General features: G+C 27.1%; 60 protein-coding genes, 2 rRNA genes and 1 other RNA gene (2 of these 63 cut by a window edge). 40 read left to right on the top strand and 23 right to left on the bottom strand.

The window, feature by feature from the left end; all coding sequences use genetic code 4:
- From RRG59_RS00605 to rplQ, 20 genes are all read left to right on the top strand, one after another.
- Positions 1 to 30, top strand: the 3' portion of a protein-coding gene (locus RRG59_RS00605) for an RluA family pseudouridine synthase (protein ID WP_322902432.1). It extends 918 nt beyond the left edge of the window; 30 of the gene's 948 nt are visible here — the last part of the coding sequence; its start codon lies beyond the left edge, outside the window; it ends in the stop codon at positions 28 to 30.
- Entirely contained in the window at positions 11 to 856 is an 846-nt protein-coding gene (locus RRG59_RS00600; protein ID WP_322902430.1) for a Rho termination factor N-terminal domain-containing protein, read from the top strand. Before RRG59_RS00605 ends, RRG59_RS00600 begins: the two co-directional genes overlap by 20 nt.
- An 88-nt stretch (positions 857 to 944) precedes the next feature.
- Positions 945 to 2822, top strand: coding sequence for an ABC transporter permease (locus RRG59_RS00595; protein WP_322902428.1), 1878 nt, complete (start codon positions 945 to 947; stop codon positions 2820 to 2822).
- Positions 2822 to 3529 (top strand): ABC transporter ATP-binding protein, encoded by a 708-nt coding sequence (locus RRG59_RS00590; protein ID WP_322902426.1) that lies wholly within the window; start codon positions 2822 to 2824, stop codon positions 3527 to 3529. The genes RRG59_RS00595 and RRG59_RS00590 overlap by 1 nt, the downstream gene beginning before the upstream one ends.
- Positions 3507 to 4991, top strand: a complete 1485-nt coding sequence (locus RRG59_RS00585; RefSeq protein ID WP_322902424.1) for a hypothetical protein — start codon at positions 3507 to 3509, stop codon at positions 4989 to 4991. Before RRG59_RS00590 ends, RRG59_RS00585 begins: the two co-directional genes overlap by 23 nt.
- A complete protein-coding gene (locus RRG59_RS00580) occupies positions 4981 to 5967 on the top strand; it encodes an aromatic motif membrane protein (protein ID WP_322902422.1) in 987 nt (328 codons plus the stop codon). The genes RRG59_RS00585 and RRG59_RS00580 overlap by 11 nt, the downstream gene beginning before the upstream one ends.
- Entirely contained in the window at positions 5967 to 6896 is a 930-nt protein-coding gene (locus RRG59_RS00575) for an aromatic motif membrane protein (RefSeq protein ID WP_260622210.1), read from the top strand. Before RRG59_RS00580 ends, RRG59_RS00575 begins: the two co-directional genes overlap by 1 nt.
- Positions 6897 to 6969: 73 nt before the next feature.
- Positions 6970 to 7941, top strand: coding sequence for a recombinase RecA (gene recA, locus RRG59_RS00570; RefSeq protein ID WP_322900560.1), 972 nt, complete (start codon positions 6970 to 6972; stop codon positions 7939 to 7941).
- Positions 7942 to 7988: 47 nt separating this feature from the next.
- Positions 7989 to 8810, top strand: a complete 822-nt coding sequence (locus tag RRG59_RS00565; RefSeq protein ID WP_322902420.1) for a TIGR00282 family metallophosphoesterase — start codon at positions 7989 to 7991, stop codon at positions 8808 to 8810.
- Between the two features lie 101 nt (positions 8811 to 8911).
- Positions 8912 to 10421, top strand: a 16S ribosomal RNA gene (locus RRG59_RS00560).
- Between the two features lie 291 nt (positions 10422 to 10712).
- Positions 10713 to 13599 (top strand): 23S ribosomal RNA (locus tag RRG59_RS00555).
- Together the 16S and 23S rRNA genes form the textbook arrangement of a ribosomal RNA operon.
- A 154-nt stretch (positions 13600 to 13753) precedes the next feature.
- A complete protein-coding gene (gene secY, locus RRG59_RS00550) occupies positions 13754 to 15172 on the top strand; it encodes a preprotein translocase subunit SecY (protein ID WP_161553418.1) in 1419 nt (472 codons plus the stop codon).
- A complete protein-coding gene (locus RRG59_RS00545; RefSeq protein WP_322902418.1) occupies positions 15166 to 15807 on the top strand; it encodes an adenylate kinase family protein in 642 nt (213 codons plus the stop codon). The genes secY and RRG59_RS00545 overlap by 7 nt, the downstream gene beginning before the upstream one ends.
- Positions 15808 to 15880: 73 nt before the next feature.
- Positions 15881 to 16627, top strand: coding sequence for a type I methionyl aminopeptidase (map, locus tag RRG59_RS00540; RefSeq protein WP_322902416.1), 747 nt, complete (start codon positions 15881 to 15883; stop codon positions 16625 to 16627).
- A 1-nt stretch (position 16628) separates the two neighbouring features.
- Complete coding sequence (gene infA, locus RRG59_RS00535) at positions 16629 to 16847, top strand: translation initiation factor IF-1 (RefSeq protein ID WP_036431170.1); 219 nt, start codon at positions 16629 to 16631, stop codon at positions 16845 to 16847.
- A 12-nt stretch (positions 16848 to 16859) separates the two neighbouring features.
- Entirely contained in the window at positions 16860 to 16973 is a 114-nt protein-coding gene (gene rpmJ / locus RRG59_RS00530) for a 50S ribosomal protein L36 (protein ID WP_036431167.1), read from the top strand.
- A 13-nt stretch (positions 16974 to 16986) separates the two neighbouring features.
- Positions 16987 to 17355 carry a 30S ribosomal protein S13 gene (gene rpsM, locus RRG59_RS00525; RefSeq protein WP_036431164.1) on the top strand — a complete coding sequence of 123 codons (369 nt, stop codon included), beginning with the start codon at positions 16987 to 16989 and terminating at the stop codon, positions 17353 to 17355.
- 2 nt (positions 17356 to 17357) lie between these two features.
- The gene (gene rpsK, locus RRG59_RS00520) at positions 17358 to 17747 is read left to right on the top strand and encodes a 30S ribosomal protein S11 (protein WP_036431161.1); all 390 of its coding nucleotides are present in this window, start codon (positions 17358 to 17360) and stop codon (positions 17745 to 17747) included.
- 32 nt (positions 17748 to 17779) lie between these two features.
- Positions 17780 to 18790 (top strand): DNA-directed RNA polymerase subunit alpha, encoded by a 1011-nt coding sequence (locus tag RRG59_RS00515; protein ID WP_036431158.1) that lies wholly within the window; start codon positions 17780 to 17782, stop codon positions 18788 to 18790.
- A 1-nt stretch (position 18791) separates the two neighbouring features.
- The gene (gene rplQ, locus RRG59_RS00510) at positions 18792 to 19154 is read left to right on the top strand and encodes a 50S ribosomal protein L17 (protein ID WP_322902414.1); all 363 of its coding nucleotides are present in this window, start codon (positions 18792 to 18794) and stop codon (positions 19152 to 19154) included.
- A 443-nt stretch (positions 19155 to 19597) separates the two neighbouring features.
- Here the strand turns inward: rplQ and RRG59_RS00505 are convergent, their stop codons facing one another.
- The 5 genes from RRG59_RS00505 to RRG59_RS00485 all read right to left on the bottom strand — a co-directional run bounded on the left by RRG59_RS00505 (position 19598) and on the right by RRG59_RS00485 (position 24554).
- The gene (locus RRG59_RS00505; RefSeq protein ID WP_322901920.1) at positions 19598 to 21262 is read right to left on the bottom strand and encodes an IS1634 family transposase; all 1665 of its coding nucleotides are present in this window, start codon (positions 21260 to 21262) and stop codon (positions 19598 to 19600) included.
- An 85-nt stretch (positions 21263 to 21347) separates the two neighbouring features.
- Positions 21348 to 21620 (bottom strand): hypothetical protein, encoded by a 273-nt coding sequence (locus RRG59_RS00500; RefSeq protein WP_322902412.1) that lies wholly within the window; start codon positions 21618 to 21620, stop codon positions 21348 to 21350.
- 93 nt (positions 21621 to 21713) lie between these two features.
- Positions 21714 to 22568, bottom strand: a complete 855-nt coding sequence (locus RRG59_RS00495) for an ATP-binding protein (protein ID WP_322902410.1) — start codon at positions 22566 to 22568, stop codon at positions 21714 to 21716.
- Between the two features lie 429 nt (positions 22569 to 22997).
- The gene (locus tag RRG59_RS00490; RefSeq protein WP_322902408.1) at positions 22998 to 23177 is read right to left on the bottom strand and encodes a hypothetical protein; all 180 of its coding nucleotides are present in this window, start codon (positions 23175 to 23177) and stop codon (positions 22998 to 23000) included.
- A gap of 183 nt (positions 23178 to 23360) precedes the next feature.
- Positions 23361 to 24554 (bottom strand): restriction endonuclease subunit S, encoded by a 1194-nt coding sequence (locus RRG59_RS00485; RefSeq protein WP_322902406.1) that lies wholly within the window; start codon positions 24552 to 24554, stop codon positions 23361 to 23363.
- Between the two features lie 157 nt (positions 24555 to 24711).
- Between RRG59_RS00485 and ffh the strand changes: the two genes are divergently transcribed.
- Positions 24712 to 26058: a signal recognition particle protein gene (gene ffh, locus RRG59_RS00480; RefSeq protein ID WP_322902404.1), complete on the top strand. Its 1347-nt coding sequence runs from the start codon at positions 24712 to 24714 to the stop codon at positions 26056 to 26058.
- A gap of 26 nt (positions 26059 to 26084) precedes the next feature.
- Here ffh and RRG59_RS00475 read toward each other — a convergent pair whose 3' ends face one another.
- Positions 26085 to 26534, bottom strand: coding sequence for a hypothetical protein (locus RRG59_RS00475; RefSeq protein WP_322902402.1), 450 nt, complete (start codon positions 26532 to 26534; stop codon positions 26085 to 26087).
- 57 nt (positions 26535 to 26591) lie between these two features.
- Between RRG59_RS00475 and whiA the strand changes: the two genes are divergently transcribed.
- Positions 26592 to 27443, top strand: coding sequence for a DNA-binding protein WhiA (gene whiA / locus RRG59_RS00470; protein WP_161553368.1), 852 nt, complete (start codon positions 26592 to 26594; stop codon positions 27441 to 27443).
- Between the two features lie 61 nt (positions 27444 to 27504).
- On the opposite strand, the gene eno is transcribed toward whiA, so the two are convergent.
- The 5 genes from eno to RRG59_RS00445 all read right to left on the bottom strand — a co-directional run bounded on the left by eno (position 27505) and on the right by RRG59_RS00445 (position 32393).
- Positions 27505 to 28866 carry a phosphopyruvate hydratase gene (eno, locus tag RRG59_RS00465; protein WP_322902400.1) on the bottom strand — a complete coding sequence of 454 codons (1362 nt, stop codon included), beginning with the start codon at positions 28864 to 28866 and terminating at the stop codon, positions 27505 to 27507.
- A 430-nt stretch (positions 28867 to 29296) separates the two neighbouring features.
- A complete protein-coding gene (locus RRG59_RS00460; RefSeq protein WP_322902398.1) occupies positions 29297 to 29599 on the bottom strand; it encodes a hypothetical protein in 303 nt (100 codons plus the stop codon).
- Between the two features lie 1201 nt (positions 29600 to 30800).
- Positions 30801 to 30983, bottom strand: coding sequence for an Eco47II family restriction endonuclease (locus tag RRG59_RS00455; RefSeq protein ID WP_322902396.1), 183 nt, complete (start codon positions 30981 to 30983; stop codon positions 30801 to 30803).
- Positions 30896 to 31384 carry an Eco47II family restriction endonuclease gene (locus RRG59_RS00450; RefSeq protein ID WP_322902394.1) on the bottom strand — a complete coding sequence of 163 codons (489 nt, stop codon included), beginning with the start codon at positions 31382 to 31384 and terminating at the stop codon, positions 30896 to 30898. Before RRG59_RS00450 ends, RRG59_RS00455 begins: the two co-directional genes overlap by 88 nt.
- Positions 31371 to 32393 (bottom strand): DNA cytosine methyltransferase, encoded by a 1023-nt coding sequence (locus RRG59_RS00445; RefSeq protein WP_322902392.1) that lies wholly within the window; start codon positions 32391 to 32393, stop codon positions 31371 to 31373. The genes RRG59_RS00450 and RRG59_RS00445 overlap by 14 nt, the downstream gene beginning before the upstream one ends.
- A 226-nt stretch (positions 32394 to 32619) precedes the next feature.
- On the opposite strand from RRG59_RS00445, the gene ffs reads away from it, so the two are divergent.
- From ffs to RRG59_RS00430, 3 genes are all read left to right on the top strand, one after another.
- Positions 32620 to 32704, top strand: an RNA gene (gene ffs, locus RRG59_RS00440) — signal recognition particle sRNA small type.
- Positions 32705 to 32728: 24 nt separating this feature from the next.
- Positions 32729 to 33211, top strand: a complete 483-nt coding sequence (locus RRG59_RS00435) for an NUDIX hydrolase (RefSeq protein WP_322902390.1) — start codon at positions 32729 to 32731, stop codon at positions 33209 to 33211.
- 28 nt (positions 33212 to 33239) lie between these two features.
- Positions 33240 to 33887: a LemA family protein gene (locus RRG59_RS00430; protein WP_322900579.1), complete on the top strand. Its 648-nt coding sequence runs from the start codon at positions 33240 to 33242 to the stop codon at positions 33885 to 33887.
- A gap of 34 nt (positions 33888 to 33921) precedes the next feature.
- On the opposite strand, the gene frr is transcribed toward RRG59_RS00430, so the two are convergent.
- Positions 33922 to 34473: a ribosome recycling factor gene (gene frr, locus RRG59_RS00425; protein ID WP_322902389.1), complete on the bottom strand. Its 552-nt coding sequence runs from the start codon at positions 34471 to 34473 to the stop codon at positions 33922 to 33924.
- Positions 34473 to 35192 carry a UMP kinase gene (gene pyrH / locus RRG59_RS00420; protein WP_036430842.1) on the bottom strand — a complete coding sequence of 240 codons (720 nt, stop codon included), beginning with the start codon at positions 35190 to 35192 and terminating at the stop codon, positions 34473 to 34475. The genes frr and pyrH overlap by 1 nt, the downstream gene beginning before the upstream one ends.
- 198 nt (positions 35193 to 35390) lie before the next feature.
- On the opposite strand from pyrH, the gene RRG59_RS00415 reads away from it, so the two are divergent.
- From RRG59_RS00415 to RRG59_RS00400, 4 genes are all read left to right on the top strand, one after another.
- The gene (locus RRG59_RS00415) at positions 35391 to 36293 is read left to right on the top strand and encodes a Cof-type HAD-IIB family hydrolase (protein WP_322900581.1); all 903 of its coding nucleotides are present in this window, start codon (positions 35391 to 35393) and stop codon (positions 36291 to 36293) included.
- Positions 36293 to 36988 carry a ribonuclease HIII gene (locus tag RRG59_RS00410; RefSeq protein ID WP_322902387.1) on the top strand — a complete coding sequence of 232 codons (696 nt, stop codon included), beginning with the start codon at positions 36293 to 36295 and terminating at the stop codon, positions 36986 to 36988. Before RRG59_RS00415 ends, RRG59_RS00410 begins: the two co-directional genes overlap by 1 nt.
- Positions 36989 to 36997: 9 nt before the next feature.
- Positions 36998 to 38470 carry a lysine--tRNA ligase gene (lysS, locus tag RRG59_RS00405; RefSeq protein WP_322902385.1) on the top strand — a complete coding sequence of 491 codons (1473 nt, stop codon included), beginning with the start codon at positions 36998 to 37000 and terminating at the stop codon, positions 38468 to 38470.
- Between the two features lie 312 nt (positions 38471 to 38782).
- The gene (locus RRG59_RS00400; RefSeq protein ID WP_322902383.1) at positions 38783 to 39961 is read left to right on the top strand and encodes a restriction endonuclease subunit S; all 1179 of its coding nucleotides are present in this window, start codon (positions 38783 to 38785) and stop codon (positions 39959 to 39961) included.
- 165 nt (positions 39962 to 40126) lie between these two features.
- On the opposite strand, the gene der is transcribed toward RRG59_RS00400, so the two are convergent.
- The 7 genes from der to RRG59_RS00365 form a co-directional block, all read right to left on the bottom strand.
- On the bottom strand, positions 40127 to 41437 hold the full coding sequence (gene der, locus RRG59_RS00395; RefSeq protein ID WP_322902382.1) for a ribosome biogenesis GTPase Der: 1311 nt from the start codon (positions 41435 to 41437) through the stop codon (positions 40127 to 40129).
- On the bottom strand, positions 41437 to 42102 hold the full coding sequence (gene cmk, locus RRG59_RS00390) for a (d)CMP kinase (RefSeq protein ID WP_322902379.1): 666 nt from the start codon (positions 42100 to 42102) through the stop codon (positions 41437 to 41439). Before cmk ends, der begins: the two co-directional genes overlap by 1 nt.
- Positions 42103 to 42112: 10 nt before the next feature.
- Positions 42113 to 42460, bottom strand: coding sequence for a hypothetical protein (locus RRG59_RS00385; protein ID WP_322902377.1), 348 nt, complete (start codon positions 42458 to 42460; stop codon positions 42113 to 42115).
- Between the two features lie 46 nt (positions 42461 to 42506).
- On the bottom strand, positions 42507 to 42791 hold the full coding sequence (locus tag RRG59_RS00380; protein ID WP_322902375.1) for a hypothetical protein: 285 nt from the start codon (positions 42789 to 42791) through the stop codon (positions 42507 to 42509).
- Between the two features lie 26 nt (positions 42792 to 42817).
- Positions 42818 to 44266 (bottom strand): Ig-specific serine endopeptidase MIP, encoded by a 1449-nt coding sequence (gene mip, locus RRG59_RS04030; RefSeq protein WP_419198147.1) that lies wholly within the window; start codon positions 44264 to 44266, stop codon positions 42818 to 42820.
- Positions 44191 to 45060 (bottom strand): hypothetical protein, encoded by an 870-nt coding sequence (locus RRG59_RS00370; protein ID WP_322902374.1) that lies wholly within the window; start codon positions 45058 to 45060, stop codon positions 44191 to 44193. Before RRG59_RS00370 ends, mip begins: the two co-directional genes overlap by 76 nt.
- 116 nt (positions 45061 to 45176) lie before the next feature.
- The gene (locus RRG59_RS00365) at positions 45177 to 45338 is read right to left on the bottom strand and encodes a hypothetical protein (protein ID WP_322900490.1); all 162 of its coding nucleotides are present in this window, start codon (positions 45336 to 45338) and stop codon (positions 45177 to 45179) included.
- Positions 45339 to 45522: 184 nt separating this feature from the next.
- On the opposite strand from RRG59_RS00365, the gene RRG59_RS00360 reads away from it, so the two are divergent.
- The 11 genes from RRG59_RS00360 to rplA all read left to right on the top strand — a co-directional run bounded on the left by RRG59_RS00360 (position 45523) and on the right by rplA (position 55238).
- Positions 45523 to 47805 carry an MYPU_1760 family metalloprotease gene (locus tag RRG59_RS00360; RefSeq protein WP_322902372.1) on the top strand — a complete coding sequence of 761 codons (2283 nt, stop codon included), beginning with the start codon at positions 45523 to 45525 and terminating at the stop codon, positions 47803 to 47805.
- Position 47806: 1 nt separating this feature from the next.
- Positions 47807 to 48466, top strand: a complete 660-nt coding sequence (locus RRG59_RS00355; RefSeq protein WP_036430562.1) for a DUF402 domain-containing protein — start codon at positions 47807 to 47809, stop codon at positions 48464 to 48466.
- A gap of 10 nt (positions 48467 to 48476) precedes the next feature.
- Positions 48477 to 48893: a Dps family protein gene (locus tag RRG59_RS00350; protein ID WP_322902370.1), complete on the top strand. Its 417-nt coding sequence runs from the start codon at positions 48477 to 48479 to the stop codon at positions 48891 to 48893.
- A gap of 212 nt (positions 48894 to 49105) precedes the next feature.
- Entirely contained in the window at positions 49106 to 49519 is a 414-nt protein-coding gene (gene rpsL / locus RRG59_RS00345; RefSeq protein ID WP_036430558.1) for a 30S ribosomal protein S12, read from the top strand.
- A gap of 40 nt (positions 49520 to 49559) precedes the next feature.
- The gene (gene rpsG, locus RRG59_RS00340) at positions 49560 to 50030 is read left to right on the top strand and encodes a 30S ribosomal protein S7 (RefSeq protein WP_036430556.1); all 471 of its coding nucleotides are present in this window, start codon (positions 49560 to 49562) and stop codon (positions 50028 to 50030) included.
- Between the two features lie 23 nt (positions 50031 to 50053).
- Positions 50054 to 52144, top strand: coding sequence for an elongation factor G (gene fusA, locus RRG59_RS00335; RefSeq protein WP_322902369.1), 2091 nt, complete (start codon positions 50054 to 50056; stop codon positions 52142 to 52144).
- A gap of 121 nt (positions 52145 to 52265) precedes the next feature.
- Positions 52266 to 52592 carry a hypothetical protein gene (locus tag RRG59_RS00330; protein WP_322902368.1) on the top strand — a complete coding sequence of 109 codons (327 nt, stop codon included), beginning with the start codon at positions 52266 to 52268 and terminating at the stop codon, positions 52590 to 52592.
- 11 nt (positions 52593 to 52603) lie between these two features.
- The gene (locus RRG59_RS00325) at positions 52604 to 52852 is read left to right on the top strand and encodes a hypothetical protein (protein WP_322902366.1); all 249 of its coding nucleotides are present in this window, start codon (positions 52604 to 52606) and stop codon (positions 52850 to 52852) included.
- Between the two features lie 319 nt (positions 52853 to 53171).
- Positions 53172 to 53765 carry a hypothetical protein gene (locus tag RRG59_RS00320; protein ID WP_322902364.1) on the top strand — a complete coding sequence of 198 codons (594 nt, stop codon included), beginning with the start codon at positions 53172 to 53174 and terminating at the stop codon, positions 53763 to 53765.
- Between the two features lie 181 nt (positions 53766 to 53946).
- On the top strand, positions 53947 to 54543 hold the full coding sequence (rplK, locus tag RRG59_RS00315; RefSeq protein ID WP_322902362.1) for a 50S ribosomal protein L11: 597 nt from the start codon (positions 53947 to 53949) through the stop codon (positions 54541 to 54543).
- Positions 54543 to 55238 carry a 50S ribosomal protein L1 gene (gene rplA, locus RRG59_RS00310; RefSeq protein ID WP_036430547.1) on the top strand — a complete coding sequence of 232 codons (696 nt, stop codon included), beginning with the start codon at positions 54543 to 54545 and terminating at the stop codon, positions 55236 to 55238. Before rplK ends, rplA begins: the two co-directional genes overlap by 1 nt.
- Positions 55239 to 55276: 38 nt before the next feature.
- Here the strand turns inward: rplA and RRG59_RS00305 are convergent, their stop codons facing one another.
- From RRG59_RS00305 to tyrS, 3 genes are all read right to left on the bottom strand, one after another.
- Complete coding sequence (locus tag RRG59_RS00305; RefSeq protein WP_322902361.1) at positions 55277 to 56005, bottom strand: class I SAM-dependent methyltransferase; 729 nt, start codon at positions 56003 to 56005, stop codon at positions 55277 to 55279.
- A complete protein-coding gene (locus tag RRG59_RS00300; protein WP_322902359.1) occupies positions 55995 to 57569 on the bottom strand; it encodes an LppA-related lipoprotein in 1575 nt (524 codons plus the stop codon). Before RRG59_RS00300 ends, RRG59_RS00305 begins: the two co-directional genes overlap by 11 nt.
- 89 nt (positions 57570 to 57658) lie before the next feature.
- Positions 57659 to 57671: the 3' portion of a tyrosine--tRNA ligase gene (tyrS, locus tag RRG59_RS00295; RefSeq protein ID WP_322902358.1), read on the bottom strand. The gene runs 1229 nt beyond the window's last position; 13 of the gene's 1242 nt are visible here — the last part of the coding sequence; its start codon lies beyond the right edge, outside the window; it ends in the stop codon at positions 57659 to 57661.

The raw sequence follows: 57671 nt of genomic DNA, 5'->3' as shown, positions 1-57671 counted from the left end.
AAGGAGACAAGTGAAAAATTTATACAATAACGAAATAAAAACAACATCTGAATTATGAAAAGCACACAATAAAGAATTTAAATTATGAGTCTTTTTATACTTGGGTTTAATATTTTTAACAACCTTACTACCAACAATTTATTTGATTTATTTAGGTTCTGCAAGACAAGAATATATAGAAATGAAAAAAAGATTGACAGAGTTATCTAATAACGAACTTTACCCATCATCTGTTTATGAATCACAATACATAAGAGAAATAGTATTCACAATGTTTCAAAATTTATTTTATTGATTTGTTGTAGTCGTTTTTATATTATCAATTAAAAACAGTATAAAAAATAAAAATTTTTCTTATTTATCTTCATGAGTTATTTGATTAACCTGAATTATGGGATTGATTCACATAATTCAAGCTATAATCTTTCTTTCTAGTTCCTTTGATACAACTATTCTAAAAGAATTCTCAATCAGTATGTTTTTATTCAGTATAAATATAATTAATGTTATTTTATACTTTATATTAATAGTTTTTGTAGATAGAAAAGTTAAAGCAGTCAAAAAGGCATTTGTATATATCCAAACAATAAAAGCAATGGAAGAACTAAGTAAAGAATATATGGAAAATATCAGAACAGGAAATCCATATGCTCCCAGTGGATTTAAAACAGAAACAAAAAAAGAAGAAAAAAATCAAGAAAACATTGAAGATTCATTTGAATATAAAAAATTAAATGACTTAACACAAGAAGAACTACACTCCATAGCAAAAAAACTAAATATAGTTGGTTATGATGAATTAACAAGAGATGAACTAATTAAAAAAATATTAATTTATACAAAAAAAGCAAATTAATTTGCTTTTTATTTACTTTTTAAAAATCTATTCCATTGTATAATCTTATTATATTACTATTTGGTAATATATTACATAGAAAGGTTTTATGAATTCACTTAGACATTATGTATTTTTTATACATAAATTAATTTTAAAAAAGCAAAACACAATAATAATTCCAATGATTATATTATTGAGTTCATTTATATTTTTTGGTGTTTTTAGTTTCATAGAAATTAATAACAACCAAAAATTACTATTTATTTATATATTAGTTTTTATAGAACTATTAATCACTATTTTTTTTGCTGCTTTAAAATCCATTAATGTTTATAAAGATTTAGAAGAAGAGGGAATAGAATTATTGACATTATCTAAACCTATTTCTAGAAAAAGTATAATTTGAGGAAGAACTATATCTAACTTATTATTTGCTTTTTATTGAACTTTAATCATATTAATTAGTAATACAATAATTATTTGAAGTCTTAACATTCTAAATACTCATTGAAATTTAATTTTGATTACTATTGGTGTATTTTATTTATCATATATATTATTTGGTTATTTAAGTTCATTGATAGCATACAAGACAAATACTAAAATAGCTATAACATTACCTATTTTATTATTTAGTCCTCTTGCGATAGGTGGTACAGTTATTTCAGGAAAGAGCACATCTACTGCTAACAATTTTGCATATTATTTAAATATTCCATATGAAAATCACTCCACAGGAAAAAGATTGAATGCTGAACAGTTTTATTTAAATAATCAAAATGATTCATATTATATTATTCCTAATGGATATCAAAATGATAATTTTAGAAACGACCAAAAGAAGTTTTTAAATCTAGCATATTCAAATTCAAAAAACTCTGCCAAAGAATGACAAATTTACTCTTATTTAGTAACACCATATCAAATGTTAGATATTTTTAATGTAAATAACACAAATATATTTGACACTTTTAGTTCTAATAACACTACGAATTTAAGTAATTATTTATTTTATAATCAACTAGATTCGTTTAGTTATAATTATGACTTATTATCAAAATCAAATCTAAAACAATACAATGTAATTGATAAAAGCCAAAGCACTGAATCTACAAACGCAACAGAAACACAACCTGCAATAGATGCAGTTATTGTTAATAAAAAAGCATACTTAGTTCCCGGTGCCTTAAAAAACAAATCAATTAAGGAAAATTTAATTAATACAAACATTATCTATGCAAGAGAAAATGCAGATTCATTTAATGTAGAGTTCCCAGAGGATAATAATTCATTTACAACAACTGATAACTTAGTTGGTGAAATAAAATGACCATATTTATTAGATTTATTAGAAAACTTAACTTTCCAAGATTATGCATTGAAGTTTTTTGATGATATTAATAAAAACATTAAAGATTTCTCACAAGAAGAAACAAAAATTTACTTTATTGAAAATTTAACTAATGCAATAAATTCTGATTCATCACACTTATTGCAAATAAATGATGTTAGTTCAATAGTTTTAAATCCAGCATCAATAAAAAACAAGAATATTAAAAACTTAACAGAAAAAAAAGTTTATCTAGCTATTGGTTTATTATATTTTGCATATTTTACATATAATGATTCTAAGTTACTAGATGCTATCTTATTTAATGAAAACACACAAAATTATGAACCTGAACAATTTTTATTAAAAATTGACAACTATAATTACAAATTAGGTGGTTATTCTTCATTTACACCAAAACAAATCATCCAAGAAGAAGAAATAAATGGTTCTAAACAAGCAAAGATAGTTATCAGATATGATCTAAGCAAATCGGATAACTATTTATTCCAACCTCTAGAAGAAATTTATGAAATTTCTAGAAGTAATATAAAAGTAGTAGAAAAAAATATTTATTTTGGCATTTGAGGAATATTGGGAATTTTACTTCTTGTATGAAATAACAAACTATACTATCGTAAGGACTATAAATAATGGAAAATATTTTACAGGTTAAGAATTTGACAAAAATTTATAAATCAAGAAAAGAAAAAGCAGGTATTTTTGATTTAACCTTTAATGTTCCTAAAGGTTCTTTCCATGCTTTTATAGGAGAAAACGGAGCAGGTAAAACAACAACAATTAAAACTATTATTGGTTCTTATATAAATTATAGTGGTCAGATAGTTCTCAATGGAATAAATATCCAAAAACCCCAAAGCAGACAAAAATTAGGTTATGTACCAGAAAACACAATTTTTCCAAAAGAGATGAATACTTTTGAATACTTAAAGTTTTTAGGAATGTTCACAGGTCTTAATAAAAACCAAGTTAATAAAAAAATAGATGAATTATTAAGTAAATTTGAAATAACTGATTTAAAATATAAAAAACCTTTTGAATTTTCATCAGGCCAAAAGAAAAAAGTTTTACTTATTCAAGCTTTATTAAATGATCCAGAAATAATAGTTCTAGATGAACCAGCAGCAAACTTAGATCCAACTGCTAGATATCAATTATTTTCAATATTACAAGAATTAAACCAAAATGGTACTACTATATTTATAAGTTCACATATATTAAGTGAAATAGATAAATTTGTCGATTCTTTTACATTAATTCATAAAGGAAAAATCGTTTATTCAGGAGTTAAAACAAAAAGTTTAGAGGATGTTTTTTATGAAAAAATTATTCAAAACTAGTATTTGATTTGCTTGTTTTGCATCAATAACAACCGGAATAATATGAATAGGTGAACTATCAAAAAGATACCAAAGAAAACAAGAATTTACAAACCCTCCAAAACTAAATCATAATTATGCAGATTTTTTAAATAAAATAACAAAAAATGAAAGTCAGGGTGATCTAATATTAAATAGATATATTTTTAAAGAAAACACTATAGAAAAAGTTGATTTTCTTAATAAGCAATCTCAAATTAGTGATACTACTTTTTCAGAAATTAATTCATCTTTAACATTTGCTCCTTTATTTGTGTATGTTTCTGATAGTAATAGAAATGAGATTTTAGGAAAATACGCATTAAGAGGGTCTAAAAAAATAAAAGATATATTAGAAAATAATTGATATTGATATTTAAATAACATACATAAATTTACATTTCAACTAAACCCATTTAACTGAAGATTTAATGATACTTTAATAATAAATGAAGAAACAAAGGAAAGTATTAAAGATGTATTTTTAAAACAATTATCTTTAGAAAATGAAAATCAAGAAATAAAAGATAATTCTAATTTATTATTTCAATTAAAAGAACTAAATATCCAGAAATTTCATGAAATAGATTTCTTAGAAATTCTTCCAGAAGAATACAGAGATATTGCTCAAGATCAAAATAAATATAAAGAAGGAAAAATATTATTTTGAGAAGATAAAACCGGTGTTTTATTAATTTCTTATTTATTTAATATTGAGCACAATAATACAACTGAAACAAAACTATTTATTTTGCCGGAAATGTTAGTTCCAACAAACAAAACCTCTGATAATGTAAATAATTTAATTTCAAAAATAAAAGAATATTACATAGAGGTTTTTAACAAAGAAAATGAAACGGCAATTTCTAGTGTAGTAGAGAATTTTAAAGAAAATGCAGATACTCTTTTACAAGACGAAAGTATAAAAAACAATAAGTATTTTAATGAAAATGAAATTAATAAATATTTAGCTAAATTAAATGAAATAAGTCAAATAGAAGAAGAAAAAGATGATATTTTATTTGAAATAGGTGAAATATTTGATTCTATTCCACCTAGTGAAAAAACAAATAGAAGAGTATTTTCAAGATTTCGTTTTATAAAATCAGGGTTAGAAAAGTTTGTTAAGGATTTATTATCTAATGATCAGAATTATGAAGAAGATAGTTTTGAAGGAAAATTAATAAGCGCTTGAAGATTATATGAAAATATTGATTCTAAAGATGAACAAATAAATCAAATCAACCAAAATATAGAAATACCCGCATATATAAAATTTAAAGCGAGACAGAGAATTTATCAAAAACATAATGATGAAGTATTTATGACTTTGTTTAATAATGAAAATTATTCTGAAGTCTTATATAACTCGGTTTTAAAATTTAATAAATCATTTGAAAATAAATTAAACAGATTCACATTGGGAGCAGCAAATGAAATTTAAAAAAACATTAAGTAGCATACTTCTATTTAGTCCTTTTGTTGCTTTGTCATGTGCCAATTATTCACATGAAAATGTAAGAAGCCTAAGTAAAATAATTTCAAACCAAGATGAAATTTTAGGTACCACTGAAGAAAAACAAAGAAAAAACACAACAAGAATATTAGAAAATTTATTAAATGATTTATTTAAATTTAATCCAATAAGAATACAAAAGTTTAAAGAAGAACAAGAACAAAATAAAACTTTAATTAAAGAGGAGTTTAAAAAGGTAGCTACAGAATTTAAGAATTTAGTAGATCAAGACAAATTAAATAAACTAATTCAAGAAATTAGAGATATTGAAGAAGAATTAAGATCACTTCGTTTTGATCCGAAAAAAAACTCTGAAGAAATCAAAGAAAATCAGGATAGATTAAAAGAAATTCTTTTAGAATTACAACCAATACGTCAAAAACAATTAGAATATATTCAAAAACAAAATGAATTCTATTCAAAAAATTGATACTATTTTCTAACTAATTTAAATGAATTTGAATTTCAAACAATAGAATATGTTTATGATGGTTTGCAAAATGGAAAAACAGCAAGTTCAGAATATAAAAATATAATTGATGAAAAAGCACCATATAAAAACTTTGAATTTAAAGATTCATTTTTAGAATCAATGCAACAAGGTGACGAGAGTAAAGAATTTAGAGGCGGAGTTATTTATTATATTCGTAAAGATAAATTAATAATTAGAATTATCATAAGTCAAACAGATACAGAAAACCCATTGATTTCAATAAAAGCAATGAATTGATATTTCGGTAATTCTAAAGCAAATGTTTTATCATTACAAGTTATTTCTTCTGTAATACATGCACTGTTTATTCATCAATGACCAAACTCAAATAATGAATTCGAAAATATAATGGTCAAAAAACAAAAATATGGTGAACCAGCATTTGTTTTTGGTTATTATAAAGGAGAATAATGAAAAATAAATTAATTAAATTAATAGCAACTTTTTCACTTTTCTCATTTTTAATTCCTCTTTCAATATCTTGTACACAAGAAACAAAGAACGAAATTAAATATAGTAAAACTATAGAAGTAAATGCTAATGAAGAAAAATGAAACTCTTTTGTAAATCAAAAACATATTCAATATATATTAAATAAGTTATATAGCAATGAACAAGAAATTAATGATTATATTAATTCACAAAAAGAAATTAATGTTAATGAGTATTTAAAAAATTTAAAGACATGATTTAGATATGCAAATAATATTATTAGACCTCATGATAGAGGAAGATTTGATTTTCAAACATTTAAAACATTAAGAAATTTTACAACCCAAAAAGGTGATGAGGCAATCTCGAAATTATTAACCGAAAATTGACTATTTTATTTATTTAATATAGATAAATTCAAGTTTATACAATATCCAGACATACAAACTGATGAATTTGCAATTCAAGACAACCAAGATGAAGTAGAATCAAAGCAAAAAATCTTTAGTGACTTTTATTCACCTGAATCAAATTTGATTCTAGATTATGTTATTCAAGAAAGGGTTAATAAAGAAGTTGATGAAGATGAAGAAAATTATAAAAAAATAGAAGAAAGAATTTACTTTTTAACAAATGAAGGTTATATCTTTAGATTAGATTTAGAAGTAAAAATAAATAAAGATAAAAAAACTATAATAAAAAATGAAGTCTTTCAATACATAAATACTTATCCAAAATTATTAATATCAGAAAACAAACTAAATAATTTTAGTTTAAATGAATATATTCGTTCTACTCAAGACTGACCAAGCGCAAATTTAACTTACTCTGGTGCAACAAAATCGAATTTTGATGAATTAAACGGTGGAAGAAATATTAGATATACATTAATAGATGCTAATAATTAAAAGTGGTTATCCACTTTTTTTGTTTATTTTTAGTAAGTGACACAGTTTTTTTTATTATAATTGCGGAGGAATAATGCAAAACAAAAAAGATATTATAAGTAGTGCAATAAACCAAATAGAAAAAAAATTTGGTAAAGAATCAGTTATGTTATTAGGAGAAGTGCCGGATTTAGCAATAGAAACATTTCATTCAGGTAGTCACACATTAGATAAGTTACTTGGTGGTGGTTATCCTAAAGGAAGAATTATAGAAATTTACGGACCTGAAAGTTGTGGTAAAACAACACTATCTTTACATGCAATTGCTGAAGTACAAAAAAACGGAGGTGTAGCAGCATTCATAGATGCTGAACACTCAATAGACCCTTTATTTGCTTCTAAAATAGGGGTTGATATCAATAATTTAATCTTATCTCAGCCCGATAGTGGTGAACAAGCTCTAGAAATAGTGGATATATTAGCAAAGACTGGTTCATTAGATTTAATTGTTGTAGATAGTGTAGCAGCACTGGTTCCTGAAGCAGAATTAAATGGGGAGATGACAGATCAACAAATAGGTGCTCAAGCACGTTTGATGTCAAAGGCTTTAAGAAAAATAACAGGAAACTTGAATAAAAATAAAACTACAATTATTTTTATTAATCAAATTAGAGAAAAAGTTGGAGTAATCTTTGGTAATCCAGAAACAACCCCGGGAGGAAGGGCGCTGAAATTTTATTCAAGTATAAGAATAGAAGTAAGAAAAGGTCAACAAATAGTTGAAGACAAAGAAATAATAGGATCAGAAGTTAAATTTAAAGTAGTTAAAAACAAAATTTCAACTCCTTATAAAACGGGAACAAGTGAATTTTATTTTAATAAGGGATTAGATAAACTTGGTGAAATAATAGATTTAGCAACAGAAAAAGAGATTCTTGATAAACGCGGTGCATGATATAGCTATAATGGCGATAACATAGCACAAGGAAAAACTAAACTAAGAGAATATTTATTAACAAACCAAGAAATTTATAATAAAATTTATGAACAAGTAATGGAAAAATAGCTTTTGCTATTTTTTTATATTATAATAATCATAATTAAGGAAATATTATGGAATTAAAAATCTTATTTATAGGTGATATTTTTGGTTTACCAGGAATAGTTACTATAGAAAAACATCTCCAACGAATTGTAAAAAAACATAATATAGATTTTGTAATAGCGCAAGGAGAGAATATAACAGGTCGAAAAGGTCTTAACGAACTAGATTATATTAGATTAACAAAAGCAGGTATAAATTGTTTTACAATGGGTAATCACGTTTGAGCAAATGAGGATATTTATAATTTTATTCATAATTCAAATGTAATCAGACCGCTTAATATAATGAGTATTTATCCAGGTGTAGGTTCAAAGATATTTGAAATAAAGAATTTTAGACTCAGAGTAAGTAGTTTATTAGGTCAAACTTTTAATGAATTACTTGAACCTTGAAAACAAACAACGGCCGGTTCATTTATTGATGCATTTGATGAAATTAATGAAAATAAAAATCATGATTTTCACTTAATTGATTTCCATGCAGAAACAACAAGTGAAAAATATGCTTTTGCTTTGTATGTAGATGGCCAAGTAGATGCTTTTTGTGGAACACATACCCATGTTCAAACAAACGATGCTCATATATTACCTAACGGAACTGCTTATATTACTGATGTTGGTATGACCGGACCAATAGATTCTGCAATAGGTGTAGAAACATCAGTTATAATAAATAGATTAATAAATCCAAATAAAAAAACAAAATTCTATATCAGCAATAACAATACCCAACTTAATGCTGTTGTCATAACACTAAAAAAAAATGGATTAGAAAACAAAAGACATAAGATAGAAAAGATAAACTTAACAAATTTAGAAATTTATAAATAATTTAAAAAAATATTTTGAAAAAAATTTTTAGTGTTATAATATTCAAGCAAACAAAAAAAGTTCTTTGAAAACTAGATATATACAAAAACATGACAGTCAATTTTTTCGAGAGTTTGATCCTGGCTCAGGATGAACGCTGGCTGTGTGCCTAATACATGCATGTCGAGCGGAGTTCTTTTAGGACTTAGCGGCGAATGGGTGAGTAACACGTACTTAACGTACCTTTTAGTTTGGAATAACGGTGAGAAATTATCGCTAATGCCGGATACTTTTTTATTTCACATGAGATTTAAATAAAAGGAACTTCAAAGTTTCACTAAAAGATCGGGGTGCGGAACATTAGCTAGTTGGTAGGGTAAAGGCCTACCAAGGCGATGATGTTTAGCGGGGTTGAGAGACTGATCCGCCACACTGGGACTGAGATACGGCCCAGACTCCTACGGGAGGCAGCAGTAGGGAATTTTCCACAATGGGCGAAAGCCTGATGGAGCGACACAGCGTGCAGGATGAAGGCCTTCGGGTTGTAAACTGCTGTTATAAGGGAAGAAAAAATATTATAAGAAAAGATAATATCTTGACGGTACCTTGTCAGAAAGCAACGGCTAACTATGTGCCAGCAGCCGCGGTAATACATAGGTTGCAAGCGTTATCCGGAATTATTGGGCGTAAAGCGTCTGTAGGTTGTGTGTTAAGTCTGGCGTCAAAACTTGGGGCTCAACCCCAAATCGCGTTGGATACTGGCATGCTAGAATTGTATAGAGGTTAGCGGAATTCCTAGTGAAGCGGTGAAATGCGTAGATATTAGGAAGAACACCAACATGGCGAAGGCAGCTAACTGGGTACATATTGACACTGAGAGACGAAAGCGTGGGGAGCAAACAGGATTAGATACCCTGGTAGTCCACGCTGTAAACGATGATGATTAGCTGATAGAGAATCTATCGGCACAGCTAACGCATTAAATCATCCGCCTGAGTAGTATGCTCGCAAGAGTGAAACTTAAAGGAATTGACGGGGATCCGCACAAGCGGTGGAGCATGTGGTTTAATTTGAAGATACGCGTAGAACCTTACCCACTCTTGACATCTTCTGCAAAGCTATAGAGATATAGTGGAGGTCAACAGAATGACAGATGGTGCATGGTTGTCGTCAGCTCGTGTCGTGAGATGTTCGGTTAAGTCCTGCAACGAGCGCAACCCTTGTCCTTAGTTAAATATTCTAGGGAGACTGCCCGAGTAATTGGGAGGAAGGTGGGGACGACGTCAAATCATCATGCCTCTTACGAGTGGGGCAACACACGTGCTACAATGGATGGTACAAAGAGAAGCAATACGGCGACGTTGAGCAAATCTCAAAAAACCATTCTCAGTTCGGATTGTAGTCTGCAACTCGACTACATGAAGTCGGAATCGCTAGTAATCGTAGATCAGCTACGCTACGGTGAATACGTTCTCGGGTCTTGTACACACCGCCCGTCACACCATGGGAGCTGGTAATGCCCGAAGTCGGTTTTGTTAACTACGGAGACAACTGCCTAAGGCAGGGCCGGTGACTGGGGTGAAGTCGTAACAAGGTATCCCTACGAGAACGTGGGGATGGATTACCTCCTTTCTACGGAGTACAAGTTACAATTCATTTTAGTAACATTACACTTTATATGACTATTTAAATTTAATAAATGTTATGTGCTTTTGATAATAGTCCAAAAGATATATCTAGTTTTGAGAGAACTTTCTCTCATTTGTTCTTTGAAAACTGAATAGTAAAGATAAATTAATATAACAACGACATCAATAAATAAATTAGTCAATTTGTTTTGTGATACCGAGTTAATTATTATATTAATATAATAATTTATTAAAATGTCTTTGAATACATCAACAATAGGTAAATATTGATAACTTTTAAATAAGTAAGAGTGAGTTGTGGATGCCTTGGGTCTGGAAGTCGATGAAGGACGTGATTACCTGCGATAAGCCTCGTGGAGCTGGATATAAGCTACGAAACGGGGATTTCCGAATGGGGAAACCTAGTTAGAGTAATTTCTAACTGCATTGGAATGAATATATAGTTCTAATTAGCGAGACACGTTGTGAACTGAAACATCTTAGTAGCAACAGGAAAAGAAAATAAATAATGATTCCATCAGTAGCGGCGAGCGAAATTGGAAGAGCCCAAACCAACTTAGTTGGGGTTGTAGGACTATCTACATAAAGTTACAAATTTTTATTATAGCAGAATAAGTTGGAAAACTGAAGCACAGAAGGTGAAACTCCTGTATGTGAAATAATAAGAACTTTTGATAGTATCCTGAGTAGGGCGGGGCACGTGAAACCCTGTCTGAATCTGCCGGGACCATCCGGTAAGGCTAAATACTAACCAGACACCGATAGTGAACTAGTACCGTGAGGGAAAGGTGAAAAGAACCCCGGGAGGGGAGTGAAATAGAATCTGAAACAACTTACTTACAATTAGTCAGAGGCCGTTAATGGCTAATGGCGTACATCTTGCAGTATGGACCGGCGAGTTATGTTAACATGCAAGGTTAAGCAGAGAAAAGCGGAGCCGCAGAGAAATCGAGTCTTAATAGGGCGTTTAGTATGTTGACATATACCCGAAACCATGTGATCTATTCATGAGCAGGTTGAAGTTTGGGTAACACCAAATGGAGGACCGAACCGTAGTACGCTGAAAAGTGCCCGGATGACTTGTGAATAGTGGAGAAATTCCAATCGAACTTGGAGATAGCTGGTTCTCCTCGAAATAGCTTTAGGGCTAGCGTGTGATGTTAAACTTTGGTGGTAGAGCACTGAATATGGAATGGCCGCGCCTAGCGGTACTGACTATAATCAAACTCCGAATACCATCGTGTATTGTCATGCAGTCGGAACCGGGGTGCTAACGTCCCGGCTCGCGAGGGCAACAACCCAGATCGTCGACTAAGGTCCCAAAATCGTGTTAAGTCAGAAAGGTTGTGAGATTTCATAAACAACTAGGAGGTTGGCTTAGAAGCAGCCACCCTTTAAAGAGTGCGTAATAGCTCACTAGTCAAGAGATCTTGCGCCAATAATTTAACGGGAGTAAAACACGATACCGAAGTCACGGGTACGAAAGTACGTTAGAGGAGCGTTCTTAATGCATTGAAGCTAGACTGTGAAGACTGGTGGAGCGTTAAGAAGTGAGAATGCCGGTATGAGTAACGATTTGTGGTGAGAATCCACAACGCCTATTGGGAAAGGTTTCCTGGGGAAGGTTCGTCCACCCAGGGTTAGTCAGGACCTAAGGGGAGGCTGAAAAGCGTACCTGATGGATAACAGGTTAATATTCCTGTACCACTTATATATGTCATGGAGTGACGGAGAAGGATAGCATAGCCCATTAATGGATTTGGGTGTAAATAACAACTGGAAAACATAGTTAAATGCGTGTTTTATAACCGGGAGTTATGATGCAAAGGTTTAACAGCTGAATTATGTGAATTCATACTTCCAAGAAAAGCTTCTAAACATTTAAAATATATATGTGCCTGTACCGAGAACGGACACACGTTCCCAAGATGAGTATTCTAAGGCGAGCGAGAAAACCAATGTTAAGGAACTCTGCAAATTAACCCCGTAAGTTCGCGAGAAGGGGTGCCAACTTTTTGAGTTGGCCACAGTAAATTGTGAGGGGCAACTGTTTATCAAAAACACAGCTCTCTGCTAAACCGCAAGGTGATGTATAGGGGGTGAAGCCTGCCCAGTGCCCGAAGGTTAAGTGGATGCGTTAGCTTATGCGAAGCGTTGAAATGAAGCCCGGGTGAACGGCGGCCGTAACTATAACGGTCCTAAGGTAGCGAAATTCCTTGTCGGCTAAATACTGACCTGCACGAAAGGCGCAATGATCTCTCAACTGTCTCAACATTGGACTCGGTGAAATTATGGTCCCAGTGAAAACGCTGGGTTCCCGCATCAAGACGAAAAGACCCCATGGAGCTTTACTACAACTTCGTATTGGAACTTGGCCTAACATGTGTAGGATAGGTGGGAGACTATGATACTAAGACGCTAGTTTTAGAGGAGTCAACCTTGAAATACCACCCTTGGTATGTTGAGTTTCTAACCTGCCACCGTTATCCGGTGGGGAGACAGTGCGTGGTGGGTAGTTTGACTGGGGCGGTCGCCTCCTAAAAGGTAACGGAGGCGTTCAAAGGTACACTCAATACGGTCAGAAACCGTATGTAGAGCGCAAAGGTAGAAGTGTGCTTAACTGCGAGACCTACAAGTCGAGCAGGTGCGAAAGCAGGACTTAGTGATCCGGCTGTACGTCATGGAACGGCAGTCGCTCAACGGATAAAAGTTACCCTGGGGATAACAGGCTTATCTTGCCCAAGAGATCACATCGACGGCAAGGTTTGGCACCTCGATGTCGGCTCATCGCATCCTGGAGCTGGAGTCGGTTCCAAGGGTTTGGCTGTTCGCCAATTAAAGCGGTACGCGAGCTGGGTTCAGAACGTCGTGAGACAGTTCGGTCCCTATCTGATGTGGGCGTTGGAATATTGATGAGAGCTGCTCTTAGTACGAGAGGACCGGAGTGGACGTACCGCTGGTGTTCCAGTTGTTCTGCCAAGAGCATAGCTGGGTAGCTAAGTACGGAAGGGATAACCGCTGAAAGCATCTAAGTGGGAAGCCTCCTCAGAGATAAGTATTCCCTTGAAATTCCTTGTAGACTACGAGGTTGATAGGATGGAAGTGTAAGTGTAGTAATACATTCAGCTGACCATTACTAATAAATTGATAGGTTTAAAAGTTAAAATGTATTCAGACATTTTAATGAATTATTAATTACTATTCAGTTTTGAAAGAACAAAGCCCTAATGGGCATTTTTTTATTTTATTTAATGTATATTAATGATTTACAAAAAAGCGAAAATTTAATATAATTAAAATATTATTAAAGAGGAGATTAAATTGCTTATTTTTTCACGTTTTTGATATAAATTATCACACAAATGAAGGAGTTTTTGAGAAACAAAAACTTTATTAAAAAAGATTATTTATACACTGTTCCTATTAACAATTTTTATTTTAGGAACAACTATTACAGCACCCTTCATAAGCATTGCTAACCCTAATCAATTATCAGAAAATTCATTCTTAAATACATTGAATTTAATAGGGGGAGGTGGTTTAAGACAATTTTCATTTTTTGCTTTAGGTATAAGTCCTTTTATAAATGCATCATTAATTATGATGGTTCTACAATCCAAAATCTTCCCACCGATTCATAAACTAAGTCAAAGTGGACCTCAAGGAAGAATAAAGATAAATATAATTACTAGATTTGTGACTTTAATTATTGCTTTTCCTCAAGCTATAATGCTAACTAGAACCTTATCAACTGGAGATTCAATATTTATAAGAGTTGTAGGAACTAGTTATTTTAGCGAAAGCACATTAATTTACTTTATTATTCCTTTAATATTAGTTGCAGCATCTTTATTAGCATTATTTATCTCAGAACAAATAACTAATAAAGGAGTTGGAAATGGTACTAGTTTAATAATATTTGCAGGTATAGCAAATAGATTACCTTTCCAATTTCAATCAGCATTATCTTATTATATAGGTGATTATAACGATAATACCTTACTTAAAGGTGTGGTCAGTTTTTTTAGTTATGTAATTATATATGTATTTATTATTTTTATTATTGCAATAGTTTATATAGCTGAAAGACATATTCCTATTCAACAAGTAGGAGAAGGAAGATCTAAAAACCGTAAAGAAATGGGTAAATTACCTATTAAAGCAAACCCTGGCGGAATAATGCCTATAATTTTTGCGATGATGGTATTATCTTTCCCTTCTATGATCGCTAACATATTACCTAATACAAGTCCATCAAAACAATGAATTAATACTAATTTACAATTTACACAACCAATAGGTTTTAGTATATTAATAATAATTATATTCGTCTTTTCTTTATTGATGGGAATTCAGCAATCTAAAGTAGATAAAATAGCTGAAGATTTTACAAAAAATACAACATTTATTCCTGGTATAAGACCAGGTGAAGAAACACAAGATTATTTAATAGCAGTAGTTTTTAGATTAAGTGTTTTTTCATCAATGTTTTTATTGGTGCTAGGAAGTATGCAATTTATCGAAATAATGGCAAATATTCTCCCTCAAACGATAGCGTTCGGTGGTACTGGTATGATGATTTTAGTTTCTACATCATTAGAAACTATTGACCAATTAAGAGCAAGAAATAAAACAAATAAATTATCAAAAGCAAAAAGACTAACAGTTCAAAATGTTGAAAATCTTGAGAATTATCTAGATGTTTCAAAAGATAGCGAAGGTTTATTATGATAAAACAAAACTTAATTTTTATGGGACAACCCGGTGTTGGAAAAGGAACAGTTGCTTCATTAATAGCAAAAAATTCTGAATTAGTTCATTTATCAACAGGAAGTATTTTTAGAAGCGAAATATCTAACAAAACTGAGCTAGGAAAAAAAGTAGAATTTTATGTTAATTCAGGTGGTTATGTACCTGATGAAATAACTAATGAAATAGTAAAACAAGCTATCTTAAAGTTAAAAAAAGAAAATAAATATTTTATTTTAGATGGTTTTCCAAGAACAATTGCACAAGCAGAGTTTTTAAAAAATATCCCAGATTTAAATTTTAAAGTCATTGAATTAACTGTACCTGAATCTATTATCTTAGAAAGATTAAGCGGAAGAAGGGTTTGTCCAAAATGTGGAACAGGTTATCACGTTAAATTTAAACCACCAATAAAAGAAGGTGTTTGTGATATAGATAACCAACAATTGTTAATAAGGAATGATGATAAACCAGAGAAAATAATTAACAGATTATCAATTTATAACGAACAAACCAAACCACTTCTAAATTATTATAAAAATAATAATAATTTAGTTGAAATTACAGCAATTGAAGAACCAGAAAATGTAGCAAAAAAAGTTATTGAAATACTTAAATAAAATGGTAAAATTATGATACTTTTTATAAAAGTATCATTTTTATTACTTTTTTAGAAAATGATGGAGGTTATTTATGATACAAATTCTTAATAAAGAAGAAATAAAAAAAATAACCAAAAGTTGTTCAATCTTGGCAGAAGTAAAACAAATTGTTTGAGACTTTATAAGACCAGGGGTTTCTTTAAAAGATATTGATCAATTAGCTTTTAAAGAAATTGTAAAAAGAAATGCAAAACCTGCTTTTTTAGGATTGTATGGATTTCCTGCAACAAGTTGCATTTCAGTTAATGAAGAATTGATCCATGGTATCCCTTCTGATTATATTGTCCAAGACGGAGACTTAATTAGTGTTGATTTAGGTTGTATATGAGAAGGGTATAACAGTGATAGTGCTTTTACAAAACCAGTTGGTAATGTTTCTCAAGAAGATTTAAAACTAATAAATGTAGCAAAAGAAGCATTCAATGAAGGTTTAAAATCAATTAAAAAAGGCGCTAGAGTAGGTGATATCAGTTATGCAATAGGAGAATACATAAAAAAACATAATTTATTCACTCCTAATGAATTCTGTGGTCATGGAATAGGTAAGAAACTACATCAAGATCCTGATGTTCATAATACAGGTAAAAAAGGAACAGGTCCATTACTAAAAGATGGTATGGTAATTTGTATTGAACCAATGATTACTCAAACCCCTTATATCAAACAAAAAAATGATGGATGAACAATAGTTAGTTCTGATAATACAAGAACGGCTCATTATGAACATACTGTTTTAATACAAGATGGGAAAGGTATAGTTCTTACGAAAGGAATATAATTTGGCAAAAGATGCAATAAAATTTAAAGCAATCGTTAAAGAAGCTCATACTACTGATTTATATACAGTTGAACTTGAAGATAACGGTGCATTAATTAAAGCTCATATTTCTGGAAAAATGAGAGTAAATCATATTCGTATTTTACCAGGTGATACAGTTGATGTAGAAATGAGTCCTTATGATTTAACTCAAGGACGAATAGTATATCGTCACAAATAAAAAGGAGAACTAATGAAAGTTAGAGCGAGTGTAAAGCGTATTTGTAAAGATTGTAAAATTATCAAACGTCAAGGTGTAAATCGTGTAATTTGTATAAATCCAAAACACAAACAAAGACAAGGTTAAAAAGGAGAAATAAATGGCTAGAATTTTAAACGTTGAAATTCCTAATGATAAACGTGTTGTTATTTCATTAACATACATTTATGGAATTGGTAAAACATTAGCACAACAAATTTGTCAAAAGGCAAAAGTAAGTGAAGATGCTCGTGTTAAAAATTTAAGTGAAGAAGAATTATCAAGAATTCGTGAAGCAGCAAAAGAATATACAACAGAAGGAGATTTACGTAGAGAAGTTACTTTAAACATTAAACGTTTAATGGAAATTAAATGTTACCGTGGAATTAGACACCGTAAAGGATTGCCAGTTCGTGGTCAATCAACTCAAAAGAATGCTCGTACACGTAAAGGTCCAAGAAAAACAGTTGCTGGAAAGAAAGGTAAATAATAATGGCACGTAAAACAAAGAAAAAAAATATTGTTAGCGGAATTGCACATATTCACTCTTCAAATCAAAATACAATTGTTACATTTACTGATGAAAATGGTAATGTTATAGCTTGATCTTCAGCAGGAGCAATTGGGTACAAAGGTACAAAGAAAAAAACTCCATATGCAGCAGGTTTAGCAGCTCAAGCAGCAGCAGAAGCAGCAAAAGAACATGGTATTAAAAGTGTTAAAGTTGAATTAAAAGGACTAGGTGCAGGTAAAGATGCAGCTAGAAAACAAATAGAAGTTGCTGGAATTACAGTAACTGAAGTTAAAGATGTAACACCAGTTCCACACAACGGAACTAGACCACCAAAACGTATTTTAAAACGTGAACGTGCTAAAAAATAATTTAAGACCAAAATATTTTCAAGGAGATTTATATGGAAAAAATGCAACCATTATCTTATAGAGAAAAACCAGTTTTTAAACAACAAAATGACTTCGAAACAGTATTTACCTTACAAGGACTTGAAAGAGGGATGGCTAATACAATTGGTGTTGCTTTAAGAAGAGTTTTATTATCAAGAATTACATCTCTTGCACCATTTTGTGTAAGAATAGAAGGAATAGAACACGAATTCGGAACTATTAAAGATGTAGTAGAAGATGTTCCTAAATTAATTATGAATTTACGTCAAGTTAAGTTCACATATAATTCAAACTTAGTAGCAGATGATGAAATAGTTAAAGTAACTTTACATTCAAATGAAGAAAATATCATAACAGCTGGTAAGTTAGAAATTTCTAATCCTTCAGTAAAAGTAGTTGATACTTCAGTGCATATAGCAGAAGTTTCAAATCCTAATGCATTAAAACTTGAAATGTTTTTAAGAGTTGGACGCGGATTTATGTCATTTGAAGAAAATAAAATTTATATTAGCAACCCACAAGTCAAATCACAACTAGAAAGCAACATCAAAAAAGGTGAATTTATAGCAGTAGACTCAGAATTTTCACCAATTAATAAAGTATTTTATAATGTAAGAGAATTAAACTCATCTTCACCTAAAATAGAAGAAGAATTAGAATTTACAGTTATTACTCACGGAACTGTGTCAGCAAAAGAAGCTATAAAAAATGCTTCTGAGATCTTGATTGGTCACTTTGGAGTAATAGGTGATGTTGATAAAATGGAAAATGTAAGTATTTTCGAAGAACCAAAAGTTGAAAAAGAAGAAAAACCTGAAGATGATTTAGATGTTGTCAATTTAGGTCTTAGTGTTCGTTCATTAAATGCATTAAGAAAAGCAAGTATCAAGAAGGTAAGTCAATTAACCTCTATGAGAAAAGAAGATCTTGAAAACATTAAAAACTTAGGTAAAAAGTCTGTAGATGAAATAATTAAAAAAATTGAAGAATTTGGTTATAAATTAAAAGAGGGAGAAGAATAATATGGCAAACCCAACACAAATTTATTCACGTGATACAAAATGAAGAAATGGTGTTATGCGTTCATTAGTGAGTGAATTATTAGCTCATGGACACATTAAAACAACTTTAACAAGAGCAAAAGAAGTTAGAAGACACGCTGAGAGAATGATTCAAAAAGCTAAAAACCCAACATTAGCAAATAGACGTGCTGTAGCAAGTTATGTACGTGATATTCAAGTTAATGAAAAACAAAATGTATTAAAATATTTATTTGACACAATTGCACCAAAATACACAGAAAGAAATGGTGGTTATACAAGAATTATTAAACTACCAAAACGTTTAGGTGATAATACAAGAATGGCTATTATCGAATTAGTTTAATTTTACATACAATGAGCTTTAAGGTTTTATAATAAAACAACTAGTAAAAAACTAGTTGTTTTTTATTTTTTATACAAACATTTTTTTAATAACGGGAAGTGTAGTTAAATCTGTGCCCCGTTTAACTAGGTAATTATTGCATAACTGATTCATCAAGTAAAAATTGTATTAGTCCTACATAATATATTCCATTATCATCATGATATGGAATAATATTATCTTTTAAAACAACAATCTTCTTAAATGAATCGTTAATTTTTCTTAGTGATAAAGTCTCTTGTTCCCTTTTTTGTTCGGATTCAATATTAAAAGCAGACTGAATATAAAATTTTTTGTGTCCTAAATTAACAACAAAATCTATGTCCAGTTGAACTTTTCCTGAGTTTCTGAGTTAATTAAGATAAAAAGACGAATAACCCTATGAAATAGGGAAATTCGTCTTTTTATATATCTAATTTACTATGTATAAAATCTGTGAATTTTTTAATTAATACATAATTCTGAAAATCTTTTTTGTTATTTTCATTTGTTTCAAATAATGTCTCTATTATTTTGTTATCAACCTTTTTAACTATTTTGTTAGCTGTTAATATAGCTTTAATAAAGTTATCAGTTGTTATTTTAAAATCAATAAGTCCTGCATCTTTTTTAAATGACTCATTCAATAAGTGAATTATTGTCTTAATTATTACTAAAGATAAATAACACAAGATAAAGTGACCTTTAATATGAGAATTGGTTCATACATATACAGGTCTTACTTTTAACGCTGTTTTTAATGTTCTAAAATTTTCTTCAATTCTTCATTGGTTTTGGTAAATTTGAACTACTTCTTGTGGTGTTAAATCAGTTCTATTTGTTTCATATACATAAATACCATCGAACTTTTTATCTTCTAAGACTTTTTCACAATTTAGTTCAAAATCACTACGACCTATTTGTTTAAAAAACTTATATTTTTTTGAAGCAAACATTTGTTCACCTCTAACAATTCCGTCTTTATTTTGTCTTTTCTCAAAATTATTTATGAGTATTTTACGATCTTCTCTATCTTTAATTGCTCTTGATTTTGAATAAGTAATAATTCTTCTTCTAGTTTTCCCGTTAAATCTTTTGTTGTTTCATAATGACTTATATTCAATTTCTTTATATCTAAATTCAGAATTACCAACATAACCGTTTTGATCTAAAATATAGTTCTTAAATTCAGCGCTTCCTGACTTTGCTCTATATGAAATAATAAAATTTATACCTAAATCTTCTAAAAAACGAATATTTCTATTTGTGGACATACCTTTATCAGAAATAATGGTTATGTTATTAATTTGATAAGTTTGTTTTAAGTCTAAAATAAAAGGGATAAAAGTATTTGGATCTGCTGTATTTCCTTTGAATAATTTCATATGAATTGGTATTCCATTAATATCAGTTGCCATACCCAAAACAACTTGGTCTTCTTTAAATTTTCCGTCTTTTGAATAACCAGGAAATCTCAATCCATCTCTTTGAAAAGTTTCAAAATAAACAGTTGACGAATCAAAGAAAACAAGTTCAATTTCTCTGTTAGTAATTTTACTTAATTTATTGTTTAAGTTCTTTAAAATACCTTTTTCATTTTCTACTAATACATCTAAAAGAGAATAAAATGCATCTTTTTGTGATTTTATTGTATTAATAAAGTTATCTTTAATTTCAAAATTTCTAATGATACTATTTGAATTAATTATTCTAGAAGCAATGCAATATTCTAAAATTGATTTTAAATCCTTATGCTTGGTTTTTGATATCGATTCAAAGATTTGTAGTTTGTCTATAAATTTATAAATAACTTCTATTCCATAGTTAATTGAATTAACTGTAATTTTTTGATTTTGAATAGAATTTAGTAATTCTTGTTTAACGAAATCTTTTTCCATATCTTCTGTAAGTTCTTTTGCTTTTGTTTTTAAAATAGAAATAACATCAGGATTAATTTGTTCTAATTGTTCTAACCAACCCAAACCAATTTGTTTCTTAGTACCAGCACCATAACCACCAGAAATTCCAGCAAAAATATATATTCCTTTTGCTCTTTTGCTTTTTCCAATTATGTAATTATTCACTTTCATATAATAATTATACATTGTAATCATAGTATTCAAAACAAAAAATAAAAATTTCTATATATGTATACATATATAGATTCTAAAAAAATTAAAAATTTGGTCTTCAACTCAGAAACTCAGGAATCTTCTTAAATGAATCGTTAATTTTTCTTAGTGATAAAGTCTCTTGTTCCCTTTTTTGTTCGGATTCAATATTAAAAGCAGACTGAATATAAAATTTTTTGTGTCCTAAATTAACAACAAAATCTATGTCCAGTTGAACTTTTTTACGTTTATTATCTATATTAGACTGTATTTCAACCACACCAACATCTACATTGTAATCTCTTGCTAATAATTCATTATAAATAATATTTTCCATTAAATGTGTATATTCAATTTGTCTAAAATTTAACCTAGCATTTCTTAAACCAACATCACTAAAATAATATTTTACAGGTGTAGAAAAATACCTTTAACCCTTTACATCGTATCTATCAGCTTTGCTGATTAAATATGATTCTTGAAAACAATCTAAATACTTCAAAATTGTTTTAGAAGCTAAGTTAATCTTTTTTTCAGATAAAAACCTGTTTGATAATTTATTTGAATTAGTTAAGGAACCAATATTTGAAGATACAAAATCTAATAAAATTTCAATAATTTCTTTATTGTTTTTTAGTTTATTTCTTTCTAAAATATCACTAATATAAGTATGATCAAACAAGTCTTTTAAGTATAAATTCTTATCTTTAAAATTACTTAAAGAATAAATATAAGACATTCCATCATATACTAAATAGTGTTCTAATGCAGTATTATTATTTTCAAACAATCCATTTATTTCTTTGAAACTAAACGGATTGACATGTATTCTATCTCCACACCCCCTAAATTGTGTTAAAACTTGTGAAGATAACATTTTTGAGTTGCTTCCTGTTATGTATATATCAAGATTTTTGATTTTCATTAATGCTAACAAAGTATCAACAAATGTTATTTGATCACCATTTTCAACATATGGTTTTTTTATTCCAGAACACATTTGTATTTCATCAATAAAAGCATAATATTGCTGATTATTTTCTATTTTACTTTTGATAAAGTTATTTAACTTAATAGGATTTCTTAATTCAATATTTTCAATATCTTCTAATGAAATTGTAATAATTTGTTTAGTGTTAATATTTTGAGAAATTAAATATTCCTTAAATAAATTAAATAATAAATATGACTTTCCGCATCTTCTTATACCGGTTAAAATTTTAATTTTATTATTATGCATTTTACTAATTAATTTGTTTAAATAAAAATCACGATTAACATTCATTTTTCTCCTAAGTAAAATTTAAGTGTATTTACACCTTTTTTTAACTTAAACTTTTCTAATAAGTTATATTTTATGTTTTTATATATAATTGAGAAAGAAAGGAACTCACTTATTACAAAGACTGTAAATCTTTTTTGCTATTTTTTTATTATTCATTTGATTATTTTAAAATGTTTGTAAACAGTTCTAAATAAATTTCTTTCTTGAAATTTCTCTTTTGCTTTTATGTAGACAAAATTCTTTAAATCTTTACTATTTTGTAAAATAACCTCAACTTTGTCACTTTTTATAATTACCTTAGTTTCTCACTTTTATTTAAAAATACGTTTAGACTAAAAATATCTAAGCGTATTTTTAAATAAAAGTAAAAAATCAGAAAATGTTATGATCTTATAATAAAATAAGAGGTATAAATAATATTTATTTAAATTATAAAAAATATAAAATTGTTATAACATAATTTGATGATGCTATTTCTTTTATCAATAAATATAAATCTAATTTATTGATAAAAGATAAACAACATTTTATTTTGAAATTAAAATCAAATGATTTTGAAGAAAAATTCAATTGGATTTTAGAATCATAGATTGAAATAATGAACAACATTTAACTTTTTTATATCATTTACTTTGTTCGACATTATTGGATACTTTTTCTTTTTTATTTGAAAATAAAATAGAAAAGATGATTTTGTATATGTGGATAAAAATGACACTTTTGATATTAAATATCATAAATTGAAATAATTCAAATAATACAGATATATTTTATTTTATAAGCTTATATAAATTATACAAACATTTTTTGTAATAATGCTTCTTTTATTTGTTTGAGTTTGTTGAGTTTGGATTGGTAAAGATTGATGAGTATATCAATCTTACTAAAGAAGTCTCCGATTTTTTGTTGTTCATATATGTTTTTACTTAAAAACAACTCTATTTTCTTAAGATTAAAAATTGCTACTGTTGGTATAGTTCCTACTGTTATTTTTTCTGCAACCTTACTTTGAAAATTTTCTGATTTAAGTAGATAATAAATAAATTCAAGATTAAACTTCTTTTTTATTATCATTCCAACTATACCTTGTTTAGTTGATAAATCTACCTTATTTATAGACACATTCCCTATTGTTGCTCCATTACTAAAAAGAATATTATTTTTGGGTATTATTCAAGCAGATGAATTCTTCAGTCCTAATTCACTTATTTTTGCTTTTGTATTGTATATATATTTATTCGCCATATCTTCTATTTTTGTGAAATAAAATAACCCAGGTTTGTAATAAATATCTTTATTTGTATCAGGTGTACCACCTTCGCTAGCAAATGAATATATGTTTTCTAATTTCTTTTCTTCTCACTCTTCATTAAATCCTTTAAATCTTATTCTAGGAACTTTTGAATTAGCTTCTGGGAACATCTTTTGTAAGAGAGTTTCTTTGAGTTGCTTAAGTTTGTTGAGTTTAGATTGTTCGATGCTGATTAGATTATCAATATTTTCTATAAGAATAGATATTTTTTCTTGCTCAAGTTTATTTTTAGAAAAATTGATTAAGACATCATTAAGAACATTTATCATTAATTTAGGATTTCCAGCTTTTATCACATGTTTTTTTACTTTAACATTTATTTCATGTGCAAAAAATGAACTTGGTTTTATGCTTGTTTTTTGGAGCATAACACCACAAACATTTGTAGCATAAAATAAACCATCTCTGTATAAAACTGTTCCAGCATTTGCTCCATCTGTTGTTCAGGTTATACTATTTTTAAATAAAAAATTATTATAAAAGCCCAAAAGACCGTTATTTAATGTTTGAGAAGAAAATACTGGATAAATATATTTACCCATCTTTTTACTTCTAATTTTGCGTTGAGATAAAACCTCGCCTCTTGTTAATTCAAAAACTTCTCCTATGTTACCTTGCTCTCAGTTTTCACCAAACCCTTTGAATCTAACAGATGGAACTAAAACTTTTTTCATAATTACCTTTATTTATTTAATTATAACATTATAACTAATCAAGTAAGATATAACAAATGTATAAATAAAACCCTTTAATTTAACATTTTATAAAATAAATATACATTTAAATCAGTATTATTAAATAATAAAATAATATGTATTGTATAATTAAATTATGTTAGATTTTTTAGAAAAAAGAATGCAAAAAACTATAGAAAAAATTTCAAAAAAAATTACTTTAAATGAAGCAGATATTTTAGAAATAATGCGTGACATTAAACTTGCTTTATTAGAAGCAGACGTTAATTTACAAGTAGTTAAGGAATTTATTTCAAAAGTAAAAGAAAAAGCATTAGAAGAAAAAATAGTAGGTAAATTAAACCCCTCTCAACACTTTATTAAAATTTTACACAATGAATTAGTATCCATTTTAGGTTCTAAAACACAAGAATTAAATATAGATAAAAAACCATATATTATCTTAATGACAGGTTTACAAGGTTCAGGAAAAACAACTGCTACAGCAAAACTTGCTTATTACTTCAAAAAGAAAAAGATGATACAAAAACCACTAGTAGTTGCAGCAGATATATATAGACCAGCTGCTGTTGAACAATTAGTTACATTAGCTAAAGGTATTCAGATAGATTATTATGAACAAGGTGTAAATTCACCAGTAAATGATATTATTAATAATGCCCTAATTAAAGCAAAAGAAAATAATAATGATTTAATAATTATAGATACAGCAGGTAGATTATCAATTGATGAAACTTTAATGAATGAATTAAAAGAAGTAAAGAAAATTTCAAAACCAGATGAAATACTTTTTGTTGCAGATTCATTAAGTGGTCAAGATATAATTAATGTTGTAAAAACATTTAACGAGAATTTAAAATTAACCGGAACAATTATAACTAAATTAGATTCTGATGCTCGCGGTGGTGCTGCTCTGAGTTTAAGATATATATTAAATATACCTATAAGATTTATAGGTACTGGTGAAAAAGTAAGTAATTTAGATTTATTCCATCCTGAAAGAATGGCAGACCGTATTTTAGGTATGGGTGATGTTATGTCTTTAATAGAAAAAGCACAGGATGTTATAGATGAAGACAAAGCAACTAAAATGGTTCACAAAATGTTTTCTGGTGATTTTACATTAGATGACTTATTAGAACAAATCAAACAAGTAAAGAACTTAGGTAAATTTTCAAAAATATTAAAAATGCTGCCAGGTAATTTATCTTCAAAAATTAGTGAAGATCAAATAGATAAAGCTGAAGAAAAAATGTATGTCTTTCAAATCTTGATGTCTTCAATGACAAAAAGAGAAAGAATGAATCCTAAATTACTAAAACAAGCATCACGTAAGGAAAGAATTTTAAAAGGAAGTGGAAGAACTGCTCAAGAATACAACAAATTAATATCTGATTATGAATCTATGGTTAAAAGAATGTCAGAAATGTCAAAAAACTTTAAATCAGGTGGCTTCGGAGGATTTGGTAATTTCGGATTTTAAAATATCACTAATAATTTAGTGATATTTTATTTTTCAAAAGTGAATAATTTTCTCATAAATTTATTCTTCTCATATGGTAGTTTTTCTGAATAAACTATTTTAACTATTATTGGACAAATAAAACCAAATGTTATAGAATATAAACTCATAATAGCATATTTTCTTTCACCCTCTAATATTAATAAAACAAAACCAATTGTTCCAATGATGATTAAAATAGTGCCAATAACCATAGAAATAATTAAGATTATTTTTAATACATTATTTTCTTTTCTATATTTATATTCTTTTGTTTTATTGTATACATTATTATTCAATAAATAAATAATTATCGATACAAAAATAATATTTATGCTAAATAAAGCAGATGAAACTGTTTTACTTCAAAATAAAAATAAATGTGCAGTTGAAAAAGAAATGAATATTAATAAATATATAAAAATTAATATTATTCATGTTTTTGACTGTTTGCTCATATTTTTATATTATATTAAAATAAAAAACTTATATAAATTTAATATAATATAAAAATAATGACTAATAATAAATCTTCTTTTGCATGAGAAATAAAAAAAGAAGTAATAAATAATTTAAAGAAAAACCAGGAAATTACTTCTTTTTTGAATGGAGTTATTTTTTCTAATGCTATTTTAAAAGATGATTATTACGTTCTAAATATTAGAAATACTTACATTTTAAATAAATTAAAATCTAAACTAGATAAAGTTAAAATAAATTTTGATACAAAAAATACACAAATTAAAATACATAAAAATAATTTTATTTTAAAAACAGACTTCAAAGAGTTTTTAACTGCTTTTTTTGGTGGTATTTTTGTTGGAGGCGGAAGTATCTCAGACAAAAATTCCACTTCATATCATTTAGAAATTAAAACTAATTACAAAGAACATACTGAGCAAATTATAGAAAAATTAAATGAATATGATTTTGATTTTCATTTATTGAAAAGAAAAGAAAAATATTATGCATATATAAAAAAACTTGATAACCTATTAGATTTTTTATCGGCTATATCTGCTAAAAAATCTTGATTTATTTTACAAAATATAAAAATAAATAGGGATCTAGAAAACACTTCAAATCGAATGAACAATATTGATATTTCAAATTTACAAAAAATTGCAAACAGTTCAATTAAATATATAGAAAACATTAATTATATTCTAGGTAATAATTATTCAAACGAGTTCACAGAAAATCAATTAGTAATGTTTAGAATTAAATTAGAAAATCCTTGAATTTCACTTGAAGATTTATCTAAGAGATTAGAAGTAGAACATAATATAATAATAAGCAAGAGCGGATTAAACCATTGATTTAGAAAGTTAAATTTATTTGTTTTAGATAAAAAACAAAAATCTTAGTTATGTTCACAAAAGAGAAAGAAAAATAAACATTAAAAACCAGTTTCCTGGTTCTTAATGTTTATTTCTCAATATTGTAAAATGAATTTCTTCCTTGGAATTCTGAAGACATACCTAATTCTTCTTCAATAGCCAATAATCTATTGTATTTTGCTATACGATCTGTTCTTGACATAGAACCTGTTTTAATTTGTCCTGCATTCATAGCAACAGCAATATCAGCAATAGTTGTATCTTCAGTTTCACCTGAACGGTGTGATACAACAGCTGTCATATTAGCTTTTTGTGCCATTTGAATAGCATCAAATGTTTCAGTTAATGAACCAATTTGATTTACTTTAATTAAAATAGAGTTCATTGATTTTTCTTCAATAGCACGTTTTAAGATTTCAGTATTTGTTACTGTTAAGTCATCACCTACAATTTGAACTTTTTTTCCTACTTCTGCAGTTAGTTTTTTAAATCCAGCTCAATCACTTTCTGCTAAACCATCTTCAATAGAAATAATTGGGTATTTTGAGATTAGACCTTTTAAGTATTCTATCATTTCATCAGTTGTATAAGTTAATTTAACATTAGTTAAATGTTCAAAGCCTGGTTGTTTAGATTCGATTGCCTCTTTTAATTTTCCGAATGTATAAACACCATCTTTATATAATTCAGATGAAGCACAGTCCATAGCAATAGCAACTGCTTTATCACCTGAAGTAGCAGGTACATAACCAGATACCTTAATTGCTTCAACTAAGAAATCAAGTGCTTCTTCATGTGATTTGAAGTTAGGTGCAAATCCACCTTCATCCCCAACTTGTATTCCATGTCCATTTTTCTTTAGTAATTTAGCTAAGTTGTGAAATACAAAGTTTGCCATTTGTAAAGCTTCACGAATAGATTTTGCTCCAACAGGCATTATCATAAATTCTTGGAAGTCAATAGTATTTGAAGCATGTTCTCCACCGTTAATAACATTTAACATTGGAACAGGTAATTGGTGAGCATTAAATCCACCTAAATATTTGTATAATGGTAATTCTAATTCATTTGCAGCAGCTCTTGCAACAGCTAATGAAACACCTAAAATAGCATTAGCTCCTAGTTTTGATTTTGTAGGTGTACCATCTAATTTAATCATAGTTTGATCAATTAAACGTTGTTCTGTTACTTCAATACCTTGAATTTTTGGGGCAATTTGTTGATTAACATTATTAACAGCTAACATTACACCTTTTCCACCAAATCAATTGTTTTCATATTTAGAACCTTTATCTCTTAGTTCTAACGCTTCTCTAGAACCAGTTGATGCTCCTGAAGGGACCATAGCAGATCCGTATCCACCTAATTCAGTATAAACTTCAACTTGAACAGTTGGATTACCACGTGAGTCTAAAACTTCACGAGCATGTATTTTTTTAATTGCTGACATTAATTCTCCTTTAATATTAATAGTTTATATAAAATCTTTTATATTATACATTAATAAATTTAAAGCAATTTATGTATTCATTTTTTTGTATTAAATTATTCTTATAACAGAACTTCGAATTTATCTATTTTCTGAAAATCTTTATAATTTTTATTTGTAGGTATTACAAAACATTGTTCAGATTTTGTTCAAGAAAAAGATCGATTGAGTGAATCAGAATAATTTTTTTCTTTTCGTAAGTTATGTATTATAAGCGACAAATTAATATTTTCATTTTGTCTTATAAATTTATCTTCATATCATAAGAAACCTTTTTTATGATTTACAGTCATATTTATTTTATTTTTGTCTAAAAAAATTTAAATTAATTCCTACAATTTTTTAGGTGGTTCATTAAAATAGTTTAAATATTCATATCTTCTAATAACTATTAAATTGTTATTGTCTTCAAAGAATTTTTTATTGTTTCAAATAAAAATGAATTCTCCTTAACATATAATAAATCATAACCTCTTATATTTTCAATACCATCATAAGTTGAATATATTGTTAAGGTTTCGTCCAAACCGAAAGGAAGATTTCCACTAGATTTACGAACATTTCATCCATCTCAGATGTTTCTTGAATTAAATCTATATGATTCCATAAATTCATATTCATCTTTAGGATGATAATTTAGATAATAATTATCTATGTTATAAAAATTTATAAATCTTTTTTCCCTTGAATTCATTGTTCAGTAATATCAATAACATCTTTATACCAATATTTTTGTTTTAAATATTTGAAAACCAGATGATTAGGTTCATTATTTCTAATAATGAACAAGAACTCACTAAAACGAGAGAAAATAAAATAGATAAAGAAAATAATTTTAGAAGTTTTTTAGTTTAATTTTCATATTTATTATCCTAAATTATCCTCTTTGTTTTTATTAGGCAATTTTCTTATATACCATTCATTTAGTTTTGAATTAAAAATCTTTATCATATTGTATTTTTCTAATTCTAAGTTACTTAAACTTAACATTTCATTTAGAATTTTTTCTTCATTAGTTTTTAAATTTTAAAAACTAAATTCTTCCCACCAGCACCACCATTAAAGTAATAATCTGTTTTGGGACTTTCATTAATTACAACTCATTCAACTTCTTTTATTGAATCAACTTTATTGTTGATACTAATAAGTTCTTTTTCTAATTCTTACATATATTTATATATTTATCTGGAAATAAAAACCTTTATCCTTAAAAGACAGATATTTATCAACTATAGAATCATAATTTCTTATTTTTTTAAGATATTATCAAAATTTAAAGAAAGAAAAATTAAGTGAATCATATATATAATAAAAAAATTTATTCAAGTAATAGCTGTTGCATCTAAAACTTCATCATAAATACTGCTAAAATAATCAACCTTCATTGTAACTAAGTGACAAAAAAAGCAGCTGTTACAATCCATAACAAAAAGATAAAAAAGCATCAATATTTATATATTCTCAAAAATTTCCTTAATAATTGAACTTGATAATCATATGCTTTTTTAAAAATGACATTTATTTTAATTTCCTCTTTAATACTTTTTAATCTATCATATACATCAAAGAAGAGTTCAAATTTTATTTTTTTAATAAAAATTAAAAAAATATAGAAATAATAAATGTTGGTACATTCAAAAGTATTAAAACTATAGATGCATAATAATATTCCATATTTATTCCTTTTGTATTAATTTAATTCTTATTATTTTTTATAGGTATGTTTAAAGTCTTGTAATCAAAACGATTATATGATTCAAAAGTTATTTTATAAAGAGTTTTTAATATATATTCATCAATTGACTTTAATTCTTCTAAAACAGTATCTTTAGAGTTTTGTTTAATTTGAGGAAACTTATTTAAAACGTTTTTAAGTGATATTTGTAATTGATTAATTAGTTGAATAAAGCATCATGAATATCTGTAACAATTTCATAAAAATAATCAATAGACATAATTCTGATATTTGGATTTGGTTTACTATTATTTATTATTCATTCTTTATTAAAACTGTGCATAGAAATAACTTCAACCAATATAAAAACACCATTAGGATTTTCCTTGTTATGTATTTGCATTTTATTATGAATGAATTTAGCATTAGAAGAGTTCTTGTATTGTGTTTATTTTTAATTTCAATATAGTATTTTATTTTAGTTTTAGGATGAGTAAAAATAACATCTCAACCTTTTTCTGGGACATAACAATTCTTTATGTATTTAAAAATATTTTGATGAAAATAACCAATTATGTTGTTGTTTGTTTTATCTTTTTGTCTATTTATTTCTTGTTTAATTGTTTCTTCTAATTTATTGTTGTATATTACACTATCAAATAAAAGTTTAATAGGATCTATTTTATTTTTCAAAAATTTATTAAGGTCAAAAGACTGTATGGATTTTTGATATTGTAATATAGTTTCAAGAATATGATTTTCAAAATCAACTTCATTGATAAAAGTTAAATTATACTTTGTCATTTAATTCCTTAAGTGATTTATAAATTTCCTTACCAACTTCAAATGCTAAATTACAAGGAACTACATTACCTATTTGTTTATATTGGCTTGATATATTTCCAGTAAATACTCATTCATCAGGAAATGTTTGGATTCTTGCAGATTCTCTTATGTTAAAAGGTCTGTTTTCAAAAGGGTGACATCTATCAGTTTGTTTCATTTGTGGAGTAGTTAAGATAGTTAAAGAAGGTTCATCTAAACTCATTTTTCTTAAAATACCAGTTCTACCACCTTCCATATCTCAACAAGACTTCATATATTTTTTTGCTATTTCTTCTGGTATATCTTTTCAATAGCCACCAGGGGGAACAAGTTTAAATATTTCTTCTTTTTCCTTACTATATTTAGAACCTAAACTTTCAGGTACATTAAATAAAATATCTTTTAATACAATTTTTTCTTCAATTTTTAAAGGGAAATTAAAATTGACTTTATTAATTAAATCTTTTCTAATTCCAATAAGTATTAATCTTTCTCTTTTTTGAGGAACTCTATAATCATAAGCATTTAAGACTTTATATTTAATTTCATAACCTTTAGAACTTAAAATATCATAAATAGTTTCGAATGTTTTACCTTTATCTATGCTTAATAAACCTTTAACATTTTCAAATAAAAAGAATTTAGGTTTTAATTTTTCTAAAAACATTGCATAATGATAAAACATAGTTCCCCTGATATCTTCTAAACCTAGTCTTTTACCAGCATAACTAAAACTTTGACAAGGAGCACCGCCAGAAAGCAAATCAAGTTCAAACTTTTTAATATTAAATTTCTTTTCTAAATCTTGATTTGAAAGAATTGAAATATCCTCTTGAATAACATTTCATTTAGTTCTATTTAACCTTAATGTATTAGCAGCATTTTTGTCAATTTCTACCAAACCTATATGTTCAAAACCTGCTTTTTCTAAACCGATTGCCAAACCACCTGCACCTGCAAATAATTCAATACTTTTATATCTTTTCATATGTGGTTTTATTATATAAGATATTAATAAATTTATTTTGTAATTATGTATTTGCTCATAATTTTTTATTTTTAAACAAAATAATTTTTCAAAAAGAAATAAATATTTTTTAATCAAAACTTATAAAATCTATAGGAAATAAAAACCAAAAACTATTGAATTAATTTATTTAACAGTTTATATATCCTGATACTAATGCAAAATAAATATATATGTTATAATTATTTTGCCATTGGAACAATAACCCACTAACTTGGTCAGGATAGAAATATAGCAGCCATATGAGGAAGTGTTGTGTCTAGTGGTCTTTTTATATTTTTTGAAGGATGATAAATATGGAAGACGTATTTTTTGAAGGCCAAAACGGAACAAAATTTAAATATAGAGTTAGTATAATAATAAAAAATAAAAATAAAATATTAATAGCAAGTGACCCTTGAAACAATTACTGATATTTACCTGGTGGAAAGGTGAATTTATCTGAATCAATAAATAATGCAATAAAAAGAGAGTTAAAAGAAGAACTAGATTTAGATGTTAAATTGATTAAAAAACATTGATTGGTAGAATCATCATTTTTTAATGAATTTAATAAAAAACAATATCATGAATTATCTATAATAGCATCAGTTATTCCTAAAAATAAAGAAATTTTTGAAAAACAAGAAATAATAACAAACATTAATGGTCATAAATTAACATTTAAATGAATTAATATTAATGAATTAAATCAAATTAATTTTCATCCAAAATTTCTGGTATCTAAATTAAAAAGAAAATTACCAGAAAATGTAGAAGTATTTACAGATTTTAACTAATTTTATATAATTTAATAAAGGAGAATTAATGTCAAATTTAATAAATACATCAAAACCAAGTAATCCAGAAGGATTTCAACCAAACGTAGATAATTCAGAAAAAAAAGCAAGTGCAAGCACTGCTTCTAAAGTATTTTTTTGAGTAATCGGCTTAGTTATTTTTAGTTTAATTTACTACTTTGTAAAAAGAAATAGATTTAATCAATTACAATTTAAAGTTAATAATGCAGCTAGCTCAATTGACGTTATTTTAAATCAACGTTATGATACTTTAACCAAATTAGTAAATCAGGTAAAATCATACAAAGAATTTGAAAAAGAAACATTATCAGATATTACTAAAATGAGAGCTTTAACATTGCAAGGTGGAATTGCAAACGCAAACGAATTAGAAAAATTAAATAGTAGTGTTTTTGGCAGATTAATGGCTGTTTCTGAATCATATCCAGAATTACAAAGCAGTTCATTATACAAAGAACTAATGAACCAATCTACATATTTAGAAAGAGAATTGCAAGCAGCAAGAAGAACTTATAATTCATATGTAAATCAATTTAATGAAATTCTATTTACATTTCCTTCAAGTATAGTTGCTTCAATGTTAAATCTAGAAACTTTACCATTATTTGTAGCATCCGCTACACAAAAACAAGATGTTTCAATGGCGAATTTATAATAAAAAAATGGATTTTAAAGCTAAAAATCCATTTTTATTTATTCATTAATTCTTTCTCTTTAGACTTGGTTAATTCATTAATTTTTTCAATATAAGAATCAACTGTTTTTTGGACAGAATTTAAATATCTTTCTTGTTCGTCTTCAGATAATTCTTCATTACTTTTAATTAATTTGTTTATGTCTTGTCTTGAATTTCTTACACCAACTTTTGCTTGTTCTGTATATTTAGAAAGGTTCTTAATCATTTCTTTTCTACGTTCAACAGTTAATAATGGAAAAGTTAATCTAACTTGATTTCCTTCGTCTACAGGAAGAACACCTATATTTGCTTTTTCGATTGATTTTGCTATATCTTTAACTGATGTAATATCATATGGTTTAATCAATAATTGTTGTGGCTCAGGGATACTTATGTTTGCAATTTCATCTAATGAAATCAATGAATCATAATAATTAATTTTTATCCCTTTTATTATTTGTGGATTTGCTCTACCTGTTGAAATTTTTGACATTTCAAATTTAAAGTGATTAATTGCTTTTTCACACTTATCACTTAATTCTAATAAATATTCTTCTAATTGCATTATTTAGTTACCTCTGTGTGTGTTATAGAACCTTCTAGTGCTCTAATTATTGAGTTATCTTCAAGAAGGTTAAAAATAATTAAATTAATATTATTGTCTCTAGCCATACTTGTAGCAGTTAAGTCCATTACTTGTAATTTTTTTTCTAAAATTTCATCATAAGTTATTTTGTCATACCTAATTGCCTTGTTATTTTTTCTAGGATCACTATCATAAACACCATCTGTTCCGTTTTTCCCCATTAAAATGACTTCAGCACCTATTTCAGATGCATATAAAGTAGCAGCAGTATCAGTTGTAAAGAAAGGTCTTCCTGTTCCTCCAACAAATATGACTACCTCACCATCTTTTAAGTATTTAATTGTTTTTTCATTAATATAATTTTCTGCGACTTTTTGATCCATATTTAAAGAACTCTGAACTCTTGATTTTAGTCCTACTAATTCAAAACCACTTCTTAAAGCAAGACCATTCATTATGGTAGCTAGCATACCAATGTAATCAGCTCTATTTCTAGGGATACCATTTTTTTCAGCAGATGCACCTCTTCAAAAGTTTCCTCCACCTATAACAATAGAAACTTGTATTCCTTTATTAACAATTTCTTTAAGTTGTAAAGCTATTCTTTTAACTAAATCATTATCAATAGCTAAATGTTTTTCTTTATTAGCAAAACCTTCGCCTGAAAGTTTAATTAAAATTCTTTTATATTTAATCATTCATACCTCATAATCTATGCTCATATATAGATTTCTTAAAGTTATATGATAATTATAAACAAAAAATAAAACAGAGTAATAAAAAATAACAAATATGCACATTTATAAATTAATTACATATAAAAATAGTAATTTTTATATGATATAATTAAAAAAAATAACATATTTTATTCAATAAAAATAATTAGTGAGGTAAAAATGCAAAAAGAAAGATATTTATTTGCAATTGATTTAGATGGAACTACCTTGCAATCAAGTGCAACTGGCCAAGTTCATGAACAAACATTAAAAGCAATAAAAAGAGCAAAAGAAGAAGGACATATAGTTTGTATTTTAACAGGGAGACCATGAAGAAGTACTAAATTCATATATGATACTTTAGGTTTAGATACAGTTGTATCAAATTACAATGGTGCACATATTCACCATCCATATGATGATGAATTTATTCCATACATAAAATATTTAAATTTAAATGAAGCATTATATATTTTAGGTGATGAAAAAATCCAAAACGAAATTACAAATTTAGCAATTGAAGGCCCAGACTGAGTTCAATTACAACATAGAGATGAAGATTTAGAAAATGTCTTTGGTTTTTCAACTACATCAAAATTAAGAGTCGGTTTAGATTTTCATAAAATACCTTTAATGCCTACAGGAATAATTTTTGATGTTAAAAAAACAACAGATGTTGAAAAATTAAGGTGTTATCTAAAATCAAGATACGGAGATTTAGCAGAATTTTCTTATTGATCAAAAGGAGAAGGATTAAGTCCTGTGTTTGATATGACAAACATTACAGCTAATAAAGGAAAAGCATTAAGTATGCTAATTAGATACTACGATGTTAAAGTAGAAAATACAGTTGCCCTAGGTGATGGATTTAATGATGTTCCTATGTTTAAAATTGCTAATGTATCAGTAGCAATGGGGAATTCAACTAAAGATATAAAACGTTATGCAACAGTTAAAATTAACAAAACAAATAAAGAGGGTGGAGTTGGTTGATATATTAATAAATTCTTAGATAATCCTCAAGCAGAAATAAACAAATCAAACGAAAAAAGATATAAAAGAAGTCAAGCAGAGGAAGAATAGTGAATTTTTACGATAGTTTATTAAATGTTGATTATCAAAACAAAAATGTTTTAGGTATTGATGAAACAGGAGTAGGTGATTATTTTAGTCCGATTATTTCAGTGTGTGCTTTTTTGCCTAAAGAAAAAGAACAATGAGCATTAGAATTAGGGGTTAAGGATTCAAAAAAATTAAGTAAACATCAAATCATACATATTGGTAAAAAATTAATTAATACTATTCCTTATACTTCATATAAGTTAAGTCAATCCGGTTATAATTCCATAATATCAAAGAAATTTAATTCAAATGAAATTAAATACTTAACTCATCTTAATGCAATTATCAAATATAAAGAAAAATACCATATTGAAAATAACAATAATCAAATCATCCTTATAGATCAGTATTCAACATTTAATGCAATTATCAAATATAAAGAAAAATTTGAAAAAATGAATTTTTTTCAAATTTTATCAAACTCAAAAGTTGAAGTTTACTTTCAACACAAAGCAGAATCAATTCATTTGTCAGTTGCTTGTGCATCAATCATAGCAAGATATATATTCATACTTGAAATGGAAAAACAAAATAAAGAATGAGACTTTAATTTTCTTTGAGGTGCTAATTCAAAAGTCAAAGAACAAAAAGAAGAATTTATAAAAAAATTTGGCGAAGACTCGCTTTTTAAAATTTGTAAAATGAACTTTAAATAAAGGAAAAAAATGCAAAAACATACAGAACAAGAATTAGTTAGACGTGCTAAATTAAAAAAATATGAAGAATTGGGGATTCAACCTTTTTCAACTGCAGATGGGTTAAAAAAATTACACTTATCTGACAGTATTTTAATGAAATGCTTTCCGTTAACGAGGGAAGAATTAGAAGAAAAACAAGTAAAAGTAGCAGTATCAGGAAGAATAATAGCTATTAGAGGACCTTTCTTAGTAATTAAGGATTATGATCATCAAAATCAAATTTATTTTAATAAAAAATTAGATGAAAATCAAACTAAACTATATGATACTTTAGATATTGGTGATATTATTTATGTAGAAGGAATTGTGATGAAAACTCACACAGGTGAGTTAGCGATCAGGTCAAAATTCCTTAAACTATTAACTAAATCATTAAAGCCCTTACCGGATAAATTTTATGGATTAGCCGATGTAGAAGAAAGATATAGAAGAAGATATTTAGATTTAATTGTAAGTTTTGAAGATCAAGCGCGTACCTTATTCTGAAGAAGATCACATATCATTACTTTAATCAGAAAATATTTTAATAATTTATCTTATATGGAAGCAGAAACACCAATTTTACATGATTATTTATCTGGGGCTTCTGCTAGACCTTTTAAAACACATCACAATGCTTTAGATCAAGAATTTTTATTAAGAATAGCAACAGAAATACCACTTAAAAAATTACTAGTAGGTGGTATAGATCGTGTGTATGAAATTGGACGTATCTTTAGAAATGAAGGTATTGATACAACACACAATCCTGAATTTACTTCTATTGAGTTCTATGAAGCTTATTCAAATTTAGAAGGTATGATGAAGAGAACTGAAAACCTCTTTAAATATCTTGTTAAAAAATTAAATATTCATACTATAAAGATAAAAGGGCAGGAAATTAATTTAAAACAACGTTTTAAGAGAATTAATATGGTTGATGCTGTTTCTGAAGCAACAGGTGAAGACTTTAGAAATATATCACTAGACAAAGCTATTGAAATAGCAAAGAAATATAAAGTAAAAATTGAAAAATTCTTCAAGGTAGGTCATATAATTAATGCACTTTTTGAAGAATTAATAGAAGACACCTTAATCCAACCTACTTTTGTTTATGGACACCCAATTGAAATATCACCATTAACAGCAAAATCTACAGACCCAAGATTTACAGAAAGAGCAGAACTCTTTATAAACAAAAAAGAATATGCCAATATGTATACAGAGTTAACAGATCCAATAGACCAACTTGAAAGATTTAAATCTCAATTAGAAGAAAAAAACAACGGGAATGATGAAGCAAGTGAAATCGATTGAGACTTTATTGATGCTTTAGAATATGGAATGCCTCCTGCTGGTGGATGTGGAATAGGTATTGATAGATTGATTATGTTATTAACAAATAAAGAATCTATCAGAGAAGTTTTATTATTTCCTACAATGAGAAGAAAAAACCACTAATTTAAGTCAAGAATAAAAAATAATTTATAACAGAAATATTATCCTGAGTTTCTGAGTTAATTAAGATAAAAAGACGAAAACACCTATAAAATAGGGAAATTCGTCTTTTTATATATCTAATTTACTATGTATAAAATCTCTGAATTTGAAATAAATTAATAACTATTAAAAAATCTTTTTTAAATATAACATATTTGAGTTATATAATACATATCATTTTATTATTTAATAATACTGATTTAAATTTATATACTCATTATATGTCTGTATTTAGAGACTTATAATGTTATAATTAAATAAATAAAGGTAATTATGAAAAAAGTTTTAGTTCCATCTGTTAGATTTAAAGGGTTTGATGAAGAGTGAAAAGAGGAGAGATTAGAATATATTGCCAAAGTCACAAATGGCAAAAGCAATACATCTGATAACAATAAATGAGGACAATATAACTTATATATAAGGTCAGAAGAAATTTATAAAAGTAATAAATATATTTTTGATGTTGAAGGTGTTATTACAGTAGGAGATGGTAACATAGGAAAAATATTTCACTATGTTAATGGAAAATTTGATTTACATCAACGTTGTTACCTTATTTATGAATTTCAAAATATATGACCTAAGTATTTTTATTATTATTTTTCTCAAAACTTTTATAAAAGAGCTATATTAATGTCATATACTGCTACAGTTAATTCAATTAGAATGAACACAATAACTGATATGGATATTATGTTTCCAAAGGAATTAATTGAACAACAAAAAATCGGAAAACTTTTAGACCAGATTTCTAATCTAATTACCATCGAACAATCAAAACTCAATAAACTTAAGCAACTTAAACAAACTCTCTTACAAAAGATGTTTCCAGAAGGTAATTCAAAAGTACCTAGAATAAGATTTAAAGGATTTGAGGGAGAGTGAGAAGAAAAGAAATTAGAAAACATATATTCATTTGCTAGCGAAGGTGGTACACCTGATACAAATAAAGATATTTATTACAAACCTGGGTTATTTTATTTCACAAAAATAGAAGATATGGCGAATAAATATATATACAATACAAAAGCAAAAATAAGTGAATTAGGACTGAAGAATTCATCTGCTTGAATAATACCCAAAAATAATATTCTTTTTAGTAATGGAGCAACAATAGGGAATGTGTCTATAAATAAGGTAGATTTATCAACTAAACAAGGTATAGTTGGAATGATAATAAAAAAGAAGTTTAATCTTGAATTTATTTATTATCTACTTAAATCAGAAAATTTTCAAAGTAAGGTTGCAGAAAAAATAACAGTAGGAACTATACCAACAGTAGCAATTTTTAATCTTAAGAAAATAGAGTTGTTTTTAAGTAAAAACATATATGAACAACAAAAAATCGGAGACTTCTTTAGTAAGATTGATACCCTTATCAATCTTTACAATTCCAAACTAAATAAACTTAAACAAATCAAAGAAGGTTTATTACAAAAAATGTTTGTATAATTTCTATACCTTTTTAAAATATATATCCATTGAAAATTGTAAATAAATAATTAAATAAAAAATACTTAAACCACTATAGTACAGGAGTTTAAGTATTTTTTTAATAAATAAGTGGGAAACTAACAAAAGAATTATTAGAAATTTTATAGTCTAATTTTATGAAATTTAATCTAATGCATTATTTTTATTTTTAAAATTCATTTTAATAGGACAACCTTTAAAATTAAAAGTTGATCTTAACTGGTTTTCAAGAAATCTTTGATATGAAAAGTGGAGAAACTTTTTATTATTTACAAAAAAAGTAAATGTAGGAATTTTTGCTAATTCCTTACGAGCATAATATATGTTTAATCTACCACCATTAAATGGTTGAGCTGGTTGAATTAGTTGAGTTTCTAAAATTAAGTTTGATATTAAAGAAGGTTTTATATCTCTTTGAAGGTTTTCCCTTACTTCATTTAAAGTAGAAATCAACTTATTTATTCTCTGGTTAAACTTAGCAGAAATAAAGACAAATGGAACTCAAGGAACAAAGTGGAATTTGTTTCTGAGTTTCTTTTCAAAATCAGACATTGTGTTAGTTTCTTTTTCTACTAAATCTCATTTATTGATAACTATAATAATTGGTTTTTCATTTTCTAATGCATAACCAATTATTCTAGAATCAAAGTGTGATATTTCCTCTTGTGTTGCATCTATTACTATCAAGGATAAATCTGCTTCTGAAAGAGAATTCATGGCTCTCATTAATGCATAGTGATCAACGCTTTCAATAAGTTTTGATTTACGTGTAATTCCAGCTGTGTCTATGATGTTATATCATTTGTTTTCGATTTCTACTTGTGATTTAACACTATCTCTTGTTGTTCCAGGTATATTAGAAACAATTGATCTATATTCTTTGCTTAAATTATTTAATAAAGAACTTTTACCTGCATTAGGTTTTCCGATAATAGCAAGGTTAAATAATTCTTGATTATCATCAGAAGAAAAATCTAAAAATTCAGTAGCTTTATCTAAAACCTCACCAATTCCTTCACCGTGTAATGCTGATATAGGGTATATATAGTCAGCACCTAGTTTGTATCATCCATAATCAAATTCTTGATTATTTTCTAATTTATTAGCAACAGCTATTATAGGTTTATTACTTTTACGTAATATGTTCATTATAAACATATCATCATTTGTAATTTCGTTTGTTCCATCAAATAAAAAAATAATAACATCTGCTTCTTCTATTGCTATTTTAGCCTGAATTTGTATTTGTTCTTGGAATGGTTTGTTTTCTATTTCTATTCCACCGGTATCAATCAATTTTATTTCATTACCAAGTCAATTAATTTTTTCATATAATCTATCTCTTGTTACACCTGGTTGGTCATAAACTATAGATATTTTTTTACCTATAATTCTGTTAAATAAAGTACTTTTTCCAACATTGGGTTTACCAATTATTGCAACAGTATTTTTCATTAATTAATCCTTTCATTAACAAGATTAATTATTTTTTGAACAACTTCTTCAATTGTTAATTCAGTACAGTCTATATATACAGCATCCTCTGTTTTGTGTAACGGATCAAAATCTCTGTTCATATCTTGCTCATCACGTTTCTTTACTTCATATAATATTTCTTTATATTCAGTGTTAAAACCCAGTTCTGCATTTTGTTTAACTCTACGTTTAGCTCTTTCTTCGGCTTGAGCCCATAAAAATATCTTAACTTCAGCATGAGGCATTATTCTAAAAGTAGTGTCTCTTCCATCAATAATATAACCTTTTTTTCTTTTAGTCATTTGTTGAAGGTAATTAACTACGAATTGACGAACTTCTGGTATTTTAGCAACATTTGGTGTTATTTGAGATATATAATCAGCTCTTATATCTTTTGATATTTCAATACCATTTAACTCAATTTTATCCCCGTCTAATAATTTAATCATCCCTTCTTTTAGTGTTGCAATAACACCTTTATCATCGCGAGAATCCACTTTATTATCAACTACATTTTTAGCAATTGCTCGATATACACTACCACTGTTGATAAAGTTATATCCTAATCGCTTTGCTATTTCTTTTGATACTGTTGATTTACCTACTCCACTAGGTCCATCAATTGCTATGTTAACTTTTTTCATTTTTACCTTCCTATTTTAAATCTAATATTTCTTTTATTTTGTTTAATTCATCTTGGTTACATAAATCAAAATCATTAATAAAAATATCATTAGGTGTAATTAATGATATTTTTAAATCTATAAATGAACTAATAATTTCATTTAATTCATCACTAAATTTAAAACTAGAAAAGTCTTTCAATTTAGGTTTTAATGATATTTTTTTTATGTCAAATGAATAATCTTGATCAATATTTTTTTTAAATCAATTTAAATTATTTAAAAACTCCTGATTTTCAACTAAGGACACAAAAACAAGGTTTTCATCAACCTGGTTTTCATTCTTTTCTGTTGTAAAATCAGAAGTCTTAAAATTCATAATGTTATTTTACTTTATTTTGAAATTATTGCTAATTTTTTTTAAATTATTTATCTTTTAGTGGATTTATTAATTCATCTTCAAATCTAAATTCATTAGGTATTTGAGAATCATCTAAATCGTTAGGGAATAAGTTAGTTTGAATATTTTGTGTTTTGTATAGTTCTTTTAATGCTTGTCTATAGGAATTTTTTTGTGTTTTTCCACCACCATAAATTAAGTCATATTGAGGTAAATTATATGTACCAAATAAACCATTATAATCATAACCTTCAGATCTGAACGCAGCAGCTAGACCAGTTTTAGTTGATTCATTAGCTGAATGAAACACAGCGACTAATTCATTATTTTGAGTTCTTACAGAAGAACAGATGCTCCTCCATAAGGAACATATCATCTAGGCATATATTGTAAACCAAATGCTACATAATCTTTGTTACCTGCAGATGATTTATATAAGTTTGAACCAATTCTTGGTGCAGATAAGAATGCATCGTTTATTCCGGCTTTATTTTTAAAAGTACGATAACCTATATTATAAGATAGTCAGTTTCCACGGTTTAGTCTTTCAATAATTTTTGCATTTCTATCATCATCTTCACCCAGATTAATTTTATAAAATGTATAATCTGCATTTGTTCATAAAGAATAATCATATTGAATAAATTTTAATTGATCATCATCTACATATGGTTCTAGAAAATGATCTCTGACAGCTAATGGATACCCTAAAATAAACAACTGGTCAATCGAGTTAAAATCAAAGTTTTCTGAATTTCTAGTTCTTAAAGGAAAATTAATTTTGTCATAGTTTTTTAAATATGATTCATTTTTAAATTTTATTTGATTTTCTTTATTTTCTTCAGATGCATAATCATTGGTTATTATTCTTGCAAATTCTGATTTATCTCTTTCAAAAGTATTATTTGTATCTTTTTCAAAATCGATTTCTAAAACAGCAAAATCTAAAAATTCTTCAACATTTTCATATGCTTGTTTTTGGTCGTTAGTTAAAAAATCTTTTGGAGAAGTTGTTAAATAATCACGTCCATCAAAAACTCTTTTAATTGATTCGGGTTTAAAATAAAATGATGTAAATTTATCGGTATCCAGATTAATTAATTTTAATGTATTTAAAATTCCGATTTCTTTGTTTAATCTTACTAAACTATAACTATTAAATGATCCTTCTATCATTGCATCAGCAACATGTAAATTAGTTCCAAAATAGAACTTAGGTGGATATTTACCATCTGATCTTTTTTGATAATCCATTAATCATATTGTTCCTGATTCACCAGAAGACTGGTCTAACATACCATCTGCGTTTGTTCTACCTATATTGATATCTTCTAATAAACTATTTTTAGAAGTAGGAATTAAATTTGAATTATTAACATAGTCTTTTAATACTGATTTTTTAATTTCTTCAATTTCTTGTTCGGATTTAATTTTTAGTAATTCTTCATTTACTTTAGTTTTTAATTTTACTGCTGTAGAAATATTATATGGTTCAGTCACAGAATTAGCAAAATTTGTTAATTCTGTTTTAGTATTGCTATCTTCAAGTTTTTTAACAATATCTTTGTAAAAGATAGTTGTTCTTTGATCTCTATCAGCGATTTTACCATTGTGTAATGGCACAGGAATTTTAGTTCCTGAAAAACCAATATGAAATGTTTGCTTAGCTTTTCTTACATAATTTTCATTTGTTATTGTTCTTGCTAAACCTAAAATTTTATTATGGTTTTTTCCGATTGAATCAACTCAACTTGGAGCTTTGATTGGTTCTGGTTGATTATAAATAGATAATCCTTGGACTGTTCCATCATAGTTATATTTTGGAAACCAAATCCTTTTCAAGCAGCACTTTCATAATTTGATAAACCTAATTTGTCTGCTAAATCATTATATTTTTTAATATTATCTTGATTGTTAGATACTAACTCTGGTCTTCTTTTATTTAATGTATCGATTTCCCTACCTGCTAATTGTCTTTTTAAAACATTTAAATATTTTTCATCATCTAATTTAAATCTCTCATCTTGATTTGATTCATAATAAAGCTCTAAATCACTTTTTAAATCCTCATTAGGTTCTTCTAAAAAAGTACCATTTTCATCAACTCCTAGTGGATTAGATTTTAAACCAGATAAATTAACTTTAACTGTTTGACTAAAATTGTTTAATTTATTTTTAAAATTAATATATGCAGTTAGATTACCTGTTTTATTATCGTTTTTAGCACGAGTAAATGAAGCAGTAAATCTAGTGGGAGTACCTTGAATAGCTCATTGTAATTCTGGATTAATAATGATTGTTCAATTTCCAGAATTTTGGACAATGGTACTAGGGAGAACATCTAACATTGTTCTTCTACTAAATCCCCCTGTTTCTACAATTGTAAAGTGTTTTGAATATGTTGGTCTGCTTGTAATTTCATTAAAAATAGAAATTGCTTCTCTTACACTTTCTCCATTGATATCATTTTGTTTTTCGAGATCTGAATAGATTTTGTTTTGTATTATAGAAAGCATTTCTTTTGTTGTAGCTTTATCAATTTGGGATTGATAATCCTTTTTGTTTTTTAATTGATCCAATAAAGAAATTGTTTTAATTTTAACTTCATCAAAAGAAGCACTTTGAAATTCATCATTAATTGCTTTATTTATTTCTACTTCTAGTTTTTGTAATTGTTCACTTGTAGCACTAGTATTTATAGCATTTTCAAAACCTTTTTATCTTTTAGTTGAGAAATTTTAGATAATAATTTATTCTTATAATCTTGTACACTTATTTCATTTTTTTTATTTGGTTCTTTTTGCTCTTCAGAACAAGACATAGCTATTGAACTTATAGCAATAGGTGATAATAGCAAAGGAATTTTTTTCAGATATTTTTTTCATAACTTCCCAAATAACTAATCATTATATTTATATTATATTACTTTATAATAATATATATTTAAAGTAAAATTTCTTGAATATAGCAAAAAAATTATTTTTGTATTTTATAAATAAATTAATTAATAAATTTATTAAAATTTATGAGTAAGGATTGACATGAAAAAAATAAGAAAACATATTAAAAAAATAATTGGAATTTCTTTCTTAAGTTCCTTAATATTTCCTATTTCAAGTAGCTGTAATTTATTAGAGAATATAATTAGTTTTATTCCGACTGATGATGAAAAACAACCAAAAGATTCTGAATCAGAACCTATTATTTCAATTAATCCTGAACCAATTGTAGAACCGCATAATCCTATGATTACACCACCCCCATCAAATGATTTAGGTTTTTCTCATGAATCTAACTTTTTCTTCGGTAACATATTAAAAATTAATGAAAACGAAGTTTATTTACCAAAATCTTATACACAAGAAGAAAAAAATAGTGCTTTAGATTATTACAATAGAACTTCTATAAAAAATATTAATGATATTAAAGAAGAAAAAGATTCTAATAATAGATTTTATTTACAATATTCTGACCCTTATACAAAAATAATTTTTAGAGATTATAGTTATCATACAGATGGTGATGGTAATAATAGGTATTTACTAGGTAGAAATGGATTAGTTTATTTAGCGCAAGAGTTCAAAAGAAAAGTGCCATTTGGAACTGAAGTTTTTGACTTAGAAGCAATTAATGTAAATGATTTTAATGTAATTAGTGATAAAGCAAATGGTTTATATATTTCTAATACAAAGAACATTTATATTAATGGTTCTATATATGCAGAAAAAGGTTTTAATTTATATGAAATAATTGGTGGCTTAATGCCGACTGTATTTCACGAATATATGCACCATTGATCTGCTTCGTATCCAGAAACTGCACTTAGAACAAGTCCTGAAAAAAATATTGACGAGACAATTACAATAAACGATAAAAATCATACTCCAATTTATTATAATCCATATGGTGAATCTCACGAAAATCACACTCATGGTTCAAAACAGTATTGAGATTCTTATTTTGCAAATAATTTTTACACTTTATTAAATTATGACGTTGATAAAAAAGGTTATATTACTAGAAATGACTTAGAAGTGTTTGATTTTGCTCGTGCTTGATCTCCTAGTTCTCTACCTGTTGAATCAGAGAAGTTTTTATATAGAAGACTAAGTCCAAAAAGTATTTGAGACATAGCAAATTCTGGTACTGTTTCACCGGAAAATGCAAGAGCTGTAAATTATGGTGAATTATATTATTCTCCATCTGGTTCATTTTCAACTGATTACAAAAAAATTAAATATAACTATTCTTTAACAGAATTATTACCAAGAGAATATACAAAGTATGCTTTTGAATCTTATTTTTCAATGAATGATGAAAATAAAGCAGCAGAAAATGCACAAAAAAAATTACCAAGCATTTCTTGATTCGGAATTCATTACTTTAAAAAATCTAATTCTTCTGATTCTATTGAAGCTGCATATTTTTCTCCATCTGCTAACGCAGAAGATTGATCAAAAGTTTATTTAAATAACTTTGATAGTTCTCGTAGACAATTTATGTTTAAAGATGGACACACAGTTGAAACAGAAGGTAATTATGCAGGTAGAGCAATAAATGCCACTATGACACCTAATTCAGTTTTTGATATAAGTCCATATAGATATGATGAAGTTCAAAGAAGAAGAATCGGAACAAATGTTTTAGGTAATCCAATTATTAGAAATGTTAGAAAAATTAATGAACTAGATAAATCAAAAACAAAATCTAGATCGCAAGAGTTTTATGATTTATTTTTAAACACAATGGGTTACGGAAAAACTATTTCACAAATTTATTATGAATCTGACTGAAAATGAGTAAGTAGAGGTTCAGTTAATGTAGATAATACAAAAGCAAATAAAGTTAAATTTGCAGGTTATTTAAAAGACAAAAAATATGAAGGTATTGTAGTTAAGGATAGAGAAAACAATATAATAGGTCAAAGTTATATAAATTATTATGATGCTTTTTCTTTCTTTGGTCATAAAGAATTTGACCAAGGAGCAAAAATGGTACAAAATAATGAAATTACACAGGATCGTCAAAAACAAATAAACAATAGACTATATCCAGGAACTTCAAAAGAAAATAATTTAAATGAACACTTTTATTCATACATTTCAAATGCTTTTATAAATGTTGAAGATGATGCAACTATATATATGTGAGATGATAAAAATCAAAATTCAATTGTTGATGAAGGAGAATTAGAAGATTCAGAAATTAATCTACCTACTTCAAGAGATATAACAACTACTAGAGGTTGAAATGTAAAAGAACCTGTCTTTAAGAAATATAAAGTTATAAACGAAAATGGACAGATAAAAATAAAAATAGTTTAATATGAAATGAAATTTTACTGATATAAAAGTTGGTATGCAAATAAATGTTCAAGCATACAAACATAATGGTTTTTTATATCGTCAATGAAGTCAAGCAAAAGTTATATTTCACAATAAAAGACATATAGTTTTATCTTTAAAAGGAACAAAAGTTATTGAAATTCAAAAAAATTCTAATGGATGAAAATACAATGATGATGCACTTTGATTTATACCTAAATATTCAATGTATAACTCTATAGTTATGATAAAGAAAAATATTGGAAATTCTTATTATATTAATTTATCTTCATATCCTATATTTGAAGATAATACGATTAAATTTATTGATTATGATTTAGACTGTAAGAGTTATCCAAACAAGGATTTACAAATCGTTGATAGAGAAGAATTTAAAGTTAATTCAGAAAAATATAGTTATCCAAAAAAACTTAAAGAATTAATCTTTGATTCAGTTAATGAAATAGTTAATTTTTATAATAATGAACAATATTTTTTTAGTGAAGAAATTATTCTATATTACCTAGAAATAATGCTAAAAGAAAAGTTAATTGATGAAAGAACTTTTTTGGGTTATTATAAAACCTTTAATAAAAACTATAATGAAGAAACAGAGATGTTTAAACAAATAAATAAAAATAAAAAATCATTTAAAATTTAGAAAGGTTATTATGAAAGAAATACAAGAATTAAAAAAATTACAAGCAAATTTACAAGTTTTTTATCAAAAATTAAGTAATATACATTGAAATATTAAAGGACTTGAATTCTTTGAAATACATAAAGAAGTTGATAAATTAAGAAATGAAGTTAATGATTTTGTTGATGAAGTAGCAGAAAAAATATTAATGAAAAATAATTTAGCTCTAGGTTCGTATAATGAAGTTTTAAAATTAAGTTCACTTAATGAACTAACAAGTCAAGAATTTGAATATGAACAAGCAACAAAAAATATTATTAATGATTTAAATTTCATATTAATTGGTATTGAAGAATTCGAATGAAGCAAAAGAGTTCAGCCGTTAATTGATGAAGTTTTACTAACATTTGATAAATGATTATGACAATTTTCAAAATTAATTAAATAAAATTCTTAAATTTGTTAAGAATTTTATTTTTTTATTTAATATTTGGAATTTTATTATTAACATAATAACTTTTATCCCTAAATATAAGGGTTAAAAAAAATAAAAATATGAAACACACGGAGGTGTTGTTAGGGTATAATTATAAAGCTAATTTATTTTGAAATAGCTATATTATTAAATTTATAAATGTAATATGTTAAAGGAAGGAAATAATGCCAACAACAAACCAATTAGTTAATAGTGGTCGTAGTTCAAAAATTAAAAAACAAAATGCACCTGCATTAAGTTTAAGCTACAACTCATTAATTAAAAAATCTAAAAAAATGGCTTCGCCATTTAAACGTGGTGTATGTACACGTGTTGCTACAATGACACCTAAAAAACCTAACTCAGCATTACGTAAATATGCTCGTGTTAAATTATCAAACACAATGGAAGTAACAGCATATATCCCTGGAGAAGGACACAACTTACAAGAACACTCAGTTGTTTTAATTCGTGGTGGTCGTGTTAAAGACTTACCGGGGGTTAGATACCACATTGTTCGTGGAACACAAGATGCAGCCGGAGTTACAAAACGTAACCAAGGTCGTAGTTTATATGGAACTAAAAAGGCTAAAAAATAAGCATATATTTAGTTAAAAAAATTATCAATTAGGAGGACAAATGTCAAGAAAAAAGAGTGCACCAATCCGTGAAGTACTTGCAGATCCAGTTTTCAATTCTGTAGTCGTAACTAAATTAATTAACCAAATTATGCTTGACGGAAAAAAATCAATAGCACAAGATATTTTATATTCAGCTTTTACATTAATTAAAAATAAAACAAACAAAGAACCAATGGAAGTATTTTTAGCAGCAGTTGAAAATATTACTCCACAATTAGAAATTAGAACAAGAAGAATTGGTGGAACTAACTATCAAGTTCCTACTGAAGTTCCTGCTCGTAGAAAACAAACATTAGCATTAAGATGATTAGTACAATATGCTAGATTAAGAAACGAAAAAACAATGGATGTTCGTTTAGCTAATGAAATTATAGATGCATCAAACAAAACAGGTGGAGCAATTAAAAAACGTGAAGATACACATAAAATGGCTGAAGCAAACCGTGCTTTTGCTCACTTTAGATGATAATCTTCTAGTTATTTAATTTAAATATGGCAAGAGATTACGATTTAAAAGATTACCGTAATATCGGTATCATGGCCCACATTGATGCAGGGAAAACAACAACAACAGAAAGAATTCTATTCCATACAGGTAAAATTCACAAAATAGGTGAAACACATGATGGTGGTTCACAAATGGACTGAATGGAACAAGAAAAAGAAAGAGGGATTACAATTACCTCTGCTGCTACCACAGCTTTCTGAAAAGGAAAAAGAATTAATATTATTGATACACCAGGGCACGTTGACTTTACAATTGAAGTTGAACGTTCATTACGTGTTTTAGATGGTGCAGTAGCAGTTTTAGATGCTCAATCAGGAGTTGAACCTCAAACAGAAACAGTTTGAAGACAAGCAACAAACTATAAAGTACCACGTATTGTTTATGTTAATAAAATGGATAAAGCAGGTGCTGATTTTGCTGCTTCTGTTGCTTCAGTTAAACAACGTTTAGGTGGAAATGCAGTTGCTATTCAATGACCTATAGGGGCTGAATCAGATTTTAAAGGTTTAATAGATTTAGTTACCAGAGAAGCATACACATATAATGGTGAAGCACAAGAAGAAGAATTTGCTACAGCAATTCCAGAGGAATTAAAAGATACAGTAGAAATTAAACGTCAAGAATTATTAGAAGTAGTTGCTGCTTTTGATGATGAATTAATGATGAAAGTTTTAGAAGGTGGTGAAGTAGAAATTCCTGCTTTCAAAGAAGCTATTAGAAAAGCTACATTAACATCAGAATTTTTCCCAGTGGTATGTGGAACATCATTCAAAAACAAAGGTGTTAAAAAAATGATTGATGCAGTTGTAGATTACTTACCATCTCCTTTAGATATTCCTGCTATTAAAGCTCATAAAGGTGAAGAAGAAGTTAGTGTTGAAGCAACAGATGAAGGAGATTTTGCTGCTTTAGCATTTAAAGTAATGAACGATCCATTTGTTGGTTCATTAACATTCTTCCGTGTTTACCGTGGAGTTTTAAATAAAGGAAGTTATGTATATAACTCTACAAAAGGTGAAAAAGAACGTATTGGACGTGTATTACAAATGCATGCAAACAGTCGTGTTGAAATAGATGAATGTCGTGCTGGTGATATAGCAGCAGCAGTTGGTCTAAAATACACAACAACTGGAGATACTTTAATTGATGAAAAATCTGAGAAACTAATTCTAGAAAAAATGATTTTCCCAGAACCAGTTATTTCACAAGCTTTAGAACCAGAATCTAAAGCTGCAACAGAAAAATTATCTTTAGGTTTACAAAAACTTGCAGCAGAAGACCCTTCATTTAGAACTTATACTGATGAAGAGACAGGACAAACAATTATTGCAGGTATGGGTGAATTACACTTAGATATCATTGTTGATCGTTTAAAACGTGAATTTGGTGTCCAAGCAAAAGTTGGTGCTCCTCAGGTTTCATATCGTGAAACAATTACTAAATCAGCAGATGTTGAAGGTAAACACATTAAACAATCTGGTGGTAAAGGTCAATATGGACATGTATGAATTAAATTTGAACCAAATCCAGACCAAGGTTTTGAATTTGTAGATAAAATAGTAGGTGGAAAAATTCCAAAAGAATACATTAAATCAATTCAAAAAGGACTTGAAGAAAAAATGGCAGCTGGTATTTTAGCTGGTTACCCAATGATTGACCTAAAAGCAACCTTATTTGATGGTTCATACCATGATGTCGATTCATCAGAATTAGCATATAAAATTGCTGCTTCTAAAGCTCTTACAAAAGCAAAAGATCAAATTGGAACTGTTTTATTAGAACCAATTATGGATGTTTCTGTTGTTGTTCCGTCAGATCATATCGGAGATGTAATAGGTGATTTATCACGTCGTAGAGGATTAGTTAATGACCAAGAACAAAGAAATGATGGAGCAGTAATTGTTAAAGCAATGGTTCCTCTTGCTGAAATGTTCGGATATTCAACAGAACTAAGATCAATGACAAGTGGTCGTGGAACATATCAAATGCAGTTTGATCACTATGAAAAAACACCAAAAAATATAGCTGATGAAATAATTAAACGTAGAAATATTCAATCAAAAGATGAAGATTAATAATTAAAAATACAAGATAATCTCTTGTATTTTTAATTATTAAATGAATAAATTTACTTATATAAATCTTAATAATCAATATAATTTATTCAATACATTATATTAAGAAATTGAGGGTTAAATGAAATATGTAAACGGCAAGAAAATGAAGGAAAATTCAAAAAATAAACTAGATCAATACTTTACCAAAAGAGACATAGCAGAAAAATTATTTAATATCAGTATAGAAGTAATATCAAAATATGAAAACATTAAAGATTATATATGAGTTGAGCCAAGCTCTGGAGATGGTTGTTTCTTTGATTTATTACCTAAAAATAAAAGAATAGGTATAGATTTAGAACCTAGAAGGAGTGATTTAATTAAATCTGACTTTTTAAAATTTGAATTACCTAAAAACAAATTTATTGTCATTGGAAATCCTCCGTTTGGCATCGTGGTGTATTAGCATTAGAATTTATGAATCATTCTATTAATGCTGATTTTATATGTTTTATCTTACCTATGTTTTTTCAAAGCAAAGGAAAAGGAAGTATTCAATACCGCGTTAAAAATCATAATTTGTTACATTCGGAAATACTACCTGAAAATTCTTTTTATACTGTAGATGATAAAAACATAGATGTTAAATGTGTTTTTCAAATATGGTCCAAAAATTATTCAAATCCAGCAAACGAAACATTTAATTGATATAAATACAAAAAATAAAATCCCTTTAAGAAATATTTAGATGTATTTACTGTTTCAACTGCAAAAAATAGAGAGTGTGGAAAAAAATGAATATATGAAGAACAAGCAGACTATTATTTATCTTCTACATTTTATAAAGAAAACAAAGTTGTTAAAAAATTTGAAGATGTTAAATATGGTAGTGGAATAGCAATTAAGATTAATACTACAAATATAAAAGAAAAAAACAAAATTCAAAACTTAATAGAAAAAGAAAATTGAGTTAAATATAGTTCATTAGCTACAAATTCATGTAGACACATAGGTAAAAATCATATTTATGAATTATTATATGATAATGGTTTTGAAAAGGAGTAATTATGTTTGAAAATGATTTAATGTTAAAAATAATTGAAGAAAATACAAAGAATTAAAATTAGATAAAAAGGATATTAACAATATATTTTGAAAAATAGTTGAATTCGAAGGGAATGCTATTGGTTTAATTGGTGAAAAATTTATTAGAGAATTGTTTAATTATTATGGAATAAAAATTCTAAGTAATAACAATAAAACAATACACAATGAATATGATGTTATAGTAGACACGGGTAAAAAGTTATATTTAGAAATTAAAACAGCAAGACAAGGTAGAAAGAATCCAACATTTCAATTTAATGGAATAAATCCTAATTATAATTATGATTATTTAATTTGTATAGGAATTACACAAAGTGAAATTTTATACAAAATCATTTCCAAACATAATGATTTTGTATACATCCATGACAAAACAAACAGAGGTCATTGAGTAAAAATAGATGATGAAAATCAAAAGAAATTAGTTAGTATGAACCCCAATAATAATGTTAATTACAAACTAACTTTAAACATTACAAGCATGAAAAGTATTTCAAACTTTAAAGATGAGATAGTTAATTTAATTAAATAATTTTGTTATTTTTAATGCTATTTTTAAGAGAAATAATTTTATTCTTAATTTATAGACTTTAGGTTTTAAAATATTATTATTTGTTATATAATAACAAAGCAATAATAACATATTGCCTCTACTAGTGGGAGATATAATGTAATATCGCTAGACCACAATTATCGAAAGGATATTTTAATATATGGCAAAAAAAGAAATTCAACGTATTGCTAAATTGCAATTCCCAGCCGGTAAAGCAAAACCTGGACCTTCTTTAGCGGGTGTAGGTGTTAATATGCCAGAATTTACTAAGGCTTTTAACGATGCAACAAGAGACAGGGGTGATGAGCCAGTTCCTGTTCAAATAACAGTTTACAAAGATAAAAGCTTTGAATTTAAGTTATTTACAGCTCCAGCGTCATACAAAATCAAAAAAGCAGCTAAATTACAATCAGGTTCAAAAAATGCTAAAACAACAATAGTTGGAACAATAACAAAAGAACAATTAAAAGAAATTGCTGAATATAAATTACCAGACTTAAACACAAACGATATTCATGCAGCTATGGCTACAGTAGCTGGAACTGCAAAACAAATGGGTGTTTTAGTTGAAGGTTATGATGATATTTTTAAAGCTAAAGCAGAAGCAAAAGCTGCAACTAAAGCTGCTTCACTAGCGGCAGCAAAAGAAGCTGCATTAGAAGCGGATCAAGCTAAATTAGTTGAAACTAAAGGTCAATCAATTGAAGTTAATACAATTTCTGATGAAGAAAAATCAAATGAAGAAGGAGCAGAATAATGGCAAAAAGAATATCAAAAAATTTAAAAAATGCTCGTGAATCTTTTGACAGAACAATTGCTTATGAATTAGATCAAGCAATTGAATTAGCTAAAAAAACTTCTTATGCAAAATTTGATGCTTCTATTGATTTAGCATTTAACTTAAACTTAGACGTCCGTAAAGCAGATCAACAATTACGTGGTGCAATTTTATTACCAAATGGTACAGGTAAGTCAGTAACTGTTTTAGTAGGTACAAATAATGTAGAAAAACAAAAACTATCAAAAGAAGCGGGTGCAGACTTCGTTTTAGATGCTCAAGCATTAGAACAAAAAATTAAAGAAAATGACTTTAATTTTGATGTAATGGTTGTAGACCCTACAATGATGCCTTTATTAGGAAAATACGGAAAAGTTTTAGGTCCAAAAGGTTTAATGCCTAACCCTAAAACAGGTACTGTTACTCCTACTCCTGAAAAAGCTGTTGAAGAACTTAAAAAAGGAAAAGCTAATTATCGTACAGATAAAGCAGGAATTGTACATTCATTAATTGGTAAAGCAAGTATGTCTACTGAAGCATTAGTTGAAAATGCAAAAACACTTATTAATTTAATTAAAAAATTAAAACCAGCAGCAGTTAAAGGAACATATATGTTAAACTTAACTGTATCAGCATCAATGGGACCAAGTGTTAAAGTAAAAATCGAAAAATAATAATGACAAAAAAGAAGATATGAAAATATCTTCTTTTTTTAACTAATCTTTTTAGAACAAATTCAGAAATTAGTATTATCTGAAAATTCTTTAACTAAACTGTTTTCTTTAAAATTCTTATCTCTATTAATAACATCTATTACAGTAAAATTATTATTAATTAGTTCATTCTCTAATTCAGAATGAGAATATAAGTGCAAGAAATCAACCTCATTATTTTCATTTCTAAATAATAAATCACCATATCTTTGGTATTTGAATTCATTAGTCTCATTGATGTTTTCAAACATTCTCCTAGCTTCATATTTTTCTTTATTGAATGCATGAGCAGTGAATATGAATACACCATCTTTTTTTAAATACTTATTAATTAATTTCAATGCATTTAATCTGCTTTTATAATCTGGAATACCAGGATATCCATTAAAGGAAAATAAAATATAATCAAAAGAGTTTTCTTTGTATTTTTGCTTTGATATATCATGGATTGCAAAATTAATTTTAGATTTAAAACTTTTTTTGAATTCATTACATAGTCCAATCATTTCTGGTGAAATATCTATTGCTTTGATATTTTTATAACTTAGTTTTTCCAAAGCAAATGAAGTTCTTCCTGCTCCACAACCAATATCTAAAAGATGACCATCTTTATTTTTAAAATATTTATTAATTAGCTGTTTTTCTGATTCTCATAAACCTATATTTAATGTTGCATTTCCATATTTATACAAAGCAAACTCTGTTCTAAAAGCGTTTTTATTGTTCAAAAGTATCCAAAGGAGTTTGAACTATAACAGGAATTTCGATATATTCTTCTGTTATAAAGTTATCAACTAAGTTATTGTATGATTCCTGGATTGCTATAGATAATCGAACATTAAATGATGCTTCAATAATTTTTTGATTTCTATTATTATCATACTTAATAGAAACATTTAAATTCTTAATAATATCATCTTTTGTATATCTTGTATAAAAAGGATATAGACCAAATTCTTGTGTTAATCCAACCAATGAAGGAACTCTTAAATCAGAATGTCTTAAATTATATGAACCTTTATTGTCAATTATGCTAATAAGCAAATTAGAATAAAGGTTTGATTCTAATAGTTTTAAAGATAATTCACTTAAATGAGAATTCAAGTTGTTAGGTAATTCATTGTTATTTTTAAGTTCAATAATTTTATTTTTTATTGAAGTATTTTTCTTAAGTGATTCTTTTAAATTAGATGGTGTCATAAAGAAACTTAAAACATTATCATTAGGTTTTTCTTTGTTAATTCGTCTAAAACCACTAAAAATAAATTGTTTATTTATACCAGGTTCATCTGAAGGATTTTCATCAGAATCACTAATAAATACCTCTAAACCTAATGTTCCTGTTAAGTCATTATACTTAGCAGCAACAATTTTATACACATATTTAGTTTCGAATTCAGGGTTTTTAGAAAAAAAAGTTTCTTTTAATGCAGCATTAAAACTAGGAGATTTTGAAGTAAATAAATCATTATTTCTATTAATAAGTGCTTCAAAATTAATAATAAAATTATTTTGAGATGTGTTAGATAAATATTCATTAGGTTTTTCTGAATATAACATCATTCTTGCTACAAGAGAAGGGAATAAATTTGTAAGTGATTCATTTAGTTCATTCTGTGTTAAAAAATTATTTTTGTGATTTACTTTGGTGTCATTATATTTAGCAAAACCATTTAATGAAAACACTTTAATAACACTTTGATTGTCTTTAGTAAATTTAATTTTGATATTATTTATAACACCTTCTACTTTATTAGTAGAAACTTCATTAATTTCTACTAATTCAAGATTAAATTCGTTTTTTATTTCTTGTGAAATATTAAGTTCACTTATTAAGGAATTAAAATTTTTCTTTAGCTCTATTCAAGCAGCATCTGAGTGTTTTTGATTATAAAACTTTATGTAAGAAGTTGGGTTTAATTCTAATGGTTCTAAGGAAGTGAAATCCACTTCTTTAGTTTGGTTTGAATTACTTTGTCCATTAGTGTTTGGTTTTTCTTCATTGGTAGGTTCAGAATTTAATTGACCAGAAGTTTCCTTGTCATCATTACCAGGTTTTTGGCTAGGTGTTTCACTGGGTACTTCACTTTGTTTACCACCTGTATTAGTGCTTCCATTCAAACCTTTGTCAGGTTCTAAGTCTTTAGATGGTTCTGAAACAATCTCTACTGGTTTTTCGTTTGTTTCCTTTTCTTTTGGAATTTCTTTTACTTCATTACATGAAGAAGAAACAATAAAAGTTGGTAATAAACCTAAACTTATAAACATTTTTATTGTGTTTTTAATTTTCATTAAAGCATTATACAATAATTTTAATTAAAATGAAAACCAAGAAATATAATAAAAAGACGCTTATTTTAAGTGTCTTTCTTCCAGATTATTTAACTATTTTTT

The sequence above is a fragment of the Mycoplasmopsis felis genome, assembly GCF_034647055.2.
Classification (GTDB): Bacteria; Bacillota_I; Bacilli_A; order Mycoplasmatales; family Metamycoplasmataceae; genus Mycoplasmopsis; species Mycoplasmopsis felis.
This window is presented reverse-complemented; position numbering and strand designations above follow the sequence as displayed.